Source organism: Streptomyces sp. DT190, from assembly GCF_049846985.1.
GTDB lineage: Bacteria > Actinomycetota > Actinomycetes > Streptomycetales > Streptomycetaceae > Streptomyces.
Genome location: NZ_JBNCNM010000003.1, coordinates 520,252 through 577,383 on the forward strand (window position 1 = coordinate 520,252; position 57,132 = coordinate 577,383).

Annotated in this window: 46 protein-coding genes and 1 riboswitch (2 of these 47 cut by a window edge); of the genes, 16 read left to right on the forward strand and 30 right to left on the reverse strand. The window is 72.5% G+C overall.

The features are described from left to right. Positions 1–55 carry the beginning of a PaaI family thioesterase gene (locus ACPXCS_RS09140; protein ID WP_425944861.1) on the reverse strand. Its footprint begins 530 nt before the window's first position, so only the first 55 of its 585 coding nucleotides appear in the window; the start codon lies at positions 53–55; the stop codon falls past the left edge of the window. Positions 56–113: 58 nt separating this feature from the next. On the opposite strand from ACPXCS_RS09140, the gene ACPXCS_RS09145 reads away from it, so the two are divergent. Then, positions 114–572, forward strand: coding sequence for a DUF3093 domain-containing protein (locus ACPXCS_RS09145; RefSeq protein ID WP_425944862.1), 459 nt, complete (start codon positions 114–116; stop codon positions 570–572). 125 nt (positions 573–697) lie between these two features. Here the strand turns inward: ACPXCS_RS09145 and ACPXCS_RS09150 are convergent, their stop codons facing one another. The 4 genes from ACPXCS_RS09150 to ACPXCS_RS09165 all read right to left on the reverse strand — a co-directional run bounded on the left by ACPXCS_RS09150 (position 698) and on the right by ACPXCS_RS09165 (position 4,286). Beyond that, entirely contained in the window at positions 698–1,678 is a 981-nt protein-coding gene (locus ACPXCS_RS09150) for a hypothetical protein (RefSeq protein WP_425944863.1), read from the reverse strand. Positions 1,679–1,691: 13 nt separating this feature from the next. Then, the gene (locus tag ACPXCS_RS09155) at positions 1,692–1,988 is read right to left on the reverse strand and encodes a DUF4193 domain-containing protein (protein WP_003993510.1); all 297 of its coding nucleotides are present in this window, start codon (positions 1,986–1,988) and stop codon (positions 1,692–1,694) included. Between the two features lie 405 nt (positions 1,989–2,393). Then, complete coding sequence (locus ACPXCS_RS09160) at positions 2,394–3,626, reverse strand: sensor histidine kinase (protein WP_425944864.1); 1,233 nt, start codon at positions 3,624–3,626, stop codon at positions 2,394–2,396. A gap of 6 nt (positions 3,627–3,632) precedes the next feature. Continuing rightward, complete coding sequence (locus tag ACPXCS_RS09165) at positions 3,633–4,286, reverse strand: response regulator transcription factor (RefSeq protein ID WP_003993508.1); 654 nt, start codon at positions 4,284–4,286, stop codon at positions 3,633–3,635. A gap of 411 nt (positions 4,287–4,697) precedes the next feature. On the opposite strand from ACPXCS_RS09165, the gene ACPXCS_RS09170 reads away from it, so the two are divergent. Next, positions 4,698–4,871, forward strand: a complete 174-nt coding sequence (locus ACPXCS_RS09170) for a hypothetical protein (RefSeq protein ID WP_184989363.1) — start codon at positions 4,698–4,700, stop codon at positions 4,869–4,871. 100 nt (positions 4,872–4,971) lie between these two features. On the opposite strand, the gene ACPXCS_RS09175 is transcribed toward ACPXCS_RS09170, so the two are convergent. Together ACPXCS_RS09175 and ACPXCS_RS09180 are read right to left on the reverse strand one after the other, a co-directional pair. Beyond that, on the reverse strand, positions 4,972–5,787 hold the full coding sequence (locus tag ACPXCS_RS09175) for an inositol monophosphatase family protein (RefSeq protein WP_425944865.1): 816 nt from the start codon (positions 5,785–5,787) through the stop codon (positions 4,972–4,974). Positions 5,788–5,795: 8 nt separating this feature from the next. After that, positions 5,796–6,923 carry a ferrochelatase gene (locus ACPXCS_RS09180; protein WP_425944866.1) on the reverse strand — a complete coding sequence of 376 codons (1,128 nt, stop codon included), beginning with the start codon at positions 6,921–6,923 and terminating at the stop codon, positions 5,796–5,798. 168 nt (positions 6,924–7,091) lie between these two features. Between ACPXCS_RS09180 and ACPXCS_RS09185 the strand changes: the two genes are divergently transcribed. The 4 genes from ACPXCS_RS09185 (at position 7,092) to sepH (ending at position 11,660) form a co-directional block, all read left to right on the forward strand. Then, complete coding sequence (locus ACPXCS_RS09185; protein ID WP_425944867.1) at positions 7,092–8,330, forward strand: MFS transporter; 1,239 nt, start codon at positions 7,092–7,094, stop codon at positions 8,328–8,330. A gap of 19 nt (positions 8,331–8,349) precedes the next feature. Next, positions 8,350–9,609, forward strand: coding sequence for a D-arabinono-1,4-lactone oxidase (locus tag ACPXCS_RS09190; RefSeq protein WP_425944973.1), 1,260 nt, complete (start codon positions 8,350–8,352; stop codon positions 9,607–9,609). Between the two features lie 173 nt (positions 9,610–9,782). Further along, on the forward strand, positions 9,783–9,950 hold the full coding sequence (locus tag ACPXCS_RS09195) for a hypothetical protein (protein ID WP_425944868.1): 168 nt from the start codon (positions 9,783–9,785) through the stop codon (positions 9,948–9,950). Positions 9,951–10,610: 660 nt separating this feature from the next. Beyond that, positions 10,611–11,660, forward strand: a complete 1,050-nt coding sequence (sepH, locus tag ACPXCS_RS09200) for a septation protein SepH (RefSeq protein ID WP_425944869.1) — start codon at positions 10,611–10,613, stop codon at positions 11,658–11,660. Between the two features lie 121 nt (positions 11,661–11,781). Here sepH and ACPXCS_RS09205 read toward each other — a convergent pair whose 3' ends face one another. Then, positions 11,782–12,633 carry a sulfurtransferase gene (locus ACPXCS_RS09205; RefSeq protein ID WP_425944870.1) on the reverse strand — a complete coding sequence of 284 codons (852 nt, stop codon included), beginning with the start codon at positions 12,631–12,633 and terminating at the stop codon, positions 11,782–11,784. A 251-nt stretch (positions 12,634–12,884) separates the two neighbouring features. Here ACPXCS_RS09205 and ACPXCS_RS09210 point away from each other — a divergent pair, with 251 nt between their 5' ends. Then, positions 12,885–13,688, forward strand: a complete 804-nt coding sequence (locus ACPXCS_RS09210; protein ID WP_425944871.1) for a VOC family protein — start codon at positions 12,885–12,887, stop codon at positions 13,686–13,688. A 31-nt stretch (positions 13,689–13,719) separates the two neighbouring features. Here ACPXCS_RS09210 and ACPXCS_RS09215 read toward each other — a convergent pair whose 3' ends face one another. The 4 genes from ACPXCS_RS09215 to ACPXCS_RS09230 are packed head-to-tail and all read right to left on the reverse strand — an operon-like array spanning position 13,720 to position 19,224. Then, the gene (locus ACPXCS_RS09215; protein ID WP_425944872.1) at positions 13,720–14,370 is read right to left on the reverse strand and encodes a thymidine kinase; all 651 of its coding nucleotides are present in this window, start codon (positions 14,368–14,370) and stop codon (positions 13,720–13,722) included. 43 nt (positions 14,371–14,413) lie between these two features. Then, positions 14,414–15,610, reverse strand: coding sequence for an alkaline phosphatase family protein (locus ACPXCS_RS09220; RefSeq protein WP_425944873.1), 1,197 nt, complete (start codon positions 15,608–15,610; stop codon positions 14,414–14,416). Continuing rightward, entirely contained in the window at positions 15,610–16,197 is a 588-nt protein-coding gene (locus tag ACPXCS_RS09225) for a DUF5998 family protein (protein WP_425944874.1), read from the reverse strand. Before ACPXCS_RS09225 ends, ACPXCS_RS09220 begins: the two co-directional genes overlap by 1 nt. A 51-nt stretch (positions 16,198–16,248) precedes the next feature. Beyond that, positions 16,249–19,224, reverse strand: a complete 2,976-nt coding sequence (locus tag ACPXCS_RS09230; RefSeq protein ID WP_425944875.1) for a GNAT family N-acetyltransferase — start codon at positions 19,222–19,224, stop codon at positions 16,249–16,251. A gap of 175 nt (positions 19,225–19,399) precedes the next feature. Here ACPXCS_RS09230 and ACPXCS_RS09235 point away from each other — a divergent pair, with 175 nt between their 5' ends. Then, the gene (locus tag ACPXCS_RS09235) at positions 19,400–19,681 is read left to right on the forward strand and encodes an HPr family phosphocarrier protein (RefSeq protein WP_003993478.1); all 282 of its coding nucleotides are present in this window, start codon (positions 19,400–19,402) and stop codon (positions 19,679–19,681) included. Between the two features lie 173 nt (positions 19,682–19,854). Here the strand turns inward: ACPXCS_RS09235 and ACPXCS_RS09240 are convergent, their stop codons facing one another. From ACPXCS_RS09240 to ACPXCS_RS09255, 4 genes are all read right to left on the reverse strand, one after another. Beyond that, positions 19,855–20,550 (reverse strand): GntR family transcriptional regulator, encoded by a 696-nt coding sequence (locus ACPXCS_RS09240; protein ID WP_425944876.1) that lies wholly within the window; start codon positions 20,548–20,550, stop codon positions 19,855–19,857. Between the two features lie 188 nt (positions 20,551–20,738). After that, positions 20,739–21,527: a M23 family metallopeptidase gene (locus tag ACPXCS_RS09245; protein WP_425944877.1), complete on the reverse strand. Its 789-nt coding sequence runs from the start codon at positions 21,525–21,527 to the stop codon at positions 20,739–20,741. Between the two features lie 12 nt (positions 21,528–21,539). Then, positions 21,540–21,703: riboswitch (cyclic di-AMP (ydaO/yuaA leader) on the reverse strand. Positions 21,704–21,893: 190 nt separating this feature from the next. Beyond that, a complete protein-coding gene (locus tag ACPXCS_RS09250) occupies positions 21,894–23,282 on the reverse strand; it encodes a M16 family metallopeptidase (RefSeq protein ID WP_425944878.1) in 1,389 nt (462 codons plus the stop codon). Beyond that, positions 23,279–24,679 (reverse strand): M16 family metallopeptidase, encoded by a 1,401-nt coding sequence (locus ACPXCS_RS09255; protein ID WP_425944879.1) that lies wholly within the window; start codon positions 24,677–24,679, stop codon positions 23,279–23,281. Before ACPXCS_RS09255 ends, ACPXCS_RS09250 begins: the two co-directional genes overlap by 4 nt. 340 nt (positions 24,680–25,019) lie before the next feature. Here ACPXCS_RS09255 and ACPXCS_RS09260 point away from each other — a divergent pair, with 340 nt between their 5' ends. Next, positions 25,020–27,476, forward strand: a complete 2,457-nt coding sequence (locus ACPXCS_RS09260; protein ID WP_425944880.1) for a DNA gyrase/topoisomerase IV subunit A — start codon at positions 25,020–25,022, stop codon at positions 27,474–27,476. Here ACPXCS_RS09260 and ACPXCS_RS09265 read toward each other — a convergent pair. Continuing rightward, entirely contained in the window at positions 27,473–28,534 is a 1,062-nt protein-coding gene (locus tag ACPXCS_RS09265) for a CobW family GTP-binding protein (protein ID WP_425944881.1), read from the reverse strand. The genes ACPXCS_RS09260 and ACPXCS_RS09265 overlap by 4 nt on opposite strands. A gap of 402 nt (positions 28,535–28,936) precedes the next feature. Next, a complete protein-coding gene (locus ACPXCS_RS09270) occupies positions 28,937–30,097 on the reverse strand; it encodes a citrate synthase/methylcitrate synthase (RefSeq protein ID WP_425944882.1) in 1,161 nt (386 codons plus the stop codon). A 111-nt stretch (positions 30,098–30,208) separates the two neighbouring features. Between ACPXCS_RS09270 and ACPXCS_RS09275 the strand changes: the two genes are divergently transcribed. Genes ACPXCS_RS09275 through ACPXCS_RS09290 form a run of 4 tightly spaced genes read left to right on the forward strand, consistent with a single transcriptional unit; the run spans position 30,209 to position 34,906 of the window. Continuing rightward, positions 30,209–31,489 carry a citrate synthase gene (locus ACPXCS_RS09275; RefSeq protein ID WP_425944883.1) on the forward strand — a complete coding sequence of 427 codons (1,281 nt, stop codon included), beginning with the start codon at positions 30,209–30,211 and terminating at the stop codon, positions 31,487–31,489. 52 nt (positions 31,490–31,541) lie between these two features. Beyond that, complete coding sequence (locus ACPXCS_RS09280; protein WP_425944884.1) at positions 31,542–32,495, forward strand: sucrase ferredoxin; 954 nt, start codon at positions 31,542–31,544, stop codon at positions 32,493–32,495. Between the two features lie 60 nt (positions 32,496–32,555). Further along, positions 32,556–34,226, forward strand: coding sequence for a sensor histidine kinase (locus tag ACPXCS_RS09285; RefSeq protein ID WP_425944885.1), 1,671 nt, complete (start codon positions 32,556–32,558; stop codon positions 34,224–34,226). Further along, positions 34,226–34,906: a response regulator gene (locus tag ACPXCS_RS09290; RefSeq protein ID WP_425944974.1), complete on the forward strand. Its 681-nt coding sequence runs from the start codon at positions 34,226–34,228 to the stop codon at positions 34,904–34,906. The genes ACPXCS_RS09285 and ACPXCS_RS09290 overlap by 1 nt, the downstream gene beginning before the upstream one ends. Positions 34,907–34,948: 42 nt before the next feature. Here ACPXCS_RS09290 and ACPXCS_RS09295 read toward each other — a convergent pair whose 3' ends face one another. The 3 genes from ACPXCS_RS09295 to ACPXCS_RS09305 all read right to left on the reverse strand — a co-directional run bounded on the left by ACPXCS_RS09295 (position 34,949) and on the right by ACPXCS_RS09305 (position 39,439). Continuing rightward, the gene (locus tag ACPXCS_RS09295; RefSeq protein ID WP_425944886.1) at positions 34,949–36,541 is read right to left on the reverse strand and encodes a solute symporter family protein; all 1,593 of its coding nucleotides are present in this window, start codon (positions 36,539–36,541) and stop codon (positions 34,949–34,951) included. Next, a complete protein-coding gene (locus tag ACPXCS_RS09300) occupies positions 36,538–37,098 on the reverse strand; it encodes a DUF485 domain-containing protein (protein WP_425944887.1) in 561 nt (186 codons plus the stop codon). The genes ACPXCS_RS09295 and ACPXCS_RS09300 overlap by 4 nt, the downstream gene beginning before the upstream one ends. A 217-nt stretch (positions 37,099–37,315) precedes the next feature. Beyond that, complete coding sequence (locus tag ACPXCS_RS09305; protein WP_425944889.1) at positions 37,316–39,439, reverse strand: DNA gyrase/topoisomerase IV subunit B; 2,124 nt, start codon at positions 39,437–39,439, stop codon at positions 37,316–37,318. Positions 39,440–39,881: 442 nt separating this feature from the next. Between ACPXCS_RS09305 and ACPXCS_RS09310 the strand changes: the two genes are divergently transcribed. Beyond that, positions 39,882–40,112: a DUF7455 domain-containing protein gene (locus ACPXCS_RS09310; RefSeq protein ID WP_309094441.1), complete on the forward strand. Its 231-nt coding sequence runs from the start codon at positions 39,882–39,884 to the stop codon at positions 40,110–40,112. 214 nt (positions 40,113–40,326) lie between these two features. Here the strand turns inward: ACPXCS_RS09310 and ACPXCS_RS09315 are convergent, their stop codons facing one another. The 7 genes from ACPXCS_RS09315 to ACPXCS_RS09345 form a co-directional block, all read right to left on the reverse strand. Continuing rightward, entirely contained in the window at positions 40,327–41,163 is an 837-nt protein-coding gene (locus ACPXCS_RS09315; protein WP_425944890.1) for a S1 family serine peptidase, read from the reverse strand. A gap of 198 nt (positions 41,164–41,361) precedes the next feature. Continuing rightward, positions 41,362–42,906: an RNA polymerase sigma factor gene (locus ACPXCS_RS09320; protein ID WP_425944891.1), complete on the reverse strand. Its 1,545-nt coding sequence runs from the start codon at positions 42,904–42,906 to the stop codon at positions 41,362–41,364. 427 nt (positions 42,907–43,333) lie between these two features. After that, the gene (locus ACPXCS_RS09325; RefSeq protein WP_425944892.1) at positions 43,334–44,221 is read right to left on the reverse strand and encodes a FadR/GntR family transcriptional regulator; all 888 of its coding nucleotides are present in this window, start codon (positions 44,219–44,221) and stop codon (positions 43,334–43,336) included. Positions 44,222–44,382: 161 nt separating this feature from the next. Next, the gene (locus ACPXCS_RS09330; RefSeq protein ID WP_425944893.1) at positions 44,383–46,713 is read right to left on the reverse strand and encodes an ATP-binding cassette domain-containing protein; all 2,331 of its coding nucleotides are present in this window, start codon (positions 46,711–46,713) and stop codon (positions 44,383–44,385) included. Between the two features lie 137 nt (positions 46,714–46,850). After that, positions 46,851–47,609, reverse strand: coding sequence for an NUDIX hydrolase (locus tag ACPXCS_RS09335; RefSeq protein WP_184589838.1), 759 nt, complete (start codon positions 47,607–47,609; stop codon positions 46,851–46,853). Positions 47,610–47,740: 131 nt separating this feature from the next. Beyond that, a complete protein-coding gene (locus tag ACPXCS_RS09340) occupies positions 47,741–49,660 on the reverse strand; it encodes a glycogen debranching N-terminal domain-containing protein (protein ID WP_425944975.1) in 1,920 nt (639 codons plus the stop codon). 617 nt (positions 49,661–50,277) lie between these two features. Beyond that, the gene (locus ACPXCS_RS09345) at positions 50,278–52,197 is read right to left on the reverse strand and encodes a DUF4192 family protein (RefSeq protein WP_425944895.1); all 1,920 of its coding nucleotides are present in this window, start codon (positions 52,195–52,197) and stop codon (positions 50,278–50,280) included. Between the two features lie 142 nt (positions 52,198–52,339). Between ACPXCS_RS09345 and ACPXCS_RS09350 the strand changes: the two genes are divergently transcribed. Next, positions 52,340–54,505: a RecQ family ATP-dependent DNA helicase gene (locus ACPXCS_RS09350; protein ID WP_425944897.1), complete on the forward strand. Its 2,166-nt coding sequence runs from the start codon at positions 52,340–52,342 to the stop codon at positions 54,503–54,505. A 331-nt stretch (positions 54,506–54,836) separates the two neighbouring features. Further along, the gene (locus tag ACPXCS_RS09355) at positions 54,837–55,451 is read left to right on the forward strand and encodes a hypothetical protein (RefSeq protein WP_425944898.1); all 615 of its coding nucleotides are present in this window, start codon (positions 54,837–54,839) and stop codon (positions 55,449–55,451) included. 393 nt (positions 55,452–55,844) lie between these two features. Here the strand turns inward: ACPXCS_RS09355 and ACPXCS_RS09360 are convergent, their stop codons facing one another. Together ACPXCS_RS09360 and ACPXCS_RS09365 are read right to left on the reverse strand one after the other, a co-directional pair. After that, positions 55,845–56,474 carry a hypothetical protein gene (locus ACPXCS_RS09360; RefSeq protein WP_425944899.1) on the reverse strand — a complete coding sequence of 210 codons (630 nt, stop codon included), beginning with the start codon at positions 56,472–56,474 and terminating at the stop codon, positions 55,845–55,847. A gap of 68 nt (positions 56,475–56,542) precedes the next feature. After that, positions 56,543–57,132, reverse strand: partial view of a ribonuclease HII gene (locus ACPXCS_RS09365; protein WP_425944900.1) — the 3' portion only. It continues 112 nt past the right edge of the window; 590 of the gene's 702 nt are visible here — the last part of the coding sequence; the start codon falls outside the window, past its right edge; the stop codon is at positions 56,543–56,545.

Here is a 57,132-nt window from a genome sequence, read left to right on the forward strand (position 1 = left end):
GTACGGGCGGCACGGCGTCGGCCGGGGGCTGAAGAGCTGCGGAAGTACCACTCACAGGCGCAGACCTTACCCGCGCGTCGGCCCCTTACGGACACCGTGCCAAGCTTGGCTCCATGCAGCTCTCCGCCGCCCCCTACGAAGAACGCCTCACCGCCCCGCGGACCTGGTGGCTGATCTCGTTCCTCGTGGGCGTCTCCATGGCCCTGGTCCTGCTCCCGTTCGGCACGCTGCCGATGCTCGGCGGCCTGGCCGGGGGCACCGCGGTCGCGGCCGTCGCCGCGAGTTCGTACGGCTCGGTCCGCATCCGTGTCGTCGGCGACGCCCTGATCGCCGGGGAGGCGCGGATCCCGCTGGCGGCACTGGGCGAGGCGGAGGTGCTGGACGCGGAGGAGGCCCGCGCCTGGCGCACGCACAAGGCGGACCCGCGCGCCTTCCTCCTGCTGCGCGCCTACATCCCCACGGCCCTGCGCGTGGAGGTCACGGACCCGCAGGACCCGACGCCGTACCTGTACCTGTCGACGCGCGAGCCGGAGCGGCTGGCGCAGGCGCTGCGCGCGGCGAAGGCGCAGTAGCACAGCCGCGCGGGGCTTCACCCGGGACACGGGACGCGGAACCCGGGACGCGGGAGGCGGTCCCCAGCCGGGAGGCGGTCCCCAGCCGGGAGGCGGTCCCCAGCCGGGAGGCGGACCGGCGGGTCTCAGTGCCCGCCGGGGCCCCGGCCCTCGCCGCCCTCGTCCTCGCCGCCGGGGCGGTCGTCGTGGTGGCCCATGGGGTCGTGGGTGATCTCGCCCATCTCCAGGGCGTCCTGCGGCTGCTCCAGGGCGGGCAGCGCCTCCAGGGCGTCCCAGGGCACCTGGATCCTGCGCAGGTCCCGGCGGATGCGGTCGGCGAGCTTTCTCGTCTCGCTGCGGTTCATGGCCGCGCCCACGACGGCGCCCACCAGGAACGGCATCAGATTGGGCATGTTGCGGACCATCCGCTTCATGATCCGCTGGCGCAGTTCGCGCTTCATGCGGCTGTTCACCGCCGTGCTGAAGGTCGACGGCTGCGTGGCGTCGATGCCGCGCTCCCCCGACCAGGAGTCGAGGTAGGCGGTGCTGCGCTGCTTGAGGTTGCCGGGCGGCCGCACCCCGTAGACCTCGTGGAGTTCGGCGATCAGCTTCAGCTCGATCGCGGCGACACCGGTGACCTCCGCGGCCAGTTCGGTGGGCATCGCCGGCGGCACGGGCAGCATGGCCGCCGCACCGACGCCGGCTCCGACCGTCGCCGTCGCCCTCGTCGCGCCCGCGACGAGCCGGTCGGCGAGCTCCTCGGGCCCCAGACCGGGGAACTGTCTGCGGAGCGTCGCCAGGTCCCGCACGGGGACCCGCGGGGCCAGGTCGATGATCCGGTCGGCGAGATAGGCGAGGCCCGCGCGGGCCTTCTCGCCGCCCTTGCGCATGCTCTGCCCGGCCCGCTCCCGGATCGCCCCCGCCCGCCGTCGGGCGACGGGTGCGGGGACGTCCACGGAGGCCGGGCGGTCACCCCGGTCCGCTGCCGGTTCGAGCGAGGCCGCCCCCGTATCGGTGGAGCCTCGCTCGTCGTCACGCGCGCCGTGCTGCGGGCCGATACCGATCGGCCCTTCGTCCGCCTTCCGCTTGGAGAAGCGGCGCTTCCAGGGAGGGGTCGAGCCAGTCACGGCCGACCCGCCCTCAGTCGCAGTCGCGGCAGATCGGCTGACCGTTCTTCTCCCGGGCCAGCTGGCTGCGGTGGTGCACCAGGAAGCAGCTCATGCACGTGAACTCGTCCTGCTGCTTCGGGAGCACCCGGACGGCCAGCTCCTCGTTCGAGAGGTCGGCTCCGGGCAGTTCGAGGCCTTCTGCGGCCTCGAACTCGTCGACGTCCACGGCGGAGGCCGACTTGTCGTTCCTCCGGGCCTTCAGTTCTTCAAGACTGTCCGAGTCGACGTCGTCGTCGGTCTTGCGTGGAGTGTCGTAATCGGTTGCCATGTCGCTCTCCCCCTCTGGGTGTCTGCGGTGTCTCCAGCGCACGTAACGCGTGAGAGGCCGGACTTGTGCCCGACCTGAGGCGGAGATTTTGCCTCACATCAAGGTCTGTTACTCAATCGACACCCAACCGGACTCCTCACGAGTGATCGGCTTGGATGGCGATGGGGACCGTACACGGTCCGAATGCCGCACTACAAAGGCGTCTCACCGTGTACTTCCCGTGATCAAGACCCTCGAAAACCGGGATTTTCCCGGCTTTCCGACAGGGTGCATGATCACGGAGAGTAGATGGCCGGAAAGGCGTCCCTGTGATCGATCGCACACGAGGCTGCTACGGCGAACCTTGCGAAATTACGCGCAAAGCGAACATCCCCGGGTGTCGCCGAGTTGATCGGCGCCATGATCTCAGATGGGCAGCGTGACTCGCATCACGAGCCCTCCTCCCTCGCGCGGCTGTGCGTAGATGTGCCCGCCGTGCGCCCGGGCCACGGACCGGACGATGGACAGACCGAGTCCGACGCCCTTGTCACTGCCCGTGCGCTCGGTGCGCAGCCGCCGGAACGGCTCGAAGAGGTTGTCGATCTCGTACGCCGGCACCACCGGACCCGTGTTGGACACCACCAGGACCGCCTGGCCGTGCTGGACGTCGGTGGTGACCTCGACCCAGCCGCCCTCGGGCACGTTGTAGCGCACGGCGTTCTGCAGCAGGTTGAGCGCGATCCGCTCCAGCAGCACGCCGTTGCCCTGGACGACCGCGGGCTTCTGCTCGCCGCGGATGGTCACGCCCTTGCTCTCGGCCTCGCCGTGCACCTGGTCGATGGCCTGCCCGGCGACCTCGGCCAGGTCCACCGGGCCCCGCTCGACGATCTGGTTGTCGCTGCGGGCGAGCAGCAGCAGACCCTCCACGAGCTGCTCGCTGCGTTCGTTGGTGGCCAGCAGCGTCTTGCCCAGCTGCTGGAGCTCCACCGGGGCGCCCGGGTCCGACAGGTGCACCTCCAGCAGGGTGCGGTTGATCGCCAGGGGCGTCCTCAGCTCGTGCGAGGCGTTGCCGACGAAGCGCTGCTGGGCGGTGAAGGCCCGCTGGAGCCGCTCCAGCATGTCGTCGAAGGTGTCCGCCAGCTCCTTCAGCTCGTCGTCCGGGCCGTCCAGCTCGATCCGGCGGGAGAGGTCCGAGCCCGCCACCGCGCGGGCGGTGCGGGTGATCCGGCCCAGCGGCGACAGGACGCGCCCGGCCATGGCGTAGCCGAAGGCGAAGGCGATGACCGCGAGGCCCAGCAGCGCCAGCAGCGAGCGGCTGAGCAGGTTGTCCAGGGCGTTCTGGCGCTGCTCGTTGACGCAGTGGTTCATGGCGTTGTTGAACTCGCTGGGCGAGGCCTGGTCGGGCAGGTTGCAGATGTCGCTGGTGACCTTGCCCTCGACGATCTTGAACGGCAGGTCGCTGCCCACGTTCAGTGCCTGCGCCGCCAGCAGGTAGATGATCGACAGCAGCAGGATGCCGGCGATCAGGAACATGCCGCCGTACAGCAGCGTGAGCCGTATGCGGATGGTCGGGCGCAGCCACGGGAAGGGCGGTACGGGCCGTCTCGGGTCCCACGTGGGCTTCGGGGGCGCCTGCGGAGGCGCGGGGGTGGCTGCCACGGGGGATCAGATCCGGTAGCCGGAGCCGGGGACGGTGACGATGACGGGCGGCTCGCCGAGCTTGCGGCGCAGGGTCATGACCGTCACGCGCACGACGTTGGTGAAGGGGTCGGTGTTCTCGTCCCAGGCCTTCTCCAGCAGCTGCTCGGCCGAGACCACGGCGCCCTCGCTGCGCATCAGCACTTCCAGGACGGCGAACTCCTTCGGCGCGAGCTGGACCTCCTTGCCGTCGCGGAAGACCTCGCGGCGGTTGGGGTCGAGCTTGATGCCGGCGCGCTCCAGCACCGGGGGCAGGGGCACGCTGGTGCGTCGGCCGAGGGCGCGCACGCGGGCGATGAGCTCGCTGAACGCGAACGGCTTGGGCAGGTAGTCGTCCGCGCCGATCTCCAGGCCTTCCACGCGGTCGCTGACGTCGCCGGAGGCCGTGAGCATGAGCACGCGCGTGGGCATGCCCAGTTCGACGATCTTGCGGCAGACGTCGTCACCGTGCACGAGCGGGAGGTCGCGGTCGAGGACGACCACGTCGTAGTCGTTGACGCCGATGCGCTCCAGGGCGGCCGCACCGTCGTAGACGACGTCGACCGCCATGGCCTCCCGGCGCAGTCCGGTGGCCACCGCATCGGCGAGCAGTTGCTCGTCCTCGACGACGAGTACGCGCACGTCCCTTGTCCTTCCTGATGTCCACCCGCGCAGCGCGCTTCGGGCGCACGCGGGCAGGGGTCTTCGACCGTGTCGGTGTGTTGCCTCCATCCTGCCCTTTTCGGCCATAAGTCCGAGGTAAGGCGGGTGCGGGAGCCCGCCGCCCGCGGGGAATAGGAGATTTTCTCCCGCGGTTAGGTTTCCACGGAAGGGAGCTTGGGGAGGACGGCTTTACATCCCACGATCACCCTCTGCAGGTACCGCACCACCATGCGGTGCGCACCATCCGCTTTTCCGCAGGGCGGGCGTGGGTGTCCGGCACCGTCGCCGCCCAGCCGAGCGGCGCCGGGCATCCGCAGGAGACGTGATCGTCCCTTCCGAACGGCACACCCCTGTGCCATCGACCCACGACCCAGGACGAGGGGGCGCAGCATGGACGCATTCACCGCAGGACTTCTGCAGCGCATAAGGGCGACCGAGTCCGATCTGTCCCGGGCTCGCGACGAGGGCGACGAGTTCCTCGTCGAGGTGGAGCAGGGTGAGCTCGACGACCTGCGCCGTCTCGCCGCCGAGCACGGTGTGGAGGTCAGCGCGACGAGCGTCTGATCAGGCCTGCGGAGCGGGCCCCGGCGAATCCAGCGCCGGGGCCCGCTCCGTCGTTTTCGCGGCGGTGGGCACACCGCGTCCGGCGTGCCGCCGGCCGGCCTCAGTCGTGCCAGGCGCCGAAGTCCTCCAGGAGGCGCTGGAGGGGCTCGAAGACGCCCGGGGTACCGGCGACCGTCAGGTCGCCCGAGGGGCGCTCCCCGGGGCGTCCACCGGTCAGCGCGCCCGCCTCCCGGGCGATCAGGTCGCCCGCCGCGAGGTCCCAGGCGTGCAGGCCGCGCTCGTAGTAGCCGTCGAGGCGCCCCGCGGCCAGGTCGCACAGGTCGACCGCGGCCGAGCCGCCGCGCCGGATGTCACGCAGCAGCGGGATCAGCCGCCGGGCGACGTCGGCCTGGTGGGCGCGGACCTCGGCGACGTAGTTGAAGCCCGTGGAGACCAGGGCCTGGTCCAGGGGCGGTGCCGGGCGGCAGGCCAGCCTGCGCTCGCCGTCCCAGGCGCCGGTGGCCCAGGCGCCGTGGCCGCGCACCGCGTGGAAGGTCTCGCCGCGCATCGGGGCCGTGACCACGCCGACGACGGTCTCGCCGTCCTGTTCGGCGGCGATGGAGACGGACCAGGTGGGCAGCCCGTAGAGGTAGTTGACCGTGCCGTCGAGCGGGTCGATCACCCAGCGGACGCCACTGGTGCCCTCGGTGGAGGCGCCCTCCTCACCGAGGATGCCGTCGTCCGGGCGGTGCTCGGCGATCAGGCCGGTGATCAGCTTCTCGGCCGCGATGTCCATCTCCGTGACGACATCGATGGGGCTGGACTTGGTCGCGGCGACCGCGAGGTCGGCCGGGCGGCCGTCCCGCAGCAGCGCACCGGCGCGGCGGGCGGCCTCCTGGGCGAGAGCGAGCAGGTCGGTGTGCAGGGGGTCGGTCACGGGGTTCCTCACGCGTAGGGGCTGTCGGCGCCCGCGGCGGCGGGCCGGGGGGCGCGGGCCGGGCAGCAGCCGACGGGACACACATCGTGGCTCGCGCCGAGCGCGCCCAGGGCGCACGGCCGGATCTCCTGCCCGCGTTCGGCGGCGGCACGCTCCAGCACGAGCTCGCGCACGGCGGCGGCGAACCGCGCGTCGTCCCCGACGGTGGCCGAGCGGCGCATCGGCAGTCCCAGCTCCTCGGCCTTGGCCCGGGCCTCGGTGTCGAGGTCGTACAGGACCTCCATGTGGTCGGAGACGAAACCGATCGGCGCGATCACCACCGCCGGCACACCGGCCGCGTGCCGCTCGGCGAGGTGGTCGCAGATGTCCGGCTCCAGCCACGGGATGTGCGGCGCGCCGGAGCGCGACTGGTAGACCAGCTGCCAGGGGTGGTCGATGCCGGTGCGCTCCCGGACCGCCTCGGCGATCAGCTTCGCCACGTCCAGGTGCTGCCGCACGTACGCCCCGCCGTCCCCGTGCTCCTGTACCGGCCCGGAGGTGTCGGCGGCGGCCGTCGGGATCGAATGTGTCGAGAACGCCAGATGCGCCCCGTCGCGCACGTCCGCGGGCAGCTCCTCCAGGGCACGGATCACCCCGTCGACCATGGGCTCCACGAAGCCGGGGTGGTTGAAGTAGTGCCGCAGCTTGTCGATCCTCGGCAGCTCCAGGCCCTCGCTTTGCAGGGCGGCCAGCGCGTCGGCGAGGTTCTCGCGGTACTGCCGGCAGCCCGAGTAGGAGGCGTAGGCGCTGGTGGCCAGGACCAGGACGCGGCGGCGCCCGTCGCGGACCATCTCGCGCAGCGTGTCGGTGAGGTACGGCGCCCAGTTGCGGTTGCCCCAGTAGACGGGCAGGTCCAGGCCGTGCTCGGCGAAGTCCTTGCGCAGTACCTCCAGCAGGGCGCGGTTCTGGTCGTTGATCGGGCTGACCCCGCCGAACAGGAAGTAGTGCTGCCCCACCTCCTTGAGGCGCTCCTTGGGGATGCCGCGTCCGCGCGTCACGTTCTCCAGGAACGGGACCACGTCGTCCGGGCCTTCCGGGCCGCCGAAGGAGAGCAGGAGAAGGGCGTCGTAGGGGGTGACATCGCGCGCGTCAGGCATGGCTCCGATCCTGCCACCCTGCACCGACAGCCGGGAACCGGCGGGGGCTCCCGCGCGGCGCCCTCGGGGTCCGTCACGGAACGGGTCGAACAGGTGCGCCAGAGACATCCGGAGCCGTAAGCTGTGTCGACTGCGTTCGCAGCTTACTGAGCCTTTTCGGAGACCTCGTTGCCCAGCCCTTACCGCGCCCTGTTCGCCGCACCCGGCACCAAGGGCTTCACCGCCGCGGGCCTCCTCGGCCGGATGCCGCTGTCGATGATGGGCATCGGCGTGGTGACGATGGTCTCCCAGCTCACCGGGCGGTACGGCCTGGCCGGTGCGCTGTCGGCGACGATCGCGCTGGCCGCGGCGGTGGCCGGACCGCAGGTCTCGCGGCTGGTGGACCAGTACGGGCAGCGGCGGGTGCTGCGCCCGGCGACGCTGGTCTCGCTCGCGGCGGCGGCCCTCCTGCTGCTCGCCGCGCACTACCGGTGGCCGGACTGGGTCCTGTACGTGGCCTGCGTCGGCATCGGCTGCGTGCCGAGCGTGGGCGCGATGATCAGGGCCCGCTGGGCCACGCTGTACCGGGGCACGCCGCAGCTGCACACCGCGTACTCCTTCGAGTCCGTGGTGGACGAGGTGTGCTTCATCTTCGGGCCGATCATCTCCATCGGCCTGTCCACGGCCTGGTTCCCCGAGGCCGGTCCACTGCTCGCCGCCTGCTTCCTCGCGGTGGGTGTCTTCTGGCTGACCGCGCAGCGCGCCACCGAGCCCGAGCCGCATCCGCGCGAGCGCAAGGGCGGCGGCAGCCCACTGCGCGCGCCGGGGCTGCAGGTGCTGGTGGCCACCTTCGTCGCCACCGGCGCGATCTTCGGCGCCGTCGACGTGGTGACCGTGGCCTTCGCCGACGAGGAGGGGCACAAGGCGGCCGCGAGCATCGTCCTCGCGCTGTACGCGGCGGGTTCCTGTGTGGCGGGCATGGTCTTCGGGTTGATGCACTTCGCCGGGGCGCCGGAACGCCGGTGGTTGCTGGGCGTGTGCGCCATGGCCGTGAGTATGATCCCACTCCTACTGGTCGGAAACTTGCCGTTCCTGGCCGTGGCGCTGTTCGTTGCGGGTCTGTCCATCGCGCCGACGATGATCACGACGATGTCCCTCATCGAAGAGCACGTACCACGCGCGCAGCTCACCGAGGGCATGACCTGGGTGAGCACCGGGCTCGCGGTCGGGGTCGCGCTCGGCTCCTCCGCGGCCGGCTGGGTCATCGACGCCGCCGGGGCGCGCGCCGGGTACGGGGTTCCGGCGGTGTCCGGGGCCGTCGCGGTCGCGGTGGGTTTCCTCGGTTACCGCCGGCTCACGCGGCCGGCTCCGGGTCGGGGAGGCTCCGTTGAGCAGCACAGCGAACGGAAAGAACGGCACGTGGCGTAACTGGGGCGGCAACGTCTCGATGCGCCCCGCGCGGGAGGTCACCCCGGCGTCCGTCGACGAGCTGGCCGACGCCGTGCGTCGGGCCGCCGAGGACGGCCTGACGGTGAAGGCCGTCGGGGCGGGGCACTCCTTCACCTCCATAGCGGCGACGGACGGCGTGTTGATACGCCCTCAACTGTTGACCGGCATCCGCAGGGTGGACCGGGAGAACATGACGGTCACGGTGGAGGCAGGCACCCCGCTCAAGAGACTCAATGTCGCCCTGGCGCGCGAGGGCCTGTCGCTGACGAACATGGGCGACATCATGGAGCAGACCGTCTCCGGCGCCACCGGCACCGGCACGCACGGCACGGGCCGCGACTCCGGTTCGATCGCCGCCCAGATCAAGGGCCTGGAACTGGTCACGGCGGACGGCTCGGTCCTCACCTGCTCCGAGAAGGAGAACCCGGAGGTCTTCGCGGCCGCCCGCGTCGGCCTGGGCGCCCTGGGCGTCGTCACCGCCATCACCTTCGCCGTCGAGCCGCTCTTCCTGCTCACCGCGCGGGAGGAGCCGATGCCGTTCGAGCGGGTCCTCGCGGACTTCGAGGAACTCTGGGCCGAGAACGAGCACTTCGAGTTCTACTGGTTCCCGCACACCGGCAGTACCAACACCAAGCGCAACAACCGCAGCGCCGGCCCGGAGCAGCCCGTGCCGCAGCTCAAGGGCTGGATCGAGGACGAGTTCCTCTCCAACGGGGTCTTCCACGTGGCCAACTGGGTGGGCCGGGCGGTGCCCGCGACGATCCCCGCGATCGCCCGGATCTCCAGCAAGGCCCTGTCCGCGCGGACCTACACCGACATCCCTTACAAGGTCTTCACGTCCCCGCGCCGGGTGCGCTTCGTGGAGATGGAGTACGCCGTGCCGCGCGCGGCCGTCGTCGAGACGCTGCGCGAGCTGAGGAGGATGGTCGACCGCTCGGGCCTCAGGGTCAGCTTCCCCGTCGAGGTGCGCACCGCCCCGGCCGACGACATCACGCTCTCCACCGCCTCCGGCCGCGACAGCGCCTACATCGCGGTCCACATGTTCCGGGGCACGCCGTATCACCGCTACTTCACCGCGGCCGAGCGCATCTTCACCGCCCACGAGGGCCGTCCGCACTGGGGCAAGATCCACACCCGGGACGCGGAGTACTTCTCCCGGGTGTACCCCCGCTTCGGCGAGTTCACGGCGCTGCGGGACCGTCTGGATCCTGACCGGCGGTTCCGGAACGACTACTTGCGGAGGGTCCTGGGGGCGTAGGCGACGCGCTGGGGGTGGTGCGCCCCGGGTCCTCGCTCGCGCTGGTGCTCGGTGTCGGGGCCGGGGCGGGATCCGTCCCGCCGTCCGAGTCGGCGCCGGCACCGGCAGAAGTGGGGGCGGGCGAGGCGTCCGCGCCCGGCGAGGAACCGGTGGACGGAACCTCCGTGGCGCCCGTGTCACCTTCCGAACCCGCGTCGGAACCGCCGGAGGTGTCGGAGTCGCCGGAGGTCCCGGACGTCTGCGAACCCCCTGAGCCGGACGAGGAGTCGCCGCCGGAGAAGGCGTCACCGACGGTGGTGCTGCGTCCGCCGCCGATGGCGTGGCCGGACACCAGCTCGTAGGTGGTGATTCCGGCCATGGTGACGCCGAAGACGACGGCCGCCGCGAGCACCGGCCGCTTCCAGCCCCCGGCCCGGGCACGGTAGACGGTGCCCCTGCTGAACTCGCCCGGCTGCGGAGGGGGTTGTTCCGCCGGTACGGACGCAGATGCGGACGCCACGGCCGTCGCGCCGCGCAACTGCTCACCGGTCCGCTTGAAGAAGTGCCGGGGCGACTTGCGGCACGCTCAAGCCGAACCTCTTGAGGACGTGCGACCGAAACCCTTAGTTCCGATTCCGGCGATTACGTGAAGTTCCCCACGTTCAAGATCGCGTAACCGGGGCATGGGGCGGCCAAGTACCCCCTCTTGCCAGAAGTTGGGCGGCGTGCCAATCCACGCAGGTGGCCCGAATGGAGTACTGTTGCGAGCCCTGGGTCCGGTCTCCCGTCGGGGTGCACGGGGCCTTTAAGGACCGCCGGGAGGGGGCTAGTTGCACAGGGTGACAGGGTTCGTCACTTAGCGTTGCGAATAGGTAACCGTGCCATAACGGCGATCCAGGGCCCGCGCCCGACACGCCGGGCAACTCGGCAAGGTTGTGGCAGGCTGCACCCGGGCAGGCCACACTCGACTAGCGGAAGCAGCGACGCACGTGACGTCGGCAGGCACCACCCGGGAGGTCCCCATGCCCGAACTGCGTGTCGTGGCCGTCTCGAATGACGGCACACGGCTGGTGCTGAAGGCTGCGGACAGCACGGAGTACACGCTTCCGATCGACGAACGGCTCCGCGCCGCCGTGCGCGGCGACCGTCCTCGCCTCGGCCAGATCGAGATCGAGGTGGAGAGCCATCTCCGCCCCCGCGACATCCAGGCGCGTATACGTGCCGGCGCGACCGCGGAAGAGGTCGCGCAGATGGCCGGCATCCCCGTCGACCGGGTCCGCCGCTTCGAGGGCCCGGTGCTCGCCGAGCGGGCGTTCATGGCCGAGCGGGCCCGCAAGACCCCGGTCCGCCGTCCCGGTGAGAACTCCGGTCCGCCGCTGGGCGAGGCCGTGCAGGAGCGGTTGCTGCTGCGCGGGGCCGACAAGGACACCGTCCAGTGGGACTCGTGGCGTCGTGACGACGGCACGTGGGAAGTCATGCTGGTCTACCGCGTCGCGGGCGAGCCGCACTCGGCGAGCTGGACGTACGACCCGCCCCGGCGGCTCGTCCAGGCCGTGGACGACGAGGCCCGCTCGCTGATCGGCGAGTCCGACGACCTGGCCGCGCCCGAGCCCAGCTTCCCGTTCGTGCCGCGCATCGCCCGGCTGCCCCGCGACCGGCCGCTGGACCGTACCGGCGACCGCGAGCGGCCCAGCCTGCCCGCGCAGGCCGCGGAACCCGACGAGGAGACCCTGGCCATCACGGCCTCCAGCGAACGGGACTCGCTGACCAGCCTGCTGGAGGCGGTGCCGAGCTTCCGCGGCGACCTCGTGGTGCCGGAGCGGCCCGCGCCGGAACCCGACGAGGAGCCCGTCGTCGAACCCGAGGAGGAGGAGCCCCCGGCTCCCGCCGCCTCGGCCGGTTCCGCCTACGCGGACGTCCTCATGCCGCGCTCCGTCGGCAGCCACCGCGACCGGCTCATCGGCGCGACCGACCGCCAGGCGGAGGCCGACGGCGTCCGTCCCGGACGCAGAGCCGCCGTGCCGAGCTGGGACGAGATCGTGTTCGGGACACGGCGCAAGAAGCAGGAGTAGCCGGGGCCACCGTCGTACGTGTGAGGCACGTGAGTACGCGTGAGGCACGTGAGTACGCGTGAGGCACGTGAGTACGCGTGAGGGCCGCGCCTTGCCGGGCGCGGCCCTCACGCGCGTCCGGTCACTGCGGGTCGGGACCCACCGCGACCGGACGCTCCGGGTCCGAGGACCACTCCGACCAGGAGCCCACGTACAGCTCCGCCGGGATGCCCGCGACCGCGAGCGCCAGTACCTGGTGCGCCGCCGACACGCCCGACCCGCAGTACACGCCGACCCGTGAACCCTCCGACACGCCGAACCTTTTGAAGCGGTCCCGGAGTTCCTCGGCGGGGAGGAAGCAGCCGTCCGCCCCCACGTTCTCCGTCGTGGGAGCCGACACCGCTCCCGGGATGTGCCCGGCCACCGGATCGATCGGCTCCACCTCGCCCCGGTACCGCTCCCCCGCCCGCGCGTCCAGCAGCACCCCGGACCGCGCCAGCGCCGCCGCGGCGTCCGCGTCGAGCAGCCCCAGTCCCCCCGGCTCGGGGGTGAAGTCACCCTCCTCCGGAGCCGGCACGGTCTTCTCCAGCGGCCCCTCCCAGGCCGGCAACCCGCCGTCGAGGACCCGCACGTCCGGGTGACCCGTCCAGCGCAGCAGCCACCACGCCCGGGCCGCCGCCCAGCCCTGCCCACCGTCGTAGACGACCACCGGCGTCCGCGACGACACGCCCGCCCGGCGCATCGCCGCACCGAAGCGCGTGAGGTCGGGCAGCGGATGCCGGCCACCCGCACCCGGAGCGGAGGCCAACTCCCGGTCCAGGTCGACGAATACGGCCCCCGGCAGATGTCCGGCCTCGTACGCGGCCCGGCCGTCGTAGGGGGGTTCACCGGACGCCTTGGCCGCGGTGAGCTGCCAGCGGACGTCGAGCAGGACCGGCGGGTGGGGGCCCGTCAGCTCGCTCGCGAGGTCGGATGCGGAGAGGATCGCGTTCATGCTCCCCATCCTCGCGCACCGGGTGGCCGAGCCGCCGCCGTCCGGCTACTCTGCTCCGCCGAACCGGGTCGATCACGCGGCGTACGGGAACAGGCACGTGCTGTACAGCTGAACGACACCTCCCGACAAGCGCGCCGCAAGGGACAGGGCCCCGCACATCGGGCATTCTCCCGACAAGGATCGTCCCGCAGGGCGAGCCCCACGAGGGCTGCGGAGAACACGGCCACAGCGAGGCCGAGAAGAGAGTGACGATGACCGACGCACCGGGGTCCACCGGCCCGAACGGCGCAACACCCCCTCGGTACACGCCCGGCACGCCCTGCTGGGTGAGCCTGATGGTGCACGGGCTGGCCGCGACCGAGGAGTTCTACGCAGCGCTGTTCGGATGGGAGTTCCGGCCCGGCCCCCGGCAACTCGGCCCGTACGCGCGGGCCCTGCTCGACGGCCGTGAGGTGGCCGGCATCGGGCAACTGCCGCCGGACCGGCACCTGCCGATCGCGTGGACCCCCTACTTCGCCTCGCGGAACGCCGATCTGACGGCCGAGACGGTGCGCAGCTGCGGCGGCACGATCGGCGTCGGCCCGCTGGACGCCGCCGACGCCGGCCGGATGGCGATCGGCTCCGACCCGTCCGGCGCGGTCTTCGGCGTCTGGCAGGCGGCCGCGCACCTCGGCACGGCCGTCGCGGACGTCCCCGGCACACCCGCCTGGAACGAGTTGCTCACCTTCGAGTCGGCGACCGTCGCCAAGTTCTACCGGACGGTGTTCGGCTACGAGGAGGAGCCGGTGGTCTCCGCCGACTTCGACTACGTGACCCTCCACCTCGACGGCCGGCCCGTCGCAGGCGTCCACGGCATGGGGCAGTCGCTGCCGCGCGACCGGGGTCCGCACTGGGTCACGTACTTCCAGGTCGACGACGTGGCGGACGCCCTGGACCATCTCGTCCACCTGGGCGGGAGCGTCCTGAAGCCGGTGCGGGACACCCCGCACGGGCGTGTGGCGGCGGTGGCGGATCCGGAGGGAGCCCGGTTCGCGCTGCTGCAGCGGACCGGCTGACGGACGGCGGGGTGCGGGGCGCCCGTGGGCGTCAGGCGGACGTCACCGGCAGCACGTCCGGGGACAGCGCCGCCGCGCGGGCCGTCGCGGCCGTCATGCGGCGGCGGTGGTGGCGGCGGCACAGCACCTCGTAGCCGACCTCGTCGGCGGAGCGGGTGACGTCGCCGACGACCACCTGGGCGCCCTCGACGACCATGACGCCGCCTATCGTGCGGGCGTTGTGCGTGGCGCGCGCACCGCACCAGCACAGCGCCTCGACCTGGAGCACCTCGACCCGGTCGGCCAGTTCCACCAGCCGCTGTGAGCCGGGGAAGAGCTTGGAGCGGAAGTCGGTGGTGATGCCGAAGGCGTAGACGTCGAGCCCCAGGTCGTCGACGACCCGGGCCAGTTGGTCGATCTGCTCCGGGGCGAGGAACTGCGCCTCGTCGGCGATCACGTAGTCCGCGCGGCCGCCCTGCGAGAGGTGCTCGACGAGGTAGGCGTAGAGATCCTGGCCGTCCTCGACCTCCACGGCGTCCGTGACCAGGCCCAGGCGCGAGGAGAGCTTGCCGTGGCCGGCGCGGTCGTCGCGGGAGAAGATCATGCCCACCAGGCCGCGCGCGGAGCGGTTGTGCTCGATCTGGAGAGCCAGTGTCGACTTCCCGCAGTCCATCGTTCCGGAGAAGAACACCAGCTCGGGCATGACGGGTTGAGCACCTTTCGGTGGAAGAGGGCGGCGTGCGGTCTCAGGAGCGTACTTCGAGCAGGGGGACCAGCTGCTCGGCGGGGGTCATCGAACCGTGGTTGCCGACCATCGCCGACTCCTTGGGCTCCCGCTCGGAGGCGATGAGCAGGACGTCGTCGCGCGCGGCGGCGACCACGTCGCCGATCCGGTCGTAGACCCGCGCGTCGATCCGCGGGCCGAACCAGCCCGCCTCGATGGCCTGGTCGCGGGAGGCGACCCAGAACTGCTCGCCGAGCACCTCGCGCCAGCAGGTCAGCACGTCGTTGGCGGCGCCCGGCACCGCGTAGACATGCCGGGCGCGGCCCTCGCCGCCGAGCAGGGCCACTCCGGCGCTGAGCTCCCAGTCCTCGTCGAAGTCGATGCGGTGCTGCTCGTCGAAGGGCACGTCGATCATGCCGTGGTCGGCGGTGACGTAGAGGGCGCTGCGCGGGGGCAGTTGCTCCGCGAGGCGCTGGACCAGGCGGTCGGCGTACATGAGCTGGCCGCGCCAGGCGTCGGAGTCGACGCCGAAGCGGTGGCCGGCGCCGTCGACCTCGGCGAAGTACGTGTAGACCAGGGAGCGGTCGCCCGCGGCCAGTTGCTCGGCCGCCAGGTCCATGCGGTCCTCGCCGGTCAGCCGCCCGAGGAACGTTCCGCCACTGAGCGCCACCCGGGTCAGCGGGGTGTTCTCGAAGGTCGGGGAGGACACCTGCGCGGCGTGCACGCCCGCCTGGTGGGCCAGCTGGAAGACCGTGGGGTACGGCTGCCAGGGGCCCGGCGGGGTCCAGGGCTGCCAGCGCAGCTGGTTCATGAGCTCGCCCGTGTCGGGGTTGCGCACGGTGTAGCCGGGCAGGCCGTGCGCGCCGGGTGGCAGGCCGGTGCCGACGGAGGCGAGGGAGGTCGCCGTGGTCGCCGGGTAGCCGGCGGTGAGCGGGCGTCCGGTGCCGCCGCGCGAGGTGGCGAGCAGGGACGTCATGAACGGGGCGTCCTCGGGGTGCGCCTTGAGCTGCTCCCAGCCGAGGCCGTCGATCAGGAAGACGCAGTTCCGGTCGGCGGGAGCGAGCTCCGGGATCGCGGCGGTCATGCCCGGCACGCCGAGGCCGGCGGCCAGCGTGGGCAGCAGGTCGGCGAGGGAGCCGCTGCCGTACTCGGGCGCCGGCGCGGAGGCCACGGTGAGCGGTTCGGGGTGCTGGTCCCAGGCCGTCTTGGGCTGTGCCATCAGCGGGTACTGTCCGCGGTCGCCTCGGAGAGGGCCTGCGCGAAGTCCAGTGCCTGGCGCACCGTCTCCGGTCCGTCCCCGGCCTCGCTGACGCGCAGGCTGAGGTCGTCCGCCGTGGAGTTGCCGGTGTAGCCGTGGTCCGCCTCGCAGTTGGGGTCGCCGCAGGCGGCCGGCTCCAGGTCGATGCGGGAGACGGCGCCCCAGCCGATGGTGAGCACCACCTCGCGCGGGAGGGTGCCCGGCTTGTAGGACTCCGGGTTGGCGACCACGCGGCTGACCACGATCGACGAGATGCGGCCGATCTTGACGGACTCCGTGGACGTCGTGGCGTACGGCGTCGGGGACGTGCTGTCGGCGGCCTGTTCGTCGGTGTGGCTGACGATGAAGCGGTTGTCGGTGAGGACGAGCACCGTCACGTGCCGGCGCACCTCGTTCTGGTCGAACGTCGTCTCCTGGTGGACCAGGTACGACCGGATGGGCTCGCCGCCCACGGCGGCCTCCACCGCCTCGGCCACGAGGGCCGGGTAGTAGCCGCTGCGCTCGATCGCCGCCCGCAGCCCCTGGGTCGTCGTACTGGTCTTGGCCATGACGCCCATCCTACGGGGGACCACTGACTGCGAGGCACCGCTCGCCCCCTGTCAGTACGCGGGGAGGGTCCGCGGGCCGAGGTCGTCGCGGGCGGGCGGCGGCGCGAGACGGACCGAGGCGCCCAGGACGCTCAGGCCCTGCGAGGCCACGACCACCGGTTCCAGGGTGACCGCCACGACCTCGGGGTGGTCGTCGACCAGCCGGGAGACCCGCAGCAGCAGCTCCTCCAGGGCGCGGGTGTCGGCCGGTGCGGAGCCGCGCCAGCCGAACAGCAGGGGTGCCGTGCGGATGGAGCGCACCAGCGAGCCCGCCTCGCGGTCGGTGACCGGAATCAGCCGGTGCGCCGTGTCGCCGAGCAGCTGCGAGGCGGCCCCGGCCAGCCCGAAGGAGAGCACCGCGCCGGCCGCCGGGTCGATGACCGCCCGTACGACGACGTCCACGCCGCGTGGCGCCATCCGCTGCACCACGGGGCGCAGCTCGTCCGGCGCGCCGAACAGCTCGGTCAATTCGGCGTACGAGCGGCGCAGTTGCTCCTCGTGCGCGAGGTCGAGGCGGACGCCGCCCAGGTCGGCGCGGTGCCTGAGGTGCGGGGCGGTGGCCTTGAGGGCCACGGGGTAGCCGAGGGCGCGGGCGGCGTCCGCCGCGGCGTCCGCGGTCGGGGCCGGCAGGGCGCGGTGGACGTCGATGCCGTAGTGCCCGAGCAGGTCGCAGGTCTCGTCCGTGCCGAGCGTGAGTCCCTGCCCGCGCGCGAGCAGCCCGTCGATCAGGGCGGCGGCGCCCTTCTCGTCGATGTCGTCGTACTCGGGCACCTTGCCCGGGTCGGCGGCGTCGCGCCGCCACAGCGCGTACCGGACGGCCTGGCCGAGGGCGCGGACGGCGCGTTCGGCGGCGGGGTAGGCGGGGATGAGGTGGGCGTCCTCGGGAGCCTCGGCGGCGGCCGGCCCGGCGGTGGCGGACCCGGCCGTGGCAGACCCGGCGGTGGCGGACCCGGCGGCGGCCGGCCCGGCCGTGGCGGACCCGGCCGCGGGAGGTCCGGCGGTGGCGGACCCGGCCGCGGCAGTCCCGGCCGTGGCGGACCCGGCCGCCGGAGATGCGGCCCCCGCGGACGCCGGTTCGGAGGTGGTGGGCAGCGGGGGTTTGTCCGCCTCCGCCTGGGGCGCCGTGCTCGCCGCCGCCGACAGGGCCTCCGCGAGGCCGCCGAGCTCCACGTGGACCACCAGGACCGGCTTGGCCGGGGCGGCTGCCGCGGCCGAGCGCAGGGCCTGGGCCAGGGCCGCGTCCGCGACCGAGCCCTCCCCCACCGCCGGGATGGCGGTGACGACCACCGCGTCGCACCGGTCGTCGGCCAGGGCGCGTGAGAGGGCCGCGTGGAAATCGGCGGCGGAGGCGGCCGTGGTCAGGTCCTGCGGGGGGTGCGGCCGCAGTCCTTCGGCGAGGCAGGCGTCGTACGTGAGCAGGCCGAGGGACTCGGAGTTGCCGAGGATCGCCACCCGGGGGCCGGCGGGCAGGGGCTGACGGGCGAGGAGCAGGCCCGCGTCCACCAGCTCGGTGATGGTGTCCACCCGGATCACGCCGGCCTGCCGCAGCAGGGCCGAGACCGTGGCGTGCGGCAGCCGGGTCGCCCGTACGGCGTGCCCCTGCGGCGCCGCTCCGTGCCGGGCGCCCTGGACCACGACCAGCGGCTTCGCGGCGGCGGTCCGGCGGGCGAGGCGGGTGAACTTGCGGGGGTTGCCGATGGACTCCAGGTACATGAGGACGACGTCGGTGTCGGGGTCCTCGTACCAGTACTGCAGGACGTCGTTGCCGGAGACGTCCGCGCGGTTGCCGGAGGAGACGAAGGTGGAGACGCCCGTCACGCCCGTGACGCCGCCGCCGCGCCGGTGCAGCCGGGACAGCAGGGCGACGCCGATGGCGCCGGACTGGGCGAACAGGCCGATCCGGCCCGGGCGGGGCACCTCGGGGGCGAGGGAGGCGTTGAGCCGCACCCGGGGGGAGGTGTTGATGATGCCGAAGGCGTTCGGGCCGATGATGCGCATGCCGTACGTGCGCGCCTGGCGCACGAGGGCCCGCTGGCGGTCGCGCCCCTCGGGGCCGCTCTCGGCGTACCCGGCGGAGACGACGACGAGTCCCTGCACGCCGTGTTCGCCGCACTCGGTGACGACCTCGGGGACCTGCTCGGCGGGTACGGCGACGACCGCGAGGTCCACGGGGCCGTCGATGTCCCGCACGGAACGGTGGGCCGGCACCCCGTCGAGCTCCTTCTGGTCGTCGGGGAGGGCCTTGTTCACGGCGTGGAGGCGGCCGGTGAAGCCGGCGTCCCGGATGTTGCCGAGGACGCTGCGGCCCACCCCGCCCGGGGTGCGTCCGGCGCCGATGACGGCGACCGAGCCGGGGGCGAGCAGCCGCTGCACGGACCGTGCCTCCGCGCGGTGTTCGCGCGCGTACTGCACGGCCAGGGAGCGGTCGGTGGGCTCCAGGTCGAACTCCAGGCGGACCACGCCGTCCTCGAAGCTGCGCTTCTGGGTGTACCCGGCGTCCGTGAACACCTTGATCATCTTGGTGTTGGCGGGCAGCACCTCGGCGGCGAAACGGCGGATGCCGCGCTCCCGGGCGACGGCGGCGATGTGCTCCAGGAGGGCGGAGGCGACGCCGCGGCCCTGGTGGGCGTCCTGCACGAGGAAGGCGACCTCGGCCTCGTCGGCGGGTGCGGACGCGGGCGTTCCGTCGGCGCCGATCCGGTCGTAGCGTACGGTGGCGATGAACTCGCCGCCGACCGTGGCCGCGAGTCCCACCCGGTCCACAAAGTCGTGGTGCGTGAAGCGGTGGACATCCTTGGCGGACAGGCGAGGGTACGGCGCGAAGAAGCGGTAGTACTTCGACTCGTCGGAGACCTGCTCGTAGAAGCTGACCAGACGCTCGGCGTCATCGACGGTGATGGGCCGGACGCGCGCGGTACCCCCGTCGCGCAGCACCACGTCGGCTTCCCAGTGGGCGGGATACTCGTGCCGGTCCGGCGAGGTCTGCATGGGCCCCAGAGTACGGCTAGCGCCTGACAACGGCGCGAGGCAGTCTGTGGAGGGCGTCAGTCGGGTCGAGGCCGCGACCCGACGGCACCCGCGGGGCGGAACGACAGGTCCCGCCCCGGGCTTCACGTGTGGGAAACTGGTCTAGACAACCCTGAACAGCGAAGGGCAGCAACACATGGCTGAGCGCCGCGTCAACGTCGGCTGGGCCGAGGGCCTCCACGCCCGCCCCGCCTCCATCTTCGTCCGAGCCGCCACGGCCGCAGGCGTCCCGGTGACGATCGCCAAGGCAGACGGCAACCCCGTCAACGCGGCCTCCATGCTCGCCGTCCTGGGCCTCGGCGCCCAGGGTGGCGAGGAGATCGTCCTCGCGTCCGACGCCGAAGGCGCGGACGCCGCCCTGGACCGGCTGGCGAAGCTGGTTTCCGAGGGCCTGGAGGAGCTGCCCGAGACCGTCTGAGTCGTTCGAGCGGCTTTCACGGGTGAAGCCGCGCCGGCCTTTCGGGCCGGCGCGGCTTCACTCATTTCCGGGAAGCGGAGCGCCTCGAATTCACGCGGCGCACCGGACCGCCCGAAAAAGGCAGCAGAATAAATCCCCCGCGAAACTGCCACTCTTTGTATACGGCTTCCGTGTTAATGCCGCAGGCTCGCCGTGTTTACGGGATGTTGCGAGTTCCTCACACGCTCGCCGCGGTCCCCCGGGGCGCCCGGCCGCAGCCGGTGGGCGGACCTCGCGCGCTCGGCGTGCAGCACCGTGACCGCCCGCGCGCGCTCGCTGTCGCCGCGCGCCACCGCGTCCACGATCGCGCCGTGCTCGGTCCAGGACTCCACCGGATCGGCCGGCGCCTCCACCGCGTACATCCAGGCGATCTTGTGGCGCAGCTGGGTGAGCATCGCGATCAGGGCGGGACTGCCGGAGGCCTGGGCCAGCGTCTCGTGGAACCAGCCGCCCAGGGAGCGCAGATCGTCGCTGGTGCCCCGGCGGGCGCGCTCCTGGCCCAGCCGGACCAGGCCGCGCAGGACCTTCAGATGGGCCTCGGTGCGGCGCTGGGCGGCACGGGCCGCGCCGAGCGGCTCCAGCAGCGCGCGCATCTCCAGCAGATCGGCGGCCTCCTGCTCGGTGGGCTCGGCCACGCACGCGCCCGCGTGCCGCCGGGTCACCACGAAGCCCTCGGCCTCCAGCGTGCGCAGGGCCTCCCGGACGGGGACGCGCGAGACGCCGTAGCGGCGTGCCAGGAGCTCCTCGGTGAGCCGGCTGCCGCGCTCGTGGACACCCGCGACGATGTCGTCCCGGATGGCCGTGCACACCGAGTGCGCGGGAATACGCATGACCCGACCTCCGCTTAATCCCCGTGAAACGTCGAAGAGTGACGCGTGTTCCGTGACTCTATTGCAATCAGCCGGAATTTCCGACGGCAGCCCGGAATCCATGGATATTTTTTGGACACGGCGTCCGGAGAATGCCGAAAGGCCCCGGCTCGGCGAGCCGGGGCCTTTCGGATGCGCAGGAGGTGGCGTCAGAGGTTCACGCCGTGCGAGCGGAGGTAGGCGAGGGGATCGATGTCCGAGCCGTACTCGGGGCTGGTCCGGGCCTCGAAGTGCAGGTGCGGGCCGGTCACGTTGCCGGTCGCGCCGGACAGGCCGATCTGCTGGCCCGGGGTGACCTGCTGGCCCACCGAGACGCCGACGGACGACAGGTGGCCGTACTGGGTGTACGTCCCGTCGTTCATTTTGATCACGACCTGGTTGCCGTAGGCGCCGCCCCAGCCGGCCTCGACGACCGTGCCCATGCCGACCGCGTGGACGGAGGTGCCGGTGGCGGCGTGGAAGTCGATGCCGGTGTGGCTGCCGGAGGACCAGACGGCGCCGCCGGCCTTGTAGCCGGTGGAGACGTAGGAGCCCGGGATCGGGGACACGAAGCTGTTGAGGCGCTTGCGCTCGGCCTCGCGGGCGGCGCGCTCCTTGGCCTCGCGGGCCTTCTCGGCGGCCTCCTTGGCCTTCCGGGCCACCTCGGCGGCGCGCTCGCGCGCGGCCTCCTCGGCCTTCTTCTTGGCGGCGGCCTCCTCGGCCGCCTGCTTCTGCGCGACCGCCTGGGCGTCGATCTGCTGGGCCACCGTGTCGCCCATGGTGATGACGGGGGTGAGGCCGGTCTGCTCGACGGCGGGCTCATTGGCGGCGAAGGCCGGGCCGGCGACGGTGCCGATCACACCGGTGGTGGCGAGAGCCGCGACGCCCGCCGCGCGGGCCGTGCCGCGCTGGATCCTGCTGGGGCGGCGATGCTTGCCGGTGGCGCGAGTGAACGCCATGAAGTGGCTGGTCCTTTCCTTCCCTCTCGCCTACCGGGTTAGCTGACGGGTTCGGAGCAGGAAGGTCTCCTACGGGCCCCCTCGCGACTCGCGCGGGCGCCCGATTCACCCCAGGGACTGCGTGGGTCCCCGGCTCCCCTGGCTCGCGCCGTACGGGGACTCGGCGATGACTGTCCGGTGCCGCGGGTGCGGCGCACTGCCTGACGAACAGCCCGGACGACGCTAAGCGGGGCCACTTTCAATTCCCAAACGGATCGCGGCTTTTGTAGCGCATCCCACAGGGCAGACGGGCAACTCCCGCCCCAATTCGGGCATAAAGGAGCCCTGGTGCCTTAGAAGACAACCAGGGCCCCTGCGCGCGGGCCGCTACTCGGCGGCCACGACCGTGACGGCGCCGATGCCGAGGGCCTCCACCGGGGCCTTGATCTGCGCCGCGTCGCCCACGAGGACGGTCACCAGACGGTCCACGGGGAAGGCGCTGACGACCGCCGCCGTGGCCTCCACCGTGCCGGTCTCGGTGAGCCGGCGGTAGAGCGTGGCCTGGTAGTCGTCGGGCAGGTGCTGCTCGACCTGGTCGGCCAGCGTGCTCGCGACGGCCGCCGCGGTCTCGTACTTCAGCGGTGCCACGCCGACCAGGTTCTGCACGGCCACGTCCCGCTCGGCGTCGGTCAGCCCCTCGGCGGCGAGGGTGCGCAGCACCGTCCACAGGTCCTGCAGGGCGGGGCCGGTGTTGGGGGTGTCCACGGAACCGCTGATGGCGAGCATCGAGGCACCGGTCCCGTCCGGCGCGGACCGCAGCACCTGGGCGAAGGACCGCACCCCGTAGGTGTAGCCCTTCTCCTCGCGCAGGACCCGGTCCAGGCGGGAGGTGAGGGTGCCGCCGAGGCAGTACGTGCCGAGCACCTGCGCGGGCCAGACACGGTCGTGCCGGTCCGGGCCGATCCGGCCGATCAGCAACTGCGTCTGGACGGCGCCCGGGCGGTCCACGATGACGACCCGGCCGGTGTCGTCGGCGGTCACCGGCGGCACCGGCCGCGGCTCGGCCGACGAACCGGTCCAGGAGCCCAGGGTGTCGGCGAGCAGGGCGTCCAGGTCGATGCCCGTGAGGTCGCCGACGACCACGGCGGTCGCCGTGGCGGGACGGACGTGCTTCTCGTAGAAGGCGCGGACGGCGGCGGAGTCGATCGCGGCGACCGTCTCCTCGGTGCCCTGCCGGGGCCGCGACATGCGCGAACCGGCCGGGAACAGCTCCTTGGAGAGCTCCTTGGCGGCGCGGCGGGAGGGGTTGGCCAGTTCGTGCGGGATCTCGTCGAGGCGGTTGCGGACCAGCCGCTCGACCTCGCTGTCCGCGAACGCGGGCGCCCTGAGGGCGTCGGCGACCAGACCGAGCCCCTTCGCGAGCCGGGAGGCCGGGACCTCCAGGCTGATCCGGACACCGGGGTGGTCGGCGTGCGCGTCCAGGGTCGCGCCGGCCCGCTCCAGCTCGGCCGCGAACTCCTCGGCGGAGTGCTTGTCGGTGCCCTCGGAGAAGGCGCGCGCCATGATCGTGGCCACGCCGTCCAGGGCGGCCGGCTCGGCCTCCAGGGGCGCGTCCAGCAGCACCTCCACGGCGACGACCTGCTGGCCCGGGCGGTGGCAGCGCAGCACCGTCAGGCCGTTGCCGAGCGTGCCGCGCTCGGGGGCCGGGAAGGCCCACGGCCGGGCCTCGCCCGCCTGCGGCCGGGGGTGGAAGTCCATCGTGGCGAGCTCGGTCACTTGGCCGCCTCCTCGTTCTCGTCGCCGGCCGCGGCTGCGGTGTCCCCGGCGGTGTCGGCGTCGTCGGTCTCGTCAGCGGTCTCGTCGTTCTCGTCGGCGACGGGCTCGTAGACGAGCACCGCGCGGTTGTCGGGGCGCAGGCGGGCCTTGGCGACCTCCTGGACCTCCTCCGCCGTCACCTCCAGGACACGCTGCACGGCGGTGAGCGCCAGCTGCGGGTCGCCGAACAGCACGGCGTAGCGGCACAGTTCGTCGGCGCGGCCGGCGACCGTGCCGAGCCGGTCCAGCCATTCGCGCTCCAGCTGGGCCTGGGCGCGCTCCATCTCCTCGGCCGTGGGGCCCTCCTCGGCGAACCGGGCGAGCTCCTCGTCGATGGCGGCCTCGATGACCGGCACCTCCACGTCGCCGGACGTCTTCACGTCCAGCCAGCCCAGGGAGGGCGCCCCGGCGAGCCGCAGCAGGCCGAAGCCCGCCGCGACGGCCGTACGGTCGCGCCGTACCAGGCGGTTGTACAGGCGGGAGGACTCGCCGCCGCCGAGGACCGTGAGGGCCAGGTCGGCCGCGTCGCACGCGCGCGTGCCGTCGTGCGGCAGGCGGTAGGCGGCCATCAGGGCGCGCGCCGGGACGTCCTCCTCGACGACCTCGCGCAGCTGCTCGCCGATGATCTCGGGCAGCGAGCCGTCACGCGGCGCGGGCTTGCCGTCGTGGCCGGGGATGGAGCCGAAGTACTTCTCGATCCAGGCCAGGGTCTGCTCCGGGTCGATGTCCCCGACCACGGAGAGCACGGCGTTGTTCGGCGCGTAGTACGTGCGGAAGAACGCGCGCGCGTCCTCCAGGGTGGCCGCGTCCAGGTCGGCCATGGAGCCGATGGGGGTGTGGTGGTAGGGGTGGCCCTCGGGGTAGGCGAGGGCGGTGAGCTTCTCGAAGGCGGTGCCGTAGGGGACGTTGTCGTAGCGCTGGCGGCGCTCGTTCTTCACGACGTCCCGCTGGTTCTCCATCGACTCGTCGTCGAGGGCGGCGAGCAGGGAGCCCATCCGGTCGGCCTCCAGCCAGAGCGCGAGCTCCAGCTGGTGGGCGGGCATGGTCTCGAAGTAGTTGGTCCGCTCGAAGCTCGTCGTGCCGTTCAGCGAGCCGCCCGCGCCTTGGACGAGCTCGAAGTGGCCGTTGCCCTTGACCTGGCCGGAGCCCTGGAACATCAAGTGCTCGAAAAGGTGAGCCAGGCCGGTACGCCCCTTGACTTCGTGGCGCGAGCCGACGTCGTACCAGAGGCACACCGCCGCGACCGGGGTCAGGTGGTCCTCGGAGAGCACCACGCGCAGACCGTTGGCCAGGCGGTGCTCGGTCGCTGTCAGGCCCCCGGAGCCTGCCTGGGCTGTGGCCGTGTGACCCATGGGCATGTACGTCCCTTCGATCGCGGAGCGGTCTTCACAACCGCGGATTCCTGCCGGTCCTGCCACTGTATGCAAGCGTGCGGAGCCCTGGTGAAGTTCCCGCCCTCGACCTGCTCCCGGCCTCCCGGAAGACCTCGAGGACAGGGTCCTGGTCCCGCTTGTCAGTGCGGCGGTCCACAATGGTCGGCGTCAGATCCGGATCGCAGCAGCACGAGCGAGCCGCAGGGGCGGCCGATGACGAGTGGGCGAGCGCGCGGAGGCCCGAAGGGGCCGAGCCCGGCCGCCGTATCGTCACCGGCGTCAAGCCCCGTAGGCGAGCGACCAGTAACAGGAGGAGCCGGCAGCGATGGCCCGCCGCAGCACGAAGACCCCGCCGCCCGACGACTCGTACGAGGAGCGGATCCTCGACATCGACGTCGTCGACGAGATGCAGGGCTCCTTCCTCGAGTACGCGTACTCGGTCATCTACTCCCGGGCCCTGCCGGACGCCCGTGACGGCCTGAAGCCGGTGCACCGCCGCATCGTGTACCAGATGAGCGAGATGGGCCTGCGCCCCGAGCGCGGGTACGTCAAGTGCGCCCGTGTCGTCGGCGAGGTGATGGGCAAGCTGCACCCGCACGGCGACGCGTCGATCTACGACGCCCTCGTGCGCATGGCGCAGCCCTTCTCGATGCGCGTCCCCCTGGTCGACGGCCACGGCAACTTCGGCTCGCTGGGCAACGACGACCCGCCGGCCGCCATGCGGTACACCGAGTGCCGGATGGCCGAGGCCACGAGCCTGATGACGGAGTCGATCGACGAGGACACCGTCGACTTCAACCCCAACTACGACGGCCAGGAGCAGGAACCGGCCGCCCTGCCCGCCGCCTTCCCGAACCTCCTGGTCAACGGCGCCTCGGGCATCGCGGTCGGCATGGCCACGAACATGCCGCCGCACAACCTGCGCGAGGTCATCGCCGCCGCCCGGCACCTGATCAGGCACCCGAACGCGGACCTCGACGCGCTGATGAAGCACGTCCCGGGCCCCGACCTGCCGACCGGCGGCCGCATCGTCGGCCTGTCCGGCATCCGGGACGCCTACGAGACGGGCCGCGGCACGTTCAAGATCCGGGCGACCGTCTCCGTTGAGCAGGTGACGGTCCGCCGCAAGGGCCTCATCGTCACGGAGCTGCCCTTCGCGGTCGGCCCGGAGAAGGTCATCGCCAAGATCAAGGACCTGGTCGGTTCGAAGAAGCTCCAGGGCATCGCCGACGTCAAGGACCTCACCGACCGCGAGCACGGTCTGCGCCTGGTCATCGAGATCAAGAACGGCTTCGTGCCGGAGGCGGTGCTGGAGCAGCTGTACAAGCTGACGCCGATGGAGGAGTCCTTCGGCATCAACAACGTCGCCCTGGTCGACGGCCAGCCGCTCACGCTGGGCCTCAAGGAACTGCTGGAGGTCTACCTCGACCACCGGTTCAACGTCGTCCGGCGGCGTTCGGAGTTCCGCCGCGGCAAGAAGCGCGACCGGCTGCACCTGGTCGAGGGCCTGCTGACGGCCCTGCTGGACATCGACGAGGTCATCCGGCTGATCCGCTCCAGTGAGAACTCCGCGCAGGCGAAGCAGCGCCTGATGGAGCAGTTCTCGCTGAGCGAGGTGCAGACGCAGTACATCCTCGACACGCCGCTGCGCCGCCTCACCAAGTACGACCGCATCGAACTGGAGACGGAGAAGGAGCGCCTCACCGCGGAGATCGAGGAGCTGACCCGGATCCTCGACTCGGACGCGGAGCTGCGCAAGCTGGTCTCCTCCGAACTGGCCACGGTCGCCAAGAAGTTCGGCACCGACCGGCGCACGGTCCTGCTGGAGTCGGGCGGTGCCCCGGTCGCGGCCGTGCCGCTGCAGGTGGCCGACGACCCGTGCCGGGTGCTGCTGTCGTCGACGGGGCTGCTGGCCCGTACGGCGAACGGCGAGCCGTTCCCGGAGGACGCCGGAGCCAAGCGCGTGAAGCACGACGTGATCGTCTCGGCGGTGCCGGCCACCGCGCGCGGCGAGATCGGCGCGGTCACCTCGGCGGGCCGGCTGCTGCGGCTCAACGTGGTCGACCTGCCCATGCTTCCCGAGTCGATGCCGACGCCGAACCTCGCGGGAGGCGCCCCGCTGGCGGAGTTCGTCTCCCTGGACGACGACGAGACGGTGGTCTGCCTCACGACGCTCGACGAGTCGTCGCCGGGGCTGGCGCTCGGTACGGCCCAGGGTGTCGTCAAGCGCGTGGTGCCGGACTATCCGGCCAACAAGGAAGAGCTCGAGGTGATCACCCTCAAGGAGGGTGACCGGATCGTCGGCGCGATCGAGCTGCGCACGGGCGACGAGGACCTGGTCTTCATCACCGACGACGCCCAGTTGCTGCGCTTCCAGGCCGCCCAGGTGCGCCCGCAGGGCCGTCCGGCCGGCGGTGTGGCCGGCATCAAGCTCGCCGAGGGCGCGAAGGTCATCTCCTTCACGGCGGTGGACCCGGCCGCGGACGCGGTCGTCTTCACGGTCGCGGGCTCGCGCGGCACGCTGGACGACTCGGTCCAGACGACGGCCAAGCTGACCCCGTTCGACCAGTACCCGCGCAAGGGCCGGGCCACCGGCGGCGTCCGCTGCCAGCGGTTCCTGAAGGGCGAGGACTGCCTGTCCCTGGCCTGGGCGGGCCCCGGCCCCGCGCTCGCCGCCCAGAAGAACGGCAGCCCGGCCGAGCTGCCGGAGATGGACCCCCGCAGGGACGGCTCCGGCGTGTCGCTGGCGAAGACGGTCTCGGTGGTGGCCGGGCCGGTCTAGGCCGGTTCGGCGGTCTCCTCGCCGGCGTCGCGCACGTACCGCAGGACGCCCCACATGCCGTGCTCGTCGGCGTGCGGGGCGTCGCTCCGGCAGGCTTCGAGCTGCGCGCCGAGAGCGGGGGCGTCGATGCCCGCGCCGATGAGGACCAGCTGGGTGAGGCGCTCCTCGCCGGCCGGCCAGGGCTCCGGGTAGAACCGCAGGAACCGCCCGACGGCGTGGACGGCGTAGCGGTTGCGGACGTCGTACGGGCCGAAGTCCACGTACCCCTTGATGCGGTACAGCCCCTCGGGACGGCTGTCGAGGAACTCCATCAGCCGGCGCGGGTCGAGGGGCTCGGCCGAGGTGAACGACAGGCTGTCGTAGGCGCTGTGCAGGTGCCCCGCGTGGTCGTCGTCCTCGCCGTGTTCGTGCAGGTCGTCGAAGGACAGCTGCCCGACGCGTTCCTCGCTCGGCCGGCAGTCGAAGAGGAACTCGGGGTCGATCCGGCCGTGGACGGCCGGGACGACGGCGGCGCGGTCGACGAGTGAGGTGACGAGGTCGAGGACGCGTTCGCCGTCCGCCGCCCGGTCCAGCTTGTTGACGACGACGAGGTCGGCCAGCGCGAGGTGCCGGTCGATCTCGGGATGCCGGGACCGGGTGGCGTCGAACTCGGCGGCGTCGACGACCTCGACGAGCCCGCCGTACACGATGCCCGGGTGCTCGCTGGCGAGCAGCATCCGCACGAGCTCCTGCGGTTCGGCCAGGCCGCTGGCCTCGATGACGATGACGTCGAGGCCGAGGGAGGGTTCCGCGAGCTTCTCCAGGTACTGGTCGAGTTCGCTCGCGTCGACCGCGCAGCACAGGCAGCCGTTGCCCAGGGAGACGGTCGAGTCACCGAGCGCCCCGGCGACGGCCATCGCGTCGATCTCGATGGCCCCGAAGTCGTTGACGATGGCACCGATCCGGCTCCCGCCGCTGCGGTGCAGGAGGTGGTTGAGCAGCGTGGTCTTCCCCGAGCCGAGGAATCCGGCCAGGACGACGACCGGGATCTGCTGCGGTTTCGGGCTCGGCTGACGCACCGTGCGACCTCTTTCACGCCGACGCGCGCACCGGTTCGCGTCACCGGCACACGCACGAGTTGGGGATGCGGGGCCAGGATACGAGCCGGGTGGGGTGTGCCGCGGGCGTGGTGGTGCCGGTCCACCGGTTCACCCGCCTCCAGGGCGCCAGTGCGCCACCAGGTCGCCTGGCGGGCCGGCCCAGGCCCTGGGGCACCGCACGGTGCGCCCCTGCGCCGCAGCACCCGTGCGACCGCGCTCCTGTTCGTGCCCGCCGCACAGCGCCACGCGCCACACACGCCACACGCGCGTGCCGCACTCGACGCGAGGGGCGGCATCCCGGTGCACCGGGCGGGGCATCGCGCCACCCCCGCGCGACGTCCCGTGCCGTCGCGTCGGCCGGACACCGGCGGTGGTGGCCTCTCAGGCAGGCACCGGCGCCGGTGCCTGCGGCCCCACGTAACGCGCCACGGGCCGGATGATCTTCGTGTCCTCCGCCTGTTCCAGGATGTTGGCGCTCCAGCCCACCACCCGGGCGGCGGCGAAGGTCGGGGTGAACATCTCGCGGGGCAGGCCGCAGAGTTCCATGACCACGCCCGCGTAGTACTCGACGTTGGTGTGGAGTTCACGGCCGGGCTTCAGCTCCGCCAGGATCGCCTCGACGTGCCGCTCGACCTCCACGGCGAAGTCCACCCGCGGTCCGCCGAACTTCTGGGCGACCTCGCGCAGCATCCGCGACCGGGGGTCCTCCGTGCGGTAGATCGCGTGTCCGAAGCCCATGATGCGCTCACCGGCGAGCACCCTCTCGCGCACCCAGGAGTCGATGCGGTCCGGGGTGCCGATCGCGTCCAGCGTGTCCAGCGCGCGGCTGGGCGCGCCTCCGTGCAGCGGCCCGGACAGCGCCGCCACCGCGCCCGCGAGGCAGGCCGCCACGTCCGCGCCCGTCGAGGCGATCACCCGGGCCGTGAAGGTTGATGCATTGAATCCATGGTCAATGGTTGAGATCAGATATTGCTCGACGGCCCGGGCACGCTCGTCGTCCGGTACCGAGCCGGTCAGCATGTACAGGTAGTTCGCCGCGAAGGACAGATCCTCACACGGCTCGACGGGATCGAGCCCCTGCCCCAGCCGGTACAGGGCGGTGAGCAGCGTGGGCACGGCCGCCGCCGCCTGGAGCGTGTCCCGCCGGCGCTGCTCGGCGTCGATGTCGTACACCGGGCGGAAGCCCTTCGCCGCGCCCAGCAGCGACAGCGCCGTGCGCATTCCGGCGAGCGGGCCGGAGCGCCCGCCGGCCGCGGCGATGGCCGGCAGCGCGACGCGCACCTCGTCGGGCAGTCGCCGCAGTGCGGCGGTCTCCTGCGCGAAGGCCGCGCTCCGGCCGGGATCGGGCAGTTCACCGTGCACGAGCAGGTGCCAGACGTCCTCGAAGCCGCGCGTGTGCGCCAGGTCGACGGCCGAGTACTGGCGGTAGTGGTAGAAGCCCTCGCGACCGCGGACGTCGCCGATCCGGGTGTCGGTGACGACGACACCGGCGAGTCCTCGCGGTACCTCGACAAGAGTGGCTGCGGACCTGTTGACGGACATGTCTTTCCTCCCTGGACTTGATTCGACTGTCCATGCTTGACTTGACTCCTGTCAACATTGATCCAATCAATACGCCGGTCAATGGGCCGGTAGGCGGATACGGTGGCCCCCATGCGCGATCAAGAACCCGCTCCCGCCGAACCGGGGCGGCGGCTGAGCACCAAGGAGGCCGCCGAGCTGCTCGGCGTGAAGCCGGAGACGGTCTACGCGTACGTCAGCCGCGGCCAGCTCAGCAGCCGGCGCGGCAGCGGCGGCCGGGGCAGCACCTTCGACGCCCGGGAGGTCGAGGCGCTCGCCCGGCGCAACAGACGGGAGAGCGCGGGCACGCCGGGGACCGGCGGTGAGCTGTCCGTGCGGACCCGCCTCACCCTCATCGAGAGCGACCGGTACTACTTCCGCGGCGTCGACGCGGTCGAGCTGGCCACGCGGCACAGCTACGAGGAGGTCGCCGAATGGCTGTGGACGGGCCGGATGCACCCGGGCAGCGCCTTCGCCGCACCCTCCGGCTCCGTGGCCGTCGCCCGCCGCGCCGTCGACGCCCTGCCCGAACACGCCGCGCCCGCGGACCTGCTGCGCGTCGCCACGACCGCCGCCGCGACCGCGGACCCGCTGCGCTTCGACCTGTCCGAGGACGCCGTGCTCGGTACCGCGCGCACCCTCATCCCGACCCTCGTCGCCGCCCTGCCACCGGCGGGCCGTGACCGCCGCGACGACCGCCGCGGGGACGACCGTGACCCGGGTCCCCTGGCCCACCGCCTGTGGACCCGGCTGTCCCTGCGGGAGGCCGACGAGGTGTCCCTGCGCGCCCTGGACACCGCCCTCGCCCTCCTCGTCGACCACGACCTGGCCGCCTCCACCCTCGCGGTGCGCGTCGCCGCGTCGGCCCGTGCCCACCCGTACGCGGCCGTCTCCGCCGGGCTCGGCGTGATCGAGGGCCCGCTGCACGGCGCGGCCAGCGGGCTCGCCCACCGGATGCTCCAGGACGTGCTCGACCAGGGCGAGGCCGGGCCGGTGATCGCGGACGAACTGCGTGCCGGACGCCGCATCCCGGGGCTCGGGCACCGGCTGTACCAGGGCGAGGACCCACGCGCGCGTGCCCTGTTCGCCCTCCTGGAGGACGTCCCGCGGGCCGAGCCGGCGCTCCTCGCGGCCCGCGACATCGTCGACACCGCCGCCCGGCACGCCCCGCTGCACGCCAACGTCGACCTCGCCCTCGCCGTGCTCACCGCGTCCTGCGGCATGCCTCCGACCGCGGGCGAGACGATCTTCGCCGTGGCCCGTACGGCGGGGTGGATCGCCCACGCCCTGGAGGAGTACGGGGAACGCCCGCTGCGGATGCGCCCGAGCGGCCTCTACGCCGGTCCGAAACCGCCTCAGCCACTGCCGGAGTAGCCGGGGTGGCCCCAGGAGGAGACCCGGGCCAACTCAGGTTAGGCTCACCTCTGTGAGTACGTGCTCAAGCGTCTCCCGGGACTCCGACGAGCCCGTTTCGGGAACCGCGGCCACCGCGAGGACCTGGCTGCTGCTGGAGCAGCCCGGTCCGTGGGGTGCCAAGGCGCTCACCTCGAGCCACCTGGACCCCGGGCTGGGCCGTGCCCTGGAGGCGGCCGCGCAGGGCACGGGCGTACGGATCGTGCTCATCCGCCGCCCCGGGCGCCACGCCGACCGCCGTATGCCCGCCACCCGCCGGGTGTACGCGGCGCACACCGTCCCCGGCAACGGCTGGCTGCACGCCGCCACGACCGCGGATCCCGCACGGCTGCTCGACCTCGACTTCGCCGCGCTCGGCCGGGGCGACCACCAGACCTTCGACGCGGTGCTCGGCGCGAAGCCGCACGAGGGCGGCCCGCTGGCGCTCGTGTGCACCAACGGCAAGCGCGACCGCTGCTGCGCCCTCCTCGGCCGCCCCCTGGCGGCCGAACTCGCCAGCTCCGGCGCCGAGGGCGTCTGGGAGGTCACCCATCTGGGTGGTCACCGTTTCTCTCCCACCGTGCTGGTGCTGCCGTACGGCTACGCCTACGGGCGGGCCGAGGCCCACCTGCTCAAGGAGGTCCTGCAGGGCGCGGGCGAGGAACGTGTCGTCGTGGAGGGCTGCCGCGGCAGGTCGGCCTGGGAGCGTCCGGGCCAGGCCGCGGAGCTCGCCGTGCGCACCGGCATCGGCGAGTACGCCGCGGAGGCCCTGAGCGTCGTACGGACGGACGGCGCCGCTCCGCACTGGGAGGTGACCGTCGCCCACGCCGACGGACGCCGCTGGCAGGTCGAGGTGGCCCAGAGCGCGGCCCTGCCGCCCCGTCCGGAGAGCTGCGGGGCGTCGGTCCTGGGCTCGCCCGCGCGGATGGACGTGGTGGCGGTGCGCGAGCTGAGCATGACGGCGGCCCTCGCGGCGTGCACGTATTGATCAAGAGATCCACACCACAACGGTTACGGCCGGTAGGCAGCCGCACGTACCGTCTTGGGTATGAGCCCCACTCCCTCCGCACGCCGCCTGCGCCTCGGCCTGCCCCGGCGGGTGTTCTCGCAGGTCCTGCTGATGCAGGTGGCCATCGCCGCGGGAGTCGCGGTCCTCGCGACCGGGCTGTTCCTGGCGCCCCTCGGTGACCAGCTGGACGACCAGGCGATGCGCCGCGCGCTGGCGATCGCGCAGACCACCGCGCAGCAGCCCGGACTCGCGCGGGACCTGCGGGAGACGCCGCCCTCGCCGAACGGCCCGGTGCAGCAGGAGACGGAGCGCATCCGGAAGGCCACCCGGGCCGAGTACGTCGTGGTGATGGACTGGCGGGGCGTGCGCTGGTCGCACACCGACCCGAGGCAGATCGGCGGCATCGTCTCCACCGACCCCGGCCAGGCCCTGGCCGGCCACGAGGTCATGGAGATCGACGAGGGGACCCTCGGCCGTTCCGCCCGGGGCAAGGTACCGCTGCGCGACGGCGACGGCAGGGTCGTCGGCGCGGTCTCGGTCGGCATCGCCTATGACAGTGTCCGGGCCCGGCTCATCCACGCGATCCCGGGCCTGCTGGCGTACGCCGGGGGTGCCCTGGCCGTGGGCGCGCTGGCGGCGTGGCTCATCTCCCGGCGGGTGCACCGGCAGACCAGGGACCTGGCCTTCTCGGACATCGCCGCGCTGCTGTCGGAGCGGGAGGCGATGCTGCACGGCATCCGGGAGGGCGTGGTCGCCCTGGACCGCAGCGGCCGCATCCGTCTGGTCAACGACGAGGCACAGCGCCTGCTGGGCCTCGGGGAGGCGGTGGTGGGCCGCACCCCCGACGAGGCGCTGGGCGCGGGCCGTACGGCCGACGTCCTGGCCGGCCGCGTGACGGGCACGGACCTGCTCACGGTGCGCGGCCAGCGCGTGCTGGTCGCCAACCGGATGCCCACCGACGACGGCGGCGCCGTGGCCACCCTGCGCGACCGCACCGAGCTGGAGCAACTGGGCCGTGAACTCGACTCCACCCGCGGTCTGATCGACGCCCTGCGCGCCCAGGACCACGAACACGCCAACCGGATGCACACGCTCCTGGGGCTGCTGGAGCTGGAGATGTACGACGACGCCGTCGACTTCGTGGGCGAGGTGGTCGGCGACCACCGTGCCACCTCCGAGCAGATCACCGAGCGCGTCGAGGATCCGCTGCTCGCCGCCCTGCTGGTCGGCAAGGCGACCGTCGCGGCGGAGCGGGGTGTCGCCCTGGGGGTGTCGGACCGGACCCGGCTGCCCGACCGGCTGGTGGACCCGCAGGGGCTCGTCACGGTCGTGGGCAACCTCGTGGACAACGCCCTCGACGCCGTGGCGGGCACGCCCCACGCGCGCGTGGAGGTCGAACTGCGCGCCGAGGGCCGTACGGCGACCCTCCGGGTGCGCGACACGGGGCCGGGAATCGCCCCGGAGCACCGCGAGTTGATCTTCACCGAGGGATGGTCGACCAAGAAGCCGCCGGCCCACCGGGAGCGGGGCATCGGGTTGTCCCTGGTGCGCAGGCTCGCGGAACGGCAGGGCGGCAGCGCGACCGTCGGCGAGGCGCGGGGCGGGGGCGCGGAGTTCACGGTCGTCCTGCCCGAGGCGCTGACCGGTCCGGGTCCCGAGCCGGCCCTGACCGCGCCGTCCGTCGCAGAGAACGCCGAGGAGGGGTCGTGATGATCGAGGTCCTGGTCGTGGACGACGACACCAGGGTCGCGCGGGTCAACGCCGCCTACGTCGAGAAGGTGCCCGGCTTCCACGTCGCGGGCGAGGCCCACAGCGCGGCGGACGCGCTGCGCCAGCTGGAGACGCTGCCCCGGCTCGACCTGGTACTGCTGGACCACTACCTGCCCGACGAGACGGGGCTGGCGGTCGTCCAGGAGATGCGGCGGCGCGGCCACCAGACGGACGTGATCATGGTGACGGCGGCCCGGGACGTCTCCACGGTGCAGGCCGCGATGCGGCACGGAGCACTGCAGTACCTCGTCAAGCCGTTCGCCTTCGCCGGACTGCGCGCGAAGCTGGAGGCGTACGCGGAGCTGCGCCGCACCCTCGACGGCGGCGGGGAGGCGGAGCAGGCGGAGGTGGACCGCATCTTCGGGGCGCTGTCCGCCGGCGCGGAGCCCGCCCTGCCCAAGGGGCACTCCCCCACCACCGCGGAGCTGGTCCGGCAGTCCCTCATGAACGCCGACGGGCCCCTGTCCGCCCAGGAGATCGCCGAACGCACCGGGGTGAGCCGCCAGACCGCCCAGCGCTACCTCAAGCTCCTGGAGCGCACGGGCCGGGCCCGGCTCACCCTGAAGTACGGCGACGCGGGCCGCCCGGAACACCGTTACGTGTGGGCGACCCGCTCGTAGGGCGCTTGCCGGCGCGGAACCGGCCGTCGCGCCGCTACGCCGCTACGCCGCTCCGGCGCCCGTCAGCGACCGCACCTCGCTCTCCGCGTGCCGGGCCTCGTCCGGGACCTCCGGCGAGGTGACCGTGCCCAGCCAGCCCGCGAGGAAGCCCAGCGGGATCGAGACCAACCCCGGGTTCTGCAGCGGGAAGTACTGCAGGTCGACGTCCGGGAAGAGCGAGTCGGGGCTGCCCGAGACGACCGGGGACAGCACCACCAGCACGACCGCCGGGACCAGACCGCCGTAGACGGCCCACACGGCACCCCGGGTGGTGAAACCGCGCCAGAACAGGGAGTAGGCCAGGACGGGCAGGTTCGACGACGCGGCGACGGCGAAGGCGAGACCCACCAGGAACGCGACGTTGAGGTCCCGCGCCAGCAGGCCGAGCGCGATCGCCACCACGCCGACCCCGACCGCGGCGAGACGGGCCACCGCCACCTCGCTGCGCGGCTTGCCGCCCTTGCGCCGCAGGGAGGCGTACAGATCGTGGGCCACCGACGCCGAGGACGCGAGCGTGATCCCGGCGACCACGGCCAGGATCGTGGCGAAGGCGATCGCGGCGACGACGGCGAAGAGAACCGTTCCCCCGGTGCTTCCCGCACCACCGCCGAGGTCGAGCGCCAGCAGCGGAACCGCCGTGTTGCCCGCCGCGTTCGACCCGCGCACCGCATCAGGGCCCACGATCGCGGCCGCACCGAACCCGAGCACGATCGTCATCAGGTAGAAGCCGCCGATGAGCCCCACCGCCCACACGACCGAACGGCGTGCGGCGCGCGCGGTGGGCACGGTGTAGAAGCGGGACAGGATGTGCGGCAGTCCCGCCGTGCCCAGGACCAGGGCCAGTCCCAGGCTGATGAGGTCGAGCCGCGCGGTCCAGTCGCCGCCGAACTTCAGCCCGGGCGCCAGGAACGCCTGCCCGTGTCCGCTGCGCTCGGCCGCCGTGAGCAGCAGCCGGTTGAGGTCGCCGTGGAAGCGCAGGAGGACGAGCACCGTCAGCGCGACGGTGCCGCCGAGCAGCAGGACGGCCTTGACGATCTGGATCCAGGTGGTCGCCCGCATCCCTCCCAGCGACACGTAGACGACCATGAGCGCCCCGACGCCGATGACGGTCCAGGCGCGTGCCGCTCCGCTCGTGCCGCCGAGCAGCAGCGCCACCAGGCTGCCCGCCCCGACCATCTGTGCCACCAGGTACAGAACGGACACGGTGACGGAGGAGGTTCCCGCAGCGATCCGCACCGGCCGCTCCCTCATCCGGGCCGCCACGACGTCGGCGAGCGTGAACCGGCCGCAGTTGCGGACCAGTTCGGCGACGAAGAACAGCACCACCAGCCAGGCCACCAGGAATCCGACGACGTACAGCAGCCCGTCGTACCCGAACAGCGCGATGAGTCCGGTGACACCCAGGAAGGAGGCGGCCGACATGTAGTCACCCGCGATGGCAAAACCATTCTCCATGGGCGTGAACAGCCGCCCGCCCGCGTAGAACTCCTCGGCTGAACCACGCCGGTTGCGCCCCACCCACGTCGTGATCGCCAGCGTGACCGCGACGAACGCGGCGAACAGCAGCAGCGCCAGGGTCTGATGCTCATCCGTCATGAGGCACCGCCGCTCGCTCCGCGCGTCAGTTCCTGCGTGTCCCAGCGCAGTTCCAGCGCCGCCCGGTCCCGGCGCAGCCGCGCGTGCCGCGCGTACGCCCAGGTCAGCAGGAACGTGGTCAGGAACTGGCCGAGCCCGGCCACCAGGGCCACGTTCACGGCGCCCGCCACGGGCCTGGCCATGATCTCCGGCACGGTCGTGGCCGCCACGACGTAGCCCACGTACCAGGCGAAGAAGGCCGCGAAGGCCGGCACCACGAATCTCCGGTACCGCCGCCGCACCTCCTGGAAGGCCGCGCTGCGCTGCACCTCCAGGTACACGTCGGCCGCCGCGGCGCCGGTCGAGCCCCCCTCGCGCGCCGTGGGCACCGTCGCCGGGGCGGGCGCTCCGGCGCCCTCCGGCTCGCCCCAGCCGGAGGCGAGGGCGTCGTACCAGGGGTCGTCGTACCTCGGCCGTACGGCCTCCTCGGCGTACTCCGGGGCATGACCGTCGAGCCACTCGACCGAACTCTCCCGACCGGCCCCGACGTCGTGAGGACGGCCCTTGCTTGACTGCATGCCCAAGGATGGACAGAACGGGAAGATCCCCGACTCTTCTTCCCCCCGCTCTTCACCCCATCAGGTGACCCGGACCCCGGGAGCCCGCGCCGGCGCCCTGCAGGAGCGCCGCACGCCCCGGCATCCGCCGCCCCTCGCCCTTCCTCGGCCAGGAACGCCGAACGCCCGCCGGGAGCGGCAGTCGCGCTCCCGGCGGGCGCTGAGCCCGGCGAAGCCGTTACGCGTCGATGCGCGACCGGTCCAGCGTCGCCGCCGAGTTGGAGATGAACTCCTTGCGCGGCGCGACGTCGTTGCCCATCAGCAGGTCGAAGACCTGCTCGGCGGCCTCCAGGTCGGAGAGGTTGATCCGGCGCAGCGTGCGGTGGCGCGGGTCCATGGTGGTCTCGGCCAGCTGGTCGGCGTCCATCTCACCGAGGCCCTTGTAACGCTGGATCGAGTCCTTGTACCGGATGCCCTTGCTCTGGAACTCCATGAGCTTGTCGCGCAGTTCCCGGTCCGAGTACGTGTAGACGTACTTGTCCTGGCCCTTCTTGGGCTGGCTGATCTCGATCCGGTGCAGCGGCGGCACCGCCGCGAACACCCGGCCGGCCTCGACCATGGGCCGCATGTAGCGGTGGAAGAGGGTCAGCAGCAGCGTGCGGATGTGGGAGCCGTCGACATCGGCGTCGGTCATCATGATGATCTTGCCGTAGCGGGCCGCGTCGATGTCGAAGGTCCGCCCGGAGCCGGCCCCTATGACCTGGATGATCGCGCCGCACTCGGCGTTCTTCAGCATGTCCGTGACGGACGACTTCTGGACGTTGAGGATCTTGCCGCGGATCGGCAGCAGCGCCTGGAACTCGGAGTTCCGGGCGAGCTTCGCCGTGCCGAGCGCGGAGTCGCCCTCGACGATGAACAGCTCGCTGCGGTCGACGTCGTCGCTGCGGCAGTCGGCGAGCTTGGCCGGCAGGGACGAGGACTCCAGGGCCGTCTTGCGGCGCTGCGCGTCCTTGTGCTGCCGGGCCGCGATGCGCGTACGGGCCGCGGCGACGGCCTTCTCCATGACGACACGGGCCTGCTGGGCGGCGTCGCGCTTCGTGGACGTCAGGAAGGCCTTGAGTTCCTTGCTGATCACGTTGTTCACGATCCGGCGGGCCGCCGAGGTCCCCAGGACCTCCTTCGTCTGACCCTCGAACTGAGGTTCGGCAAGCCGTACGGTGACGACCGCGGTCAGGCCCTCCAGCGCGTCGTCCTTGACGATGTCGTCCTCGGCGACGCGCAGCAGCTTCTTGGCGCGCAGCACCTCGTTCATCGTGGCGGCCACGGCCTGCTCGAAGCCGGCGACGTGGGTGCCGCCCTTGGGCGTGGCGATGATGTTCACGAACGACTTCAGGGTCGTGTCGTACCCGGTGCCCCAGCGCATGGCGACGTCGACGTCGAGCTCGCGGGTGACCTGGGTCGGGGTCATCTGGCCGTGCTCGTCCAGGACCGGCACGGTCTCCCTGAACGTGCCCTGCCCGGAGAACCGGAGGACGTCGCAAACCGGCTTGTCGGTGGCCAGGTACTCGCAGAACTCGCTGATGCCGCCGTCGAAGCGGAAGGACTCCTCACCCTTGCTGCCGCCCTCGCCGAGCCCGTACTCGTCCCGGACGACGATGGTCAGGCCGGGCACCAGGAACGCGGTCTGGCGGGCGCGCTGGTGCAGCGTCTCCAGGTTGAGCTTGGCGTCCTTGAGGAAGATCTGGCGGTCGGCCCAGTAGCGCACGCGCGTGCCGGTGCGGTTCTTCGGGATCTTCCTGGCCTTGCGCAGGCCGCTCTTCGCCTCGAACTTGGCGTCCTGGCCGTTGCCGGCGAAGGCACCGGGGACACCGCGCCGGAAGCTGATCGCGTGGGTGTGGCCACCGCGGTCCACCTCGACGTCCAGCCGGGCGGACAGGGCGTTCACCACGGAGGCGCCCACGCCGTGCAGACCGCCGGAGGCCGCGTACGAGCCGCCGCCGAACTTGCCGCCGGCATGCAGCTTGGTCATGACGACCTCGACGCCGGAGAGGCCGGTCTTGGGCTCGACGTCGACGGGGATGCCCCGGCCGTTGTCCCGGACCTCGACCGAGCCGTCGTCATGGAGGATGACCTCGATGTGGTCGCAGTAACCACCGAGGGCCTCGTCGACGGAATTGTCGATGATCTCCCAGAGGCAGTGCATCAGACCGCGGCTGTCGGTCGATCCGATGTACATGCCAGGGCGCTTGCGCACGGCCTCGAGCCCCTCGAGGACGAGCAGGTGCCGCGCGGTGTAGTTGGAACCGTCCCGGTCTGCTCCTGCCAGCAGAGCTGTGGACGGCACGGACGTCTCGGCGGTCACGCGGTTCGCTCCTCGCTGAATTTCAGATGGGGCCCTCATGGGTAAGGGCGCGGCTTCAGTCACCGGTGAGAGGGTACCCAGGCCTGGTAGAGCCCTTGTAACGCCACCCTCGTCGGGAAACTCAGACTAGTCCAGACTCGCATGTCTGTTCGATCCCTCGATGGAGTGAAGTCCACATCACGTTCCCTTCCAGGCATGAACCATTTAGGCTCCGGGCACGTCCTCATGAACAACCGGCAACCCAGCCGGGAGGACCGACCACCGATACGACGCGAAGCCCCGTAAGACACATAGACACGCAATACGGCACATTCGCCGCCAACCGGCAGCAGACAGCCGCCTCGGAAGATTTTTTCGAGGAAAAGCCACGAGCGGGAACGTTTTGGGGCTGGTTGGATGTTGACCCTGGTACGACAGCTCGTCGAGCTAGAGAAGAGGCGACGTGACTACTGTTCTGACCCCTGCGAGCCAGTTGACGGCCGCTGATCGCTGCGACCGCTGCGGCGCCCAGGCGTACCTGCGCGTCGTCCTGCTCAGCGGCGGAGAGCTGCTCTTCTGCGCCCACCACGGGCGCAAGTTCGAGCCGGAACTCAAGAAGATCGCCGCTGAGATACAGGACGAGACGGAGCGACTGACGGCCGCTCCCGCGACCGCCTCCGAAGAAGACCGCTGACACCGCGCGTCCGACGACGAGCCAGCCCGGCACAGGCCGGTGAACGGGCGGCTGCCTCCCCGAGGCAGCCGCCCGCCCTCATCCCACGGAGCCGTGCGCGCCGCGCTGGACGCCTCACACACTTCCCCGCCCGGAATCGGTGCACTTCCGGGGCGGGCTCTCTTTAGGGGCCGGTCTTCTTGCGGACCGGCCCCGCCCCCTGCTTGGGGGTTCCTCAGCCCCGGGCCCAGCCGAGCGTCCGCATGATGTCGGACACCCGCATGTACACACCGGGGCTGCCGGCCCGCCCGCAGCCGATCCCCCAGGACACCAGGCCGATCAGCCGCCCCTGAGCGACCAGCGGCCCCCCGCTGTCGCCCTGGCAGGCGTCCCGGCCCCCTTCCGGTTCCCCGGCGCACAGCATGCTCCCGGCGTCGTAGGTGCCGTCGGCCCCGCCCGGATACGCCTCCTCACACAGAGCGTCGGGGAGTACGCGTACCCGTGCCGCGCGCAGATCGCTGGGGTACTCCCCGGCACCGGAGACATCACCCCACCCGTACACCGTCGCGACACCGCCGGCCGTGTACGCCGGGTCACCGGGGGGCGCCATGGCGATGACGGAGTCGGCGGGAAGCGGCCGGGCCAGACTGAGCACCGCGAAGTCCCCGATGTTGCTCACGCTGTCGTAGGCAGGGTTCACCCACGTGGAACGCACGGTGATCTCCTGACCGCCGCGGTCGGAGAGCAGGTCCGTGCGGCCGGTTATGACCTTGAGGTCCTTCAGCTGCTCCGCGGGCCCGCCCAGGACCGCCCTGTCCAGGCAGTGCGCCGCCGTGAGAACGGTGGTGCGGCCGACCACCACCCCGCCGCAGAACTGTCCGGCGCGCGTACCTCCGAACCGGTCACGGCTGGACAGGGCCACCGTCCAGGGGCTCTGCGACGCGTCGACGGGGAATCCGCCTATGACCACACTGTCGGCGGCCACAGGGGTGCTGGAGCCCGCTGACAGGGCGGCTGCGGCGGCTGCCACGGCCAAGGGGCGGACCAGGGCTCGGACCAGGCGACGACGCATGCGCTCTCCTCACTCCGTGATGTCGGCGAGACACCCAGGGTGATCCACCGGGCAGCGCCCCGCACCCGCGCGAGCCTGCGCCCGGCACCCACGCGAGCCTGCGCCCCGCCCCGCGCCGCCCGCCACGGGTGCGCGGCGCGCGCACGACGAAGGCCCGGCCCCCTGAGGGACCGGGCCTTGCGCGTCGTACGAGCTCGATCAGTCGAGGTAGTCGCGCAGCACCTGCGAACGGGACGGGTGGCGCAGCTTCGACATGGTCTTGGACTCGATCTGACGGATGCGCTCACGCGTCACGCCGTAGACCTTGCCGATCTCGTCGAGGGTCTTCGGCTGACCGTCGGTGAGACCGAAGCGCATCGAGACGACGCCCGCCTCGCGCTCGGACAGGGTGTCCAGGACGGAGTGCAGCTGCTCCTGGAGGAGCGTGAAGCTGACCGCGTCGGCCGGGACGACCGCCTCGGAGTCCTCGATGAGGTCACCGAACTCGCTGTCGCCGTCCTCGCCGAGGGGCGTGTGCAGCGAGATGGGTTCGCGACCGTACTTCTGGACCTCGATGACCTTCTCCGGGGTCATGTCGAGCTCCTTGGCCAGCTCCTCCGGGGTGGGCTCGCGGCCCAGGTCCTGGAGCATCTGGCGCTGCACGCGCGCGAGCTTGTTGATGACCTCGACCATGTGCACCGGGATACGGATGGTGCGGGCCTGGTCGGCCATGGCGCGGGTGATCGCCTGCCGGATCCACCAGGTGGCGTACGTGGAGAACTTGTAGCCCTTGGTGTAGTCGAACTTCTCGACCGCGCGGATCAGACCGAGGTTGCCCTCCTGGATGAGGTCCAGGAAGAGCATGCCGCGGCCGGTGTAGCGCTTGGCCAGGGAGACCACCAGGCGGAGGTTGGCCTCCAGCAGGTGGTTCTTGGCGCGGCGGCCGTCCTCGGCGATGATCTCCAGCTCGCGCTTGAGCTTGGGTGCCAGCTTGTCGGCGTTGGCCAGCTTGTCCTCGGCGAACAGGCCCGCCTCGATGCGCTTGGCGAGCTCGACCTCCTGCTCGGCGTTGAGCAGCGGGACCTTGCCGATCTGCTTGAGGTAGTCCTTGACCGGGTCGGCGGTGGCACCGGCGGCGGCGACCTGCTGCGCGGGCGCGTCGTCCTCGTCCTCGTCGGACAGCACGAAGCCCGCGGCCTCGGTGCCCTCGGGCTCCTCGCCGGCCTTGCCGGGGGCTGCTTCCTCGAGCACCTCCTCTTCGAGGAGCTCGGCGTCGTCCTTCTTGGCGCTGGTCTTCTTGGCCGCCGTCTTCTTCGTGGCGGCGGTGGTCTTCTTCGCCGCCGCCTTCTTGGCGGTGGTCTTCTTGGCGGCTGCCTTCTTGGCGGGCGCCTCCTCCTCGGCGGCGGGCTCCGCTGCGGGGGCCGCCGGCGTGGCGGTGGTGGCGGCCTTCCTGGTGGTCACCGCCTTGGCAGCGACCGTCTTGGTGGCGGTGCGCTTGGCGGGACTCTTCGCTGCGACGCTCTTTCGGGTGCGCTTGGGCTCTGCGGCACTGACCATCAGCGTCACACCCTCTTCCTCGAGGATCTGGTTGAGGCTGCGCAGTACGTTCTTCCACTGAGTGGCCGGAATCTGGTCAGCTTCGAAGGCCCGACGCACGTCATCGCCGGCGATCTGCCCCTCAGCCTTTCCCCGCTCAATGAGCGCCATGACAGAGACGGACTCGGCGATCTCCGGCGGGAGCGTACGGGATGTGCTGGCCGACACGAACAACCTCTCGGAACGTTGGAAAACGGCTTCCGGCCCCGTCCACAGGGACAGGAGCCGACCGCCGGCTTGGGGATGGGCCGACGGCGCGGGCGGGGGCCGGGGAGATGCACAGCGCCGTGAACGGCGTCCGTATTCCCTCCGCGGCTGTCACCTCTTAGGTCATCGCGTTCTTCCCACGAGCGTTACGCCCAATCTGCGTGGCCCGAGTCACACCCCGTAAGCGAACAAAAACGGTCAGACGCGGGCAAAGGATGTCACCTCTGGCACCGCCCCGGCCGCCCTGGTGGTTCCACGGCCCCTTCGCGCCGTCGGACCCCGCAGGATCACCAAGGATCCCACGGGGTCCGACGGGAGGCGGTTCACCGAGCGGGCGCTGCCACAGGAGGGGGGTGGCACACCCGACCGCGCCGCCCGTGGAACGCGGTCAGTGCTCGCGCGGGGCGGGCACCACGCGTTCCACCTCGGGGTGGACCGTGAGCAGTTGCCGCATGGCCGCCTCGGCCCCGGCGCCGTCGCCGGTGGCGAGGGCGTCACAGATGCGGCCGTGGTGCGCCAGGGACGCCTCGTTCGGCCGGTCACAGCCGGTGACCGGGCCGCCGGAGACCTGGAGGGCGGAGGAGACGATCCCGGAGAGGTGCTCCAGCATGCGGTTGCCCGCGATCTGGATGAGCAGCGAGTGGAACTCGGAGTCGGCGCGGGAGAAGGTGAGCGCGTCACCCTGGGCCAGCGCGTGCCCCATGATCTCGACCATGTCGCCGAGGCGCTGCTGGACCTCCTCGCGCCCGTGCCCCGCGGCGAGGCGGGCGGCGAGCGGCTCGATCGTCCAGCGCAGCTCGCTCAGCTCACGGCGCTGATCGTCGCGCTGCGGCCCGAAGGCCCGCCACTCGATGATGTCCGGGTCGAGGAGGTTCCAGTCACTGACGGGGCGCACGCGCGTGCCGACGTTCGGTCGGGCGCTGACCAGGCCCTTGGCCTCCAGGACGCGGAGCGACTCGCGGACGACGGTGCGGGAGACCTCGAAGCGCTGGCCGATCTCCTCGGGCACCAGCGGACGGTCGGCGCCCAGATCGCCGGAGACGATCATCTGACCCAGCTGCTGAACGAGTTGGCCGTGCAGCCCGCGCCCGCGGCTGCCCGCCGCGCGCCGGCCGACACGGCCCAGCTCCGGGTCTCCGCCGTCCCAGACAGGGGCGCCGACACGGTCGACGGCGGGCGCCTCGGCGTAGGGGTAGCGGTCGAGTTCGCCCGGGCTCGCGAGGCCGGAGTCAGCGGAGCGGGCGGCGGTCATCATGGTGTGCGCAAGGGTACTCACGCATCCTTTGTCGGCGTCGTCTCCAACTCCCTTGAGGTCTTTGGTGAAAAGCACACGAAAGGGTGATCGCTCACCCCGTCGCAATTGACGCCTTATCGGAAAGAAATGGGCGTTCTGCGGGGAGTTGTGCGCAGGGCCGAACTAAGGGTTACGGACAGTCGTCACCGGAGCCGGCTGCGCAGGCCGGTGAGCAGGTAGGCGCAGAGCAGAGCGGCCAGCGACAACGCCAGCGCACCGCCCACGGGTTGGGAGACCATGCGCAGGGCGGCTTCCAGATAGCGCTCTCCCCCGAAGGGCCATCGCGGCACCAGGGTCTCGCGCAGCCGCATGGGGAGCCCGGCCGCTGTTCGCACGGACGGTCCGTTCAGGAGCTGGTGTACGACGGGCACCACGAGCAGGGGCACGGCGGCCACGGCGGCGAGACCGGCCGTGGTGGACCGGAAGACTCCAGCGGCCAGCACCCCCGCCCAGGCACAGCCCACCACCAGCCCGATCCAACTCGCGGTGAGGGGCAACCAGTCGGCGGGAACCTGGGCGAGTTCCCGTCCGTAGACGAGATAGAGCACTTCGGCGTCGCAGCCGACGGTGAGGACGGCCAGTGTCAGCGCGGTGGCCGAGGCGACGAGCAGTTTGGCGACCAGCAGCCCCAGCCGGCGGGGCACGGTGCCGCGGTCCGCCGCCAGGGCGGGGTGGCGGAACTCGTCCCCGAAGGCCAGCGCGCCGAGCAGGCCCGCGCCGAGCGCCGCCGGCGGCAGGGGCAGTTCCTGGGGCCACGCCGCCAGCAGGCGCGGCTGCGGGGTGTGCCCGATGCGGGCGAGCACGACGGCGGTCACGGCGGACACGACGAGCACGACGGCCCCGGTGAGGAACCCGGTCCCGATCCCGGCGGCACGCCGGATCTCGTAGCGCAGCGGGCGCAGGGGGCTCGGCGCGGGCCGCACGGAGATGGGGGGCGGCAGCGGGGGAAGGGCATCGTGGGGACGCGCGTCGAGGGTGCGGGCTTCTGGGGCGCGGGCGTCCAGAGATCGGGCCTTGAGCTCGCGGGCGTCGAAAGGACCGGAGTCGAGCGTGTGGACTTCGAGGGCGTTCGTGGCACGGGTTGTGGCGCCGCCAGATGAGCGGGGGCCGGAGCTGCCGCTCGCGGGTTCCGTGCCGACGAGGGAAGGCTGCGGCAGGCCCGGCTCACCGGCCGGGGCCTCCGTACCGACCGGCGGCTGCCACTGCGGCTCCGACTCCGACTGCGGCTGCGGTTCCGACTCCGATTCCGACTCCGGCTGCGGCTGCGGCTGCGGCTGCGGCTGCGGCTGCGGCTGCGGCGAGAATCCACGGCCGTCGATCGGTGCGGCCGTCTCATCCGGCACACACTGCGGTGAGGGTGTCGTCCCGGCCTCCGGCGCTCCGCCGCTTGGAGTGCTGGAGGCCGGGACGGCGGCGTCCGAGCACTCGTGGGGCTCACCGACGCGCTGGACGGGTGGGGTGGGGGCCGACGCCTCCTCCGCGTCTGCCTCCGGGGACTGGGCGCTGGGAGGCGAGTCCAGCGTGGGGCGCCGCTCGGCGGTGACGGTGACGGGCTGCGCGGCGGTCGGGCTCGGCACGGCAGGAGCGACTCCGGCGCCGGGCCCCATGTCCCCGATCTCGTCCGCGAGTTGATGGACGACGATGTTGTGACGGAATGCGATCTCCCCAATGTCCGCGCAGGTACTGCCGTACACGGAAAGGCGGTTGCCGCCCTCGCGCACGACTTCGACGGAGCGCTGCGCCGTGCGGGCCTGTTTGGCCAGCAATGCGGCGAGACGGGCCGCGTGCGGGCTGCGTACGGCGACCCGGGGACGCAGCCGGGTCCGTGCGAACTCCGCGGCCTCCTGGTCGGCCACCAGCCTGCCCTGCTCCAGAGTGACGACGCGGTCGGCGGTGCGGGCGGCCTCCTTGGGGTCGGCCGTGGTGAACAGGACCGTTCCGCCCTGGGCGGCGTGGGCCCGCAGCATGCCGTGCAGCCAGGCGCTCTCGCGCGCGGAGAGGTTCCCGGCGGGGTCGTCGAGAACGAGGGTGTGCGGGTCTGCCAGGAGCACGCACGCGAGGCCGAGCCGGCGGTCCATGCCGCGCGAGAGAGTGCCGAGACGCTCCTCGCGCAGGCTCACGAGCCCGACCGCTTCGAGGACTTCGTCGGCGCGCCGGACCGGGACCCCCGCCGCGGCGCACAGCATGCGCAGGTGCCCACGGACCGTCCGGGCCGGGTGCCCCGGCACGTCTCCGAGCAGGACGCCGACCTCGCGTGAGGGGTGGGCGATGCGATGCAGGGGGCGGCCCCGGAAGTAGGTGATGCCCCGGCCCTGTTGGAGCTCCAGCATGAGCCTGAGGACCGTTGTCTTTCCGGCGCCCGGTGCACCGAGCAGCGCGGTGACACGGCCCGCTCGCGCCTGGAAGGAGACGTCGTCGGCCGCGGGCGGAAGCTCTTTACGGGGGTTGCTGGTCAGTCCGAAGGCCTCGATCACCCGCAGCAAGATAGCGCGCTATGTCCGGTTTTTCGGGCACCTGGCCCTCTCCCACACGGTCTGCCCGGCGCGGTTGCGACCTCAACCCGGCCACACACGGCTCTCGGTCGGAGACCCGTCGCGCCACGCGTGCCCGCTCAGACCTCGGGGCGCAGCATCGGAGGGTTGAGCAGAGTCGCCCCGCCCGCACGGAACAACTGCGCCGGGCGGCCACCCTGCCTGGTGGTCGTCCCACCGGTGGGGACGAGGAAGCCGGGTGTGCCCGTCACCTTGCGGTGGAAGTTGCGCGGGTCGAGCGCCACGCCCCACACCGCCTCGTAGACACGGCGCAGCTCCCCCACGGTGAACTCGGGCGGGCAGAACGCCGTGGCCAGCGACGAGTACTCGATCTTCGAGCGGGCCCGTTCGACCCCGTCCGCGAGGATCTGCGCGTGATCGAAGGCCAGCGGCGCGACCGGCTCGGCGTCCCGCCCGTAGCCGCCCTGCTGCAGCAGTTCCTCGACCGGAGCCCACCGGGCGTTGCTGGCGTCACCACCGGCCCTGGGCGCGGGCAGATCGGGCGCGAGGGCGAGGTGAGCGACGCTGACGACCCGCATCCGGGGGTCGCGCTTGGGGTCGCCGTACGTGGCGAGCTGCTCCAGATGAGCGCCGTTGTCCTGAGCGGGCACGGCAGGATCATGGACTCGCAGCCCGGTCTCCTCGGCCAGCTCGCGTGCCGCCGCCTGCGCCAGGTCCTCGTCGGCCCGCACGAAACCGCCGGGCAGCGCCCACCGCCCCTGGAACGGCGGTTCACCCCTGCGTACCGCCAGCGCACACAGGGCATGGCGGCGCACGGTCAGCACGACCAGGTCCACGGTGACGGCGAAGGGCGGAAACGCTGACGGGTCGTAGGGCATGGCGCGATCATAGTCGTCTGCCTGACGATAAACACTCCTTTCACCGGTCGCTTCGCTTACTGATCCACTTGCGTCCGATATGAGCTCGACTGTCTGTGCCCGCCGGCCGGAAGATGACAGGTCGTGCCAGGTCACACCCCCAGTTGCAACCCGTCGGCCGCCTCTTCGACCATGGCGAGGCCCAGCCTGCTGACCCGCACGGAGAACGGTGCACCGGCCACGCGCAGTCCGGTGAAGCCGATCTCCCCGAGGGGTGCGCTGCGTACGGGTTTCAGGGTGACCGTGCCGGCCGGGGCGTCGGGGCGGATGCCGGCCAGAGTGGTCAGCAGCAGGACTCCGGCGGCCGCCGCGGTGGCCGCCGGGCGGCAGGCCGCGGGGTGCGGGAGCGGGGCGCTGCCCTCCGTGCGCTGCTCCCCCGCGTACATCTCCGGCAGACGGTGCTCGAAGGCCCCGGCGGCCGCGAGGACGCCACGCAGCAGCGAACTCGCCTCCCTCTCGTAGCCGGCGGCGGCCAGCCCCGCGACGGCGAGCGCCGTCTCCTGGACCCGCACCGCCCCGGCGCGGTGCCCGAACGGATTGAAGCCCGGCTCCTTCGCACCGAGACCGCGCAGGCCCCAGCCCGAGTCCATGACAGGGCTGCCGAGCAGCCGGGCCAGGTGCTCGGTCTGCACCTTGTCGAGCAGTCCGGGTGCCATCTCTCCTCCGCCCAGCAAGCCGGTGTCGAGGAGGTGAACCGCGGCCGAGGTCAGATACGGCACGGGCCTGCCGTCCGGGGAACGGGCCACCGCAGGCCTCCCGCCTCCCGGGTCCTCCACCCAGAAGTCGCGCCGGAACGCCGTCCGTGAGGCCTGAGCCCACTGCCGGAGTTCCTCCCCGCCCGTACGTCCGTACGCGTCGAGCAGGTCGGCACCGAGCAGCGCGGCCCGGTGGGCGTGTGCCTGTGTCTCGCAGCGGCTGAGAGGGCCGGGGTGCGGGTCGCGCAGGTACGGGGCGTCGCCGACGGTGGTCCGGAGCCAGGTCAGACACCGCTCGGCGGCGGGGAGCAGGGCCTCCGTCTCCTTCTCGGACAGGCCCCAGCGGCGGGCCTCGGCGAGCAGGGCCGGGAACAGCAGCGTGGCTTCCATGCCGGTGCACTGCGGCGGCAGGAGCGGGCCGGCGTCCCGTCTCGGGCCGGGGATCATTCCGGACTGCGGCCCGGCGCCGGTGAGTTGGGTGCGGGCGAGGATCCGCAGTGTCCCCGCGGCCAGGCCGGTGCCGAGGGGCAGGGCCATGCGGGCGGCGACGAGCGCGTCCGCCGGGGCCAGACCGCAGCGCCAGGGCGCGCCGGCCGCGAGGTGGGTGTCGGCGGGGTGGGCGGAGTCTCGCAGCAGGAGGGCCTGGAGGTCCTCGATGCTCGTCCGCAGCAGAGCGGGGGCTGTGGGATCGTCGCCTTCCGCACGCGCCGCGGCGAGGGGACTGATCGCCGCGCGGCCCACGGCGCGGAGGGGGCCCGCGCCGTCCGGCCGTACCCGCAGTTCCACGCTTCTGCTGCCGCCCGCGGGCAGGTCCAGCTCCCAGCGGAGCAGCCCGGCCGAGGCGAGGGCGTCCGAGGGAGGCGGTTCGGCCGTCACGGACGCGTTGCCGGCGGCACAGGACCAGCGCAGGCCGGAGTCGTGGACGCTGGCGGGGAGTTCGGGCCCCGCGTGGCCCGAGGCGATCGCCCCGAGGTCGGCGAGGTCCGTGCCCAGGGACACCTCGACCGGCAGGCGCAGCGGCCGGGAAGCCGCGCTGTACAGGGTGATCCGCTCGGTGCCGTCCGCGTAGCGGTTGCGTTCCACGACCACGTCCGGGTCCGGGCCCGCCTGCGGTGAGGTGCGCAGCGTGCCCACGAAGCGGGCCCGGTCGGCGGCGGCCATCCGGGCCTGCACTGCCAAGGGCTCCCGCCCGGCCACACGGATCTCACACCGGGAGAGCACGCGGCGGCCGGCTCGGTAGAACCCCTCCAGCCCCCGTCCGGTCAGTTGTCCCTCCTCGGTCGAGATGGCCAGGCCGGGAAGGGCGACGCAGATCATCACCGCGTGAGCGGGCGGCAGATCGGCGGACCAGCGCAGACCGGGGATCGTGGCTCCTCGGGGAGGCGGTGAGGGCACCTGTCCGGTGGAGGTCGGGGCCCGGCCCTGAGCCGGCGGCCGTGAGGGTGAGGCGTCGGCGGACGAGCCCGGGAACCTGGGCCCGAAGCCGTCGACCCGGGTTGCCGCGCGCGGAGGTGCGCCGATGTCGCCCGGCGGCGCTGCGCCCGGCCCAGCCTCGGAGCCGGGCCCGGGCCCGGGCCCGGCCGCCGACACGGCCTCGGGAGGTCGCGGGGGCATGCCCGGGGAAGGACGGCTGTCGGCGGCGGAGGGCGGAGTCGGCTGGTGCATGGGGAGGCTTCCTCTGCGCTCGGTGCGCCTCGATCGGGTTCGGCGCCGGAGGGCTCCGACGGGGCAGGGGCAGGGCGGCGGGCCGGCCGGTCGAGGCGTTCCGCCACTCAGGTGAACGGCGGGGACACCGCCGGGGTCACGCCCGCACCCCGGCCCCTTGCCCGCCCGGGCCGCACCGGCGGCCCAGGCCGGCCGGGCCATGCGGCCCGCCCAGGCCACACGAACGCGGGCCGCATGGGTCACACGGGCCAGTCAGGTCCTCCAGGTACTCACTCCTCTGCCTCCGTGGGGCGTCCGGGGCGGGTGTCTTCCTGTCCGTTGTCGCGGTTGGGCAGGACCGTCTTGTGCACCTCGCGCGCACGCTTGCCGCTCGTACGTGCAGTCCCGGATCGAGCAGTATCGGGTCGTGCAATCCCGGGTCGTGCAACCCCGGATCGCCCGGTCTTCGGCGGTGCCGCGCGGCCAGGGCGCCTGACAGCTTCGGCAGCGCCTGCAGGCCGTGTGGGCCCCTCCGGCGTACGCCGGAGGGATGTCCGCGGGCTCGGGACACCGCCGGCCAGCTGAGTACGCCCGGGAGACGTGCCGGCCGAACGGACACGGCGGCGTCGACGGGTGGCCGCCGTTGCGGTCGAGGGTTCGCAGTCGTCCCGAGGAGGCGCATCCGTCCTCCCCCCGTTCCCGACGGCTTGGCCGACGTCCGGGCGCGCCGCGGAACCGGCCGCTCGGGCTCCCGAGCCCTCCCCAGGAGCTCGCGAACCTTCCTCCCGCGCCACCAAGTCCTCCTCCAGCACTCGCGGACCCTCCTCCCGCGCCACCAAGTCCTCCCCCGGCGCTCCCGGCTGTTCCTCCCGCGCCACCAAGTCCTCGCCAGGCACCCCCGGGCTCTCCTCACCCGCACCACCCCGGGTGCCCACCGCCCGCCCGCGCCCGTCGCGCTCCGCTCGCAGGCAGCGGCGGATCGACTCCGGTTCGAGCCCTTCGTTGCAGGCCTGGTGCAGGAGGCGGGCGAAGAGGTAGTCGGGATCCGCGCCCAGGGCCATGGCGAGGGCTTCCCGTGCCTCCAGTTCGTCGCCGGTCGACCATGCGACCCAACCGGCGAGGGTGAGCGGTGCGGCCGCGTGTTCGCCGTAGGGACCGACGCAACGGCGGGCCAGGGACCGCCACAGGCGCAGGGCGCGGGCGGCCTCGTCGCCCTCCATCCACTCGGCCGCCCGGTCACGGGTGGTGCGGTCCTGGAGGCCGAGGATCAGCCGGGCGGCCTCGTCGTGTCCGATCAGGTCGTCATCGCGAAGGTCGGCCAGGAGCATGCCGGAGACGGGCTGGGTCGCGGCCAGGCGGTCGAGGATCCGCTCGGCGAGGTCGAGCGTCTCGTCGGCGACCTCGGCACGGCCGGACTCGTCCAGGATGCGCGGGACGAGCGCCATGCTCGCGGCGTCCAGGGCGGCCTCCTGTTCCAGCGCGGCCGCGCTCTCCCACGGCTGCAGGCGAGCCCGCAACTCCCGCAGCGTGCCGCGGACCTGGATTCCGGCGTAGGCGGCCGCGGCGGCGAGCACGGAGGTGCCGGGCAGGCCCATGGGCGCACCCTCGGGCGAGCAGCAGACGGGGTTGTCGCAGCAGTACGACCAGTAACGTCCTTCCGAGATGCACAGCGCCTCGACCACCACCACGTCGAGCGAACCGCACTCGACGCGCAGCCTCTGCGCCAGTGGCCTCAGCCGCTCCATGACCTGGCGGCCGGTCTCGTCCTTCCCCGGCTCCTGGCACAGGAAGGCCACCATCGACTCGGGACGGGCTCCTCTGCGCTCGCTGCCCTTCACCAGGCCGTGCGCCAGCTGGCGGGCTGCGGACGGCCAGTCGTACTCCTGCGTGGGGATGCCGAGCCGGGCCCGGCCCCCGAACCGTCCCCGGCCGTCCTTGTCGTGCAGTGCGACCAGGACGATGCTGTCCTCCGGGCGGTATCCGAGCAGGTAGGGCAGGGCATCGGCCAGTTCGGCCGGTGTGCGCAGGGTGACCTGGTGCTCGCCGCCGTGACCGCCGTACGCCTGGCCGGGGACGTGCGGGCCGGCCGCGCCGCCCGTCCGCTTCTTCGATTCGCTGCTCGGTCGGGCGCTTCCCTGTGCGTGGTGTGGGACGGACCCCCCGATGTCACCGTTTTCAGGGGATCCAGTCGTTTCGCCGTGGTTCGTCATGCGAAGACGATCTCGCAGAACTCAGGACTCCGCTTTGCCCTGTGGATAACTCGTATCAGGCACACGTCACCCGGGGCGACGCGGCGTCGCCCGTCCACAGGCACCGCGCCCGCTGTCACCGCCGTCCTGTTGTATGGGACGCATGGAGCACACGAGCAACGCGGATCTCCGGGCGGCGGCCGACGCCGTCCTCACTCGTCTGGTCGGGGACGACTCGGGAGCGGCCCGGCTGCGCGAGGACCAGTGGCGGGCGATCGAGGCGCTGGTCGCCGACAGACGCCGTGCCCTGGTCGTCCAGCGCACGGGCTGGGGCAAGTCCGCGGTGTACTTCGTGGCGACCTCACTGCTGCGGGCGCAGGGCAGCGGCCCCACGGTGATCGTGTCCCCGCTGCTCGCGCTCATGCGGAACCAGGTCGAGGCGGCCGCCAGGGCCGGCATCCACGCCCGGACCATCAACTCCTCCAACACCGAGGAGTGGGAAGCCGTACAGGACGAGATCGCCGCGGGTCAGGTCGACGTCCTGCTGGTCAGCCCCGAGCGGCTCAACAACCCGGACTTCCGCGACCAGGTGCTGCCCAGGCTCGCGGCCGCCACCGGGCTGCTGGTGGTGGACGAGGCGCACTGCATCTCCGACTGGGGCCACGACTTCCGGCCGGACTACCGCCGGCTGCGCACGATGCTCGCCGACCTGCCGCCCGGTGTGCCCGTGCTCGCGACCACCGCCACGGCCAACGCGCGTGTGACGGCCGACGTCGCCGAGCAGCTCGGCACGGGCGGCGGCTCGGACGCGCTCGTGCTGCGAGGGCCGCTGGACCGGGACAGCCTCAGCCTGAACGTGCTGCGGCTGCCGGACGCCGCGCACCGGATGGCGTGGCTCGCCGAACACCTCGACGACCTGCCGGGCTCGGGGATCATCTACACGCTCACGGTGGCCGCCGCAGAGGAGGTCACCGCCTTCCTCCGGCAGCGCGGGCACACGGTCGCGTCCTACACGGGCAAGACGGAGAACGCCGACCGCCAGCAGGCCGAGGAGGACCTGCTCGCCAACAAGGTGAAGGCGCTGGTCGCCACCTCCGCGCTCGGCATGGGCTTCGACAAGCCCGACCTGGGGTTCGTGGTGCACCTCGGCTCACCCTCCTCCCCCATCGCCTACTACCAGCAGGTGGGGCGCGCGGGACGCGGTGTCGCGCACGCCGAGGTGCTCCTGCTGCCCGGGAAGGAGGACGAGGCGATCTGGAAGTACTTCGCGTCCCTCGCCTTCCCCTCCGAGGACCTGGTGCGCCGCACGCTCGATGTCCTCGCCCACGCGGAGAAGCCACTGTCACTGCCCGCCCTGGAGCCCTTGGTGGAGCTGCGCCGCTCCCGCCTGGAGACGATGCTCAAGGTCCTGGACGTGGACGGTGCGGTCAAGCGGGTCAAGGGCGGCTGGATCGCGACCGGGCAGCCGTGGACGTACGACGCCGAGCGGTACGCGTGGGTGGCGCGTCAGCGCGAGACCGAACAGCAGGCCATGCGCGCCTACGCGTCGACGACGGACTGCCGCATGGAGTTCCTGCAGCGCCAGCTGGACGACGAGGCCGCGAAGCCCTGCGGCCGCTGTGACAACTGCGCGGGCCCGCGCTTCAGCGCCGACACCTCCGTGGAGGCGCTGGACGCCGCGCGCGTCGATCTGGGACGTGCGGGTGTGGAGGTGGAACCCCGCCGGATGTGGCCGACCGGCCTGCCGGCGATCGGCGTGGACCTCAAGGGCCGCATCCCGGCCGGCGAACAGGCTGCATCCGGGCGTGCGCTGGGTCGGCTGTCGGACATCGGCTGGGGCAACCGGTTGCGGCCCCTGCTCACGCCCCAGGCCCCCGACGAGCCGGTGCCGGACGACGTGGCGAAGGCCGTGGTGGACGTCCTGGCCGACTGGGCCAGGGGGCCCGGCGGTTGGGCTTCGCAGTCCCCCGACGCCCCGCCGCGCCCGGTCGGCGTGGTCACCGTGGCGTCACGCACTCGTCCCCGGCTGATCCACTCCCTGGGGGCGCGCATCGCGGAGGTCGGCCGGCTGCCGCTGCTGGGCACCGTCGAGTACACGGGTGAGACGTTCCCGGGCCCCCGCAGCAACAGCGCCCAGCGGTTGAAGGCGCTCGACGGGGCGCTGACCGTGCCACCCGATCTGGCCTCCGTCCTCGCCCAGGCCCAAGGTCCGGTCCTCCTGGTGGACGACTACACGGAGACCGGCTGGACCCTCGCGGTCGCGGCCCGGTTGCTCCGACGATCCGGGGCGCAGGGGGTGTTGCCGCTGGTGCTGGCCGTGCAGGGCTGACAGCCGTCGGCCCGAACCCCGGCGCGAGGCACCGGCCACGGGCTCCTCGCGCACGCCCCCTGGACGCCGCACGCCTCCGTGGCGTACGAACGTGTCGTGCTCGAACGCCCCATGGGTGGCTCGGTGACACACGGGGTGGGGATATTAGCCGCGCATCATCTGATAACGGTCGGGTGCCTCAATTGCTCGTTGCCGCATTCAAGTTCGACAGGAAGAATTGAGGTCCGCTCCCCGCACGGTTCGCCTGCCGCTCGGTAGGGCTTCCCTGCGGTGCGCGCTCCCAGGAATCCGACCCCGCCCGCAGTGTGGGCGCGTAGCCGAAGGGAGGACCGTGACCTTCGGATTCGCTCCGGCCTCGGCAGCGGCGTCGACGTCCGCCGCTTCCGCCAACCGCCTGCTCGAACCCGCGGAATGGGCCGCCGCGGGGATCCCCCTGCTGCGCAGCCCCCGTGAGGTGGTCAGCGGACTGCACGCCCGGCACCATCCGCAGCCGGCGACGGCTGTCATCGCCGTGCTGGATCCGGACGAGCGGCTGCGGGCGAGCGCCTCGTTCGTCCGCCGTCCGGCCCCGGCCGACGGCTGGATGTTCCGCAACGTGCTGCTGGCGCAGCTGCGCCGCATCATCCCCCACGACCTGCGGCGGCGCACCCCGGTGCGGACCGCGGTGCTGCTCTACTGCCGTGAGGGAGACGCGCGTTGGACGGAGGAGGACGGGGCGTGGATGTGGGGACTGCGTGACGCCTGCACCCTGCACGGGCTCCGGTGCGGGGCGTACATCACGCTGACCCGTGACGGCTGGCAGGTCCTGGGCGAGGACCGCGGCGGACGCCGCCCGCACTCGGCCTCGGCACCGGAGCCGTTCGACACGTCGGACGCACCACCGCCGCAGCCGCGTACCGGTGGCGCCGCCTCCGAGATACTGCGCCGCGCAGCGGCGGCTCGCTGAGGTCCCGGCCGAGCACCCGCCGGTCCTCGGCTCCGGTGCCGCGCCCCACGGCGCGGCACACCGGCACCCCGCTCTCCCGCGCTCGTCCGACTGCCCGCGGCAGCGCCGCGGGCAACACGCCATCACCTGGAAGCCGTGACGCGACATCACCTGGACAGCGGCACAGCACCACCCGGACACGGGCACGGCACCCTCTGGGCACCGGCCTGACGCCACCTGGGCACGGCGGAACGACGACACGGACCCGGGCAGCCCGAACCACATGACAGCCTTCACCCCTTGACGCCAAGACGTTCCGCTCTCAGGGCAGGCCGAAGGGTCCGCTGTGCGAGAGCCGCCGAAGCGGCGTCCGATGTCAGCCGTCGACGCCCTGGCGGACGCTGCGGCGCCGGCTCAGACGCCCGCGCCGAGCACCGCGTTGATCCGCTGCGGATCCCCGCAGACGATCAGCAGGGCGTTGGCGCGCGTGTGGGCCAGGGCCAGCGCGCCGGCGGCAGCGGCCTCGGAACCGCCGTTGACGGCGACGACGACCACCGGGCGCGACGCGGCGCGGGCCGCGACGGTGGCGTCCGTGTAGAAGACGTCGTCGCGGGCGTCGTGCTGGGCCCAGTAGGAGGCTTCACCGAACGACAGCTCGTGGGTGGCCCACGGGTGCTGCTCGCCGGTCGTGATCACCAGGATGTCGCCGGGGGCACGACCGGAGTCCAGAAGCAGGTCCACGGCCTCCTCGGCGGCGTCGAGCGCGCCTTCCACGGAGGCCGGGATCAGCTGGATCTGCGGGGTGGCCGGGGCGGCGGCACCGGCTGCGGGGCCCGACGGAGCGGGCTTGGCGGCCACGTCACGCGGGGTTCGCTGCACCGGCGGCGTGGGCCGGACAGGTCCGGGACGACCGGGACGCGACGGAGCCGCGGGACGGGGGCCGGGTACGGGACGGGGGGTCGGCGCGGTGCGGCCGCTGGCCGGAGTGGCGCGGGGACCCTGGGCACTCTCGTGAATCTGAGGCTCCTCGGGAATGAGAGGCATGGGTTGATATTTATCAAACGTTAGTACGGCCCGCGTCAGCGGGTGGCACACGCGTGCGAACGAAACCGTCAGAAATCGAAGCCCAGCTGACCCTCGATTTCCGGAACCTTTCCGTCCGCCCAGCTGCGGGCCTTCTTGAGGTGCCGCCACTGGGGCAGCGCATCAAGATACGCCCACGACAACCGGTGGTAGGGGGTGGGGCCCCGCTCCGCCAATGCGGCCTTGTGCACGGGTGATGGATACCCGGCGTTGTCCGCAAAACCGAAGTCTGCATGGTCGATACCCAGTTCGGCCATCATTTTGTCGCGCTGGACCTTGGCGATCACCGAGGCCGCGGCGACGGCCACACAGGACTGGTCGCCCTTGATCACCGTACGGACCCGCCAGGGCGTGCCGAGATAGTCGTGCTTGCCGTCGAGGATGACGGCATCGGGACGGACCGGCAGGCCGTTCAAAGCGCGTTCGGCCGCAAGCCGCAGAGCGGCGGTCATGCCCAGATCGTCTATCTCCTCGGGTGACGCATGCCCCAGGGCATAGGACGTCACCCACGTCCGCAGGGTCTCGGCGAGTTCGGTGCGTCGCTTGATGGTGAGCAGCTTCGAGTCCGTGAGGCCCTCGGGCGGGCGGCGCAGTCCGGTGATCGCCGCGCAGACGGTGA

What these genes read in the sequence shown, in the direction of transcription:
- ACPXCS_RS09145 (WP_425944862.1), top strand. Translation starts at nt 114, where the DNA reads ATGCAGCTCTCCGCCGCCCCCTACGAAGAACGCCTCACCGCCCCGCGG.
- ACPXCS_RS09155 (WP_003993510.1), bottom strand. Translation starts at nt 1,988, where the DNA reads ATGGCAACCGATTACGACACTCCACGCAAGACCGACGACGACGTCGAC.
- ACPXCS_RS09170 (WP_184989363.1), top strand. Translation starts at nt 4,698, where the DNA reads ATGGACGCATTCACCGCAGGACTTCTGCAGCGCATAAGGGCGACCGAG.
- ACPXCS_RS09180 (WP_425944866.1), bottom strand. Translation starts at nt 6,923, where the DNA reads ATGCCTGACGCGCGCGATGTCACCCCCTACGACGCCCTTCTCCTGCTC.
- ACPXCS_RS09190 (WP_425944973.1), top strand. Translation starts at nt 8,350, where the DNA reads ATGCGCCCCGCGCGGGAGGTCACCCCGGCGTCCGTCGACGAGCTGGCC.
- sepH (WP_425944869.1), top strand. Translation starts at nt 10,611, where the DNA reads ATGCCCGAACTGCGTGTCGTGGCCGTCTCGAATGACGGCACACGGCTG.
- ACPXCS_RS09205 (WP_425944870.1), bottom strand. Translation starts at nt 12,633, where the DNA reads ATGAACGCGATCCTCTCCGCATCCGACCTCGCGAGCGAGCTGACGGGC.
- ACPXCS_RS09210 (WP_425944871.1), top strand. Translation starts at nt 12,885, where the DNA reads ATGACCGACGCACCGGGGTCCACCGGCCCGAACGGCGCAACACCCCCT.
- ACPXCS_RS09215 (WP_425944872.1), bottom strand. Translation starts at nt 14,370, where the DNA reads ATGCCCGAGCTGGTGTTCTTCTCCGGAACGATGGACTGCGGGAAGTCG.
- ACPXCS_RS09220 (WP_425944873.1), bottom strand. Translation starts at nt 15,610, where the DNA reads ATGGCACAGCCCAAGACGGCCTGGGACCAGCACCCCGAACCGCTCACC.
- ACPXCS_RS09225 (WP_425944874.1), bottom strand. Translation starts at nt 16,197, where the DNA reads ATGGCCAAGACCAGTACGACGACCCAGGGGCTGCGGGCGGCGATCGAG.
- ACPXCS_RS09230 (WP_425944875.1), bottom strand. Translation starts at nt 19,224, where the DNA reads ATGCAGACCTCGCCGGACCGGCACGAGTATCCCGCCCACTGGGAAGCC.
- ACPXCS_RS09235 (WP_003993478.1), top strand. Translation starts at nt 19,400, where the DNA reads ATGGCTGAGCGCCGCGTCAACGTCGGCTGGGCCGAGGGCCTCCACGCC.
- ACPXCS_RS09240 (WP_425944876.1), bottom strand. Translation starts at nt 20,550, where the DNA reads ATGCGTATTCCCGCGCACTCGGTGTGCACGGCCATCCGGGACGACATC.
- ACPXCS_RS09245 (WP_425944877.1), bottom strand. Translation starts at nt 21,527, where the DNA reads ATGGCGTTCACTCGCGCCACCGGCAAGCATCGCCGCCCCAGCAGGATC.
- ACPXCS_RS09255 (WP_425944879.1), bottom strand. Translation starts at nt 24,679, where the DNA reads ATGCCCATGGGTCACACGGCCACAGCCCAGGCAGGCTCCGGGGGCCTG.
- ACPXCS_RS09260 (WP_425944880.1), top strand. Translation starts at nt 25,020, where the DNA reads ATGGCCCGCCGCAGCACGAAGACCCCGCCGCCCGACGACTCGTACGAG.
- ACPXCS_RS09270 (WP_425944882.1), bottom strand. Translation starts at nt 30,097, where the DNA reads ATGTCCGTCAACAGGTCCGCAGCCACTCTTGTCGAGGTACCGCGAGGA.
- ACPXCS_RS09275 (WP_425944883.1), top strand. Translation starts at nt 30,209, where the DNA reads ATGCGCGATCAAGAACCCGCTCCCGCCGAACCGGGGCGGCGGCTGAGC.
- ACPXCS_RS09285 (WP_425944885.1), top strand. Translation starts at nt 32,556, where the DNA reads ATGAGCCCCACTCCCTCCGCACGCCGCCTGCGCCTCGGCCTGCCCCGG.
- ACPXCS_RS09290 (WP_425944974.1), top strand. Translation starts at nt 34,226, where the DNA reads ATGATCGAGGTCCTGGTCGTGGACGACGACACCAGGGTCGCGCGGGTC.
- ACPXCS_RS09295 (WP_425944886.1), bottom strand. Translation starts at nt 36,541, where the DNA reads ATGACGGATGAGCATCAGACCCTGGCGCTGCTGCTGTTCGCCGCGTTC.
- ACPXCS_RS09300 (WP_425944887.1), bottom strand. Translation starts at nt 37,098, where the DNA reads ATGCAGTCAAGCAAGGGCCGTCCTCACGACGTCGGGGCCGGTCGGGAG.
- ACPXCS_RS09315 (WP_425944890.1), bottom strand. Translation starts at nt 41,163, where the DNA reads ATGCGTCGTCGCCTGGTCCGAGCCCTGGTCCGCCCCTTGGCCGTGGCA.
- ACPXCS_RS09335 (WP_184589838.1), bottom strand. Translation starts at nt 47,609, where the DNA reads ATGCCCTACGACCCGTCAGCGTTTCCGCCCTTCGCCGTCACCGTGGAC.
- ACPXCS_RS09340 (WP_425944975.1), bottom strand. Translation starts at nt 49,660, where the DNA reads ATGATCTGCGTCGCCCTTCCCGGCCTGGCCATCTCGACCGAGGAGGGA.
- ACPXCS_RS09345 (WP_425944895.1), bottom strand. Translation starts at nt 52,197, where the DNA reads ATGACGAACCACGGCGAAACGACTGGATCCCCTGAAAACGGTGACATC.
- ACPXCS_RS09350 (WP_425944897.1), top strand. Translation starts at nt 52,340, where the DNA reads ATGGAGCACACGAGCAACGCGGATCTCCGGGCGGCGGCCGACGCCGTC.
- ACPXCS_RS09360 (WP_425944899.1), bottom strand. Translation starts at nt 56,474, where the DNA reads ATGCCTCTCATTCCCGAGGAGCCTCAGATTCACGAGAGTGCCCAGGGT.